The 57,671-nt window shown below is 72.5% G+C and carries 49 protein-coding genes (2 of these 49 only partly in view); 29 read left to right on the forward strand and 20 right to left on the reverse strand.

Features of this window, described 5'->3' with window-relative positions; translation table 11 throughout:
- Positions 1-560: the 3' portion of an FAD:protein FMN transferase gene (locus ACIPSE_RS20935; RefSeq protein ID WP_401664583.1), read on the forward strand. Its footprint begins 181 nt before the window's first position; only the last 560 of its 741 coding nucleotides appear in the window; its start codon lies off the left edge, out of view; it ends in the stop codon at positions 558-560.
- Positions 561-633: 73 nt separating this feature from the next.
- On the opposite strand, the gene ACIPSE_RS20940 is transcribed toward ACIPSE_RS20935, so the two are convergent.
- Complete coding sequence (locus tag ACIPSE_RS20940; RefSeq protein ID WP_401664584.1) at positions 634-2,730, reverse strand: glycosyltransferase family 39 protein; 2,097 nt, start codon at positions 2,728-2,730, stop codon at positions 634-636.
- Positions 2,731-2,975: 245 nt separating this feature from the next.
- Here ACIPSE_RS20940 and ACIPSE_RS20945 point away from each other — a divergent pair, with 245 nt between their 5' ends.
- Genes ACIPSE_RS20945 through ACIPSE_RS20955 form a run of 3 tightly spaced genes read left to right on the forward strand, consistent with a single transcriptional unit; the run spans position 2,976 to position 5,499 of the window.
- A complete protein-coding gene (locus ACIPSE_RS20945) occupies positions 2,976-4,136 on the forward strand; it encodes an ATP-binding cassette domain-containing protein (RefSeq protein ID WP_401664585.1) in 1,161 nt (386 codons plus the stop codon).
- Positions 4,133-4,834, forward strand: coding sequence for an ABC transporter permease (locus ACIPSE_RS20950; protein WP_401664586.1), 702 nt, complete (start codon positions 4,133-4,135; stop codon positions 4,832-4,834). The genes ACIPSE_RS20945 and ACIPSE_RS20950 overlap by 4 nt, the downstream gene beginning before the upstream one ends.
- Positions 4,831-5,499 carry an ABC transporter permease gene (locus tag ACIPSE_RS20955; RefSeq protein ID WP_401664587.1) on the forward strand — a complete coding sequence of 223 codons (669 nt, stop codon included), beginning with the start codon at positions 4,831-4,833 and terminating at the stop codon, positions 5,497-5,499. The genes ACIPSE_RS20950 and ACIPSE_RS20955 overlap by 4 nt, the downstream gene beginning before the upstream one ends.
- 52 nt (positions 5,500-5,551) lie before the next feature.
- On the opposite strand, the gene ACIPSE_RS20960 is transcribed toward ACIPSE_RS20955, so the two are convergent.
- The 4 genes from ACIPSE_RS20960 to ACIPSE_RS20975 are packed head-to-tail and all read right to left on the reverse strand — an operon-like array spanning position 5,552 to position 9,407.
- Positions 5,552-6,079: a GTP-binding protein gene (locus tag ACIPSE_RS20960; RefSeq protein ID WP_401665032.1), complete on the reverse strand. Its 528-nt coding sequence runs from the start codon at positions 6,077-6,079 to the stop codon at positions 5,552-5,554.
- Between the two features lie 53 nt (positions 6,080-6,132).
- Positions 6,133-6,549 carry a DUF742 domain-containing protein gene (locus ACIPSE_RS20965; RefSeq protein WP_401664588.1) on the reverse strand — a complete coding sequence of 139 codons (417 nt, stop codon included), beginning with the start codon at positions 6,547-6,549 and terminating at the stop codon, positions 6,133-6,135.
- 21 nt (positions 6,550-6,570) lie between these two features.
- Positions 6,571-7,023 (reverse strand): roadblock/LC7 domain-containing protein, encoded by a 453-nt coding sequence (locus ACIPSE_RS20970; protein ID WP_401664589.1) that lies wholly within the window; start codon positions 7,021-7,023, stop codon positions 6,571-6,573.
- Positions 7,020-9,407: an ATP-binding protein gene (locus ACIPSE_RS20975; protein WP_401664590.1), complete on the reverse strand. Its 2,388-nt coding sequence runs from the start codon at positions 9,405-9,407 to the stop codon at positions 7,020-7,022. The genes ACIPSE_RS20970 and ACIPSE_RS20975 overlap by 4 nt, the downstream gene beginning before the upstream one ends.
- A gap of 254 nt (positions 9,408-9,661) precedes the next feature.
- On the opposite strand from ACIPSE_RS20975, the gene ACIPSE_RS20980 reads away from it, so the two are divergent.
- Positions 9,662-10,627, forward strand: coding sequence for an ABC transporter substrate-binding protein (locus tag ACIPSE_RS20980; protein WP_401664591.1), 966 nt, complete (start codon positions 9,662-9,664; stop codon positions 10,625-10,627).
- 28 nt (positions 10,628-10,655) lie between these two features.
- On the opposite strand, the gene ACIPSE_RS20985 is transcribed toward ACIPSE_RS20980, so the two are convergent.
- Positions 10,656-12,056, reverse strand: a complete 1,401-nt coding sequence (locus tag ACIPSE_RS20985) for a glycoside hydrolase family 43 protein (protein WP_401664592.1) — start codon at positions 12,054-12,056, stop codon at positions 10,656-10,658.
- Between the two features lie 297 nt (positions 12,057-12,353).
- On the opposite strand from ACIPSE_RS20985, the gene ACIPSE_RS20990 reads away from it, so the two are divergent.
- The 7 genes from ACIPSE_RS20990 to ACIPSE_RS21020 all read left to right on the forward strand — a co-directional run bounded on the left by ACIPSE_RS20990 (position 12,354) and on the right by ACIPSE_RS21020 (position 22,169).
- Positions 12,354-14,060 carry a PucR family transcriptional regulator gene (locus ACIPSE_RS20990; RefSeq protein ID WP_401664593.1) on the forward strand — a complete coding sequence of 569 codons (1,707 nt, stop codon included), beginning with the start codon at positions 12,354-12,356 and terminating at the stop codon, positions 14,058-14,060.
- Between the two features lie 143 nt (positions 14,061-14,203).
- Positions 14,204-15,445 (forward strand): branched-chain amino acid ABC transporter substrate-binding protein, encoded by a 1,242-nt coding sequence (locus tag ACIPSE_RS20995; protein ID WP_401664594.1) that lies wholly within the window; start codon positions 14,204-14,206, stop codon positions 15,443-15,445.
- 35 nt (positions 15,446-15,480) lie between these two features.
- Positions 15,481-16,401, forward strand: coding sequence for a branched-chain amino acid ABC transporter permease (locus ACIPSE_RS21000; protein ID WP_401665033.1), 921 nt, complete (start codon positions 15,481-15,483; stop codon positions 16,399-16,401).
- 8 nt (positions 16,402-16,409) lie between these two features.
- Positions 16,410-18,053, forward strand: a complete 1,644-nt coding sequence (locus tag ACIPSE_RS21005; protein WP_401664595.1) for a branched-chain amino acid ABC transporter permease — start codon at positions 16,410-16,412, stop codon at positions 18,051-18,053.
- Complete coding sequence (locus ACIPSE_RS21010) at positions 18,050-18,823, forward strand: ABC transporter ATP-binding protein (RefSeq protein ID WP_401664596.1); 774 nt, start codon at positions 18,050-18,052, stop codon at positions 18,821-18,823. The genes ACIPSE_RS21005 and ACIPSE_RS21010 overlap by 4 nt, the downstream gene beginning before the upstream one ends.
- The gene (locus ACIPSE_RS21015) at positions 18,820-19,536 is read left to right on the forward strand and encodes an ABC transporter ATP-binding protein (protein WP_401664597.1); all 717 of its coding nucleotides are present in this window, start codon (positions 18,820-18,822) and stop codon (positions 19,534-19,536) included. Before ACIPSE_RS21010 ends, ACIPSE_RS21015 begins: the two co-directional genes overlap by 4 nt.
- 224 nt (positions 19,537-19,760) lie before the next feature.
- Positions 19,761-22,169 (forward strand): hypothetical protein, encoded by a 2,409-nt coding sequence (locus tag ACIPSE_RS21020; protein ID WP_401664598.1) that lies wholly within the window; start codon positions 19,761-19,763, stop codon positions 22,167-22,169.
- A gap of 24 nt (positions 22,170-22,193) precedes the next feature.
- Here ACIPSE_RS21020 and ACIPSE_RS21025 read toward each other — a convergent pair whose 3' ends face one another.
- The 9 genes from ACIPSE_RS21025 to ACIPSE_RS21065 form a co-directional block, all read right to left on the reverse strand.
- Positions 22,194-22,766, reverse strand: a complete 573-nt coding sequence (locus tag ACIPSE_RS21025; protein WP_401664599.1) for a GTP-binding protein — start codon at positions 22,764-22,766, stop codon at positions 22,194-22,196.
- Positions 22,753-23,112: a DUF742 domain-containing protein gene (locus ACIPSE_RS21030; RefSeq protein WP_401664600.1), complete on the reverse strand. Its 360-nt coding sequence runs from the start codon at positions 23,110-23,112 to the stop codon at positions 22,753-22,755. Before ACIPSE_RS21030 ends, ACIPSE_RS21025 begins: the two co-directional genes overlap by 14 nt.
- Before the next feature lies 1 nt (position 23,113).
- Positions 23,114-23,536 (reverse strand): roadblock/LC7 domain-containing protein, encoded by a 423-nt coding sequence (locus ACIPSE_RS21035; RefSeq protein WP_401664601.1) that lies wholly within the window; start codon positions 23,534-23,536, stop codon positions 23,114-23,116.
- Between the two features lie 11 nt (positions 23,537-23,547).
- A complete protein-coding gene (locus ACIPSE_RS21040) occupies positions 23,548-26,028 on the reverse strand; it encodes a nitrate- and nitrite sensing domain-containing protein (protein ID WP_401664602.1) in 2,481 nt (826 codons plus the stop codon).
- An 83-nt stretch (positions 26,029-26,111) separates the two neighbouring features.
- On the reverse strand, positions 26,112-27,113 hold the full coding sequence (locus ACIPSE_RS21045) for a substrate-binding domain-containing protein (protein WP_401664603.1): 1,002 nt from the start codon (positions 27,111-27,113) through the stop codon (positions 26,112-26,114).
- Between the two features lie 227 nt (positions 27,114-27,340).
- Positions 27,341-28,180, reverse strand: a complete 840-nt coding sequence (locus tag ACIPSE_RS21050; RefSeq protein ID WP_401664604.1) for an SAM-dependent methyltransferase — start codon at positions 28,178-28,180, stop codon at positions 27,341-27,343.
- Positions 28,170-28,322 carry a hypothetical protein gene (locus ACIPSE_RS21055; RefSeq protein ID WP_401664605.1) on the reverse strand — a complete coding sequence of 51 codons (153 nt, stop codon included), beginning with the start codon at positions 28,320-28,322 and terminating at the stop codon, positions 28,170-28,172. Before ACIPSE_RS21055 ends, ACIPSE_RS21050 begins: the two co-directional genes overlap by 11 nt.
- A gap of 405 nt (positions 28,323-28,727) precedes the next feature.
- Complete coding sequence (locus ACIPSE_RS21060; RefSeq protein WP_401665034.1) at positions 28,728-29,240, reverse strand: DUF6114 domain-containing protein; 513 nt, start codon at positions 29,238-29,240, stop codon at positions 28,728-28,730.
- 14 nt (positions 29,241-29,254) lie between these two features.
- Positions 29,255-29,908: a DUF6230 family protein gene (locus ACIPSE_RS21065; protein ID WP_401664606.1), complete on the reverse strand. Its 654-nt coding sequence runs from the start codon at positions 29,906-29,908 to the stop codon at positions 29,255-29,257.
- 734 nt (positions 29,909-30,642) lie between these two features.
- Here ACIPSE_RS21065 and ACIPSE_RS21070 point away from each other — a divergent pair.
- The gene (locus tag ACIPSE_RS21070) at positions 30,643-31,293 is read left to right on the forward strand and encodes a Tat pathway signal sequence domain protein (protein WP_401664607.1); all 651 of its coding nucleotides are present in this window, start codon (positions 30,643-30,645) and stop codon (positions 31,291-31,293) included.
- 161 nt (positions 31,294-31,454) lie between these two features.
- Here ACIPSE_RS21070 and ACIPSE_RS21075 read toward each other — a convergent pair whose 3' ends face one another.
- The gene (locus tag ACIPSE_RS21075) at positions 31,455-32,363 is read right to left on the reverse strand and encodes a lytic polysaccharide monooxygenase (RefSeq protein ID WP_401664608.1); all 909 of its coding nucleotides are present in this window, start codon (positions 32,361-32,363) and stop codon (positions 31,455-31,457) included.
- Between the two features lie 396 nt (positions 32,364-32,759).
- Here ACIPSE_RS21075 and ACIPSE_RS21080 point away from each other — a divergent pair, with 396 nt between their 5' ends.
- The 10 genes from ACIPSE_RS21080 to ACIPSE_RS21125 all read left to right on the forward strand — a co-directional run bounded on the left by ACIPSE_RS21080 (position 32,760) and on the right by ACIPSE_RS21125 (position 45,598).
- Positions 32,760-34,583, forward strand: coding sequence for a S8 family peptidase (locus tag ACIPSE_RS21080; RefSeq protein ID WP_401664609.1), 1,824 nt, complete (start codon positions 32,760-32,762; stop codon positions 34,581-34,583).
- Between the two features lie 315 nt (positions 34,584-34,898).
- Positions 34,899-35,546, forward strand: a complete 648-nt coding sequence (locus tag ACIPSE_RS21085) for a ScbR family autoregulator-binding transcription factor (RefSeq protein ID WP_401664610.1) — start codon at positions 34,899-34,901, stop codon at positions 35,544-35,546.
- Between the two features lie 76 nt (positions 35,547-35,622).
- Positions 35,623-36,816, forward strand: coding sequence for a damage-control phosphatase ARMT1 family protein (locus ACIPSE_RS21090; protein WP_401664611.1), 1,194 nt, complete (start codon positions 35,623-35,625; stop codon positions 36,814-36,816).
- 104 nt (positions 36,817-36,920) lie between these two features.
- Positions 36,921-37,901 (forward strand): ABC transporter substrate-binding protein, encoded by a 981-nt coding sequence (locus ACIPSE_RS21095; RefSeq protein WP_401664612.1) that lies wholly within the window; start codon positions 36,921-36,923, stop codon positions 37,899-37,901.
- A 47-nt stretch (positions 37,902-37,948) separates the two neighbouring features.
- Positions 37,949-38,737, forward strand: a complete 789-nt coding sequence (locus tag ACIPSE_RS21100) for an ABC transporter permease (RefSeq protein WP_401664613.1) — start codon at positions 37,949-37,951, stop codon at positions 38,735-38,737.
- A gap of 210 nt (positions 38,738-38,947) precedes the next feature.
- On the forward strand, positions 38,948-39,787 hold the full coding sequence (locus ACIPSE_RS21105) for an ABC transporter permease (RefSeq protein WP_401664614.1): 840 nt from the start codon (positions 38,948-38,950) through the stop codon (positions 39,785-39,787).
- A 47-nt stretch (positions 39,788-39,834) separates the two neighbouring features.
- On the forward strand, positions 39,835-40,608 hold the full coding sequence (locus tag ACIPSE_RS21110) for an ABC transporter ATP-binding protein (RefSeq protein WP_401664615.1): 774 nt from the start codon (positions 39,835-39,837) through the stop codon (positions 40,606-40,608).
- A 107-nt stretch (positions 40,609-40,715) separates the two neighbouring features.
- Complete coding sequence (gene cyc2 / locus ACIPSE_RS21115; RefSeq protein WP_401664616.1) at positions 40,716-42,914, forward strand: germacradienol/geosmin synthase Cyc2; 2,199 nt, start codon at positions 40,716-40,718, stop codon at positions 42,912-42,914.
- A gap of 112 nt (positions 42,915-43,026) precedes the next feature.
- Positions 43,027-44,904: an O-aminophenol oxidase PhsA gene (gene phsA, locus ACIPSE_RS21120; RefSeq protein ID WP_401664617.1), complete on the forward strand. Its 1,878-nt coding sequence runs from the start codon at positions 43,027-43,029 to the stop codon at positions 44,902-44,904.
- A gap of 64 nt (positions 44,905-44,968) precedes the next feature.
- Positions 44,969-45,598 (forward strand): PDZ domain-containing protein, encoded by a 630-nt coding sequence (locus ACIPSE_RS21125; RefSeq protein ID WP_401664618.1) that lies wholly within the window; start codon positions 44,969-44,971, stop codon positions 45,596-45,598.
- Here ACIPSE_RS21125 and ACIPSE_RS21130 read toward each other — a convergent pair.
- Positions 45,591-46,334, reverse strand: coding sequence for a metallophosphoesterase (locus ACIPSE_RS21130; protein ID WP_401664619.1), 744 nt, complete (start codon positions 46,332-46,334; stop codon positions 45,591-45,593). The two genes, ACIPSE_RS21125 and ACIPSE_RS21130, sit on opposite strands and share 8 nt — an antisense overlap.
- A gap of 147 nt (positions 46,335-46,481) precedes the next feature.
- Between ACIPSE_RS21130 and ACIPSE_RS21135 the strand changes: the two genes are divergently transcribed.
- From ACIPSE_RS21135 to ACIPSE_RS21145, 3 genes are all read left to right on the forward strand, one after another.
- Entirely contained in the window at positions 46,482-47,105 is a 624-nt protein-coding gene (locus ACIPSE_RS21135; RefSeq protein ID WP_401664620.1) for a LysE family translocator, read from the forward strand.
- A 73-nt stretch (positions 47,106-47,178) separates the two neighbouring features.
- Complete coding sequence (locus tag ACIPSE_RS21140) at positions 47,179-48,306, forward strand: aminopeptidase P family protein (RefSeq protein WP_401664621.1); 1,128 nt, start codon at positions 47,179-47,181, stop codon at positions 48,304-48,306.
- A 45-nt stretch (positions 48,307-48,351) separates the two neighbouring features.
- A complete protein-coding gene (locus ACIPSE_RS21145) occupies positions 48,352-49,308 on the forward strand; it encodes an aminoglycoside phosphotransferase family protein (protein WP_401664622.1) in 957 nt (318 codons plus the stop codon).
- 352 nt (positions 49,309-49,660) lie between these two features.
- Here ACIPSE_RS21145 and treZ read toward each other — a convergent pair whose 3' ends face one another.
- Positions 49,661-51,406 (reverse strand): malto-oligosyltrehalose trehalohydrolase, encoded by a 1,746-nt coding sequence (treZ, locus tag ACIPSE_RS21150; protein ID WP_401664623.1) that lies wholly within the window; start codon positions 51,404-51,406, stop codon positions 49,661-49,663.
- Between the two features lie 132 nt (positions 51,407-51,538).
- Here treZ and ACIPSE_RS21155 point away from each other — a divergent pair, with 132 nt between their 5' ends.
- From ACIPSE_RS21155 to ACIPSE_RS21165, 3 genes are all read left to right on the forward strand, one after another.
- Positions 51,539-52,090 (forward strand): FHA domain-containing protein, encoded by a 552-nt coding sequence (locus tag ACIPSE_RS21155; RefSeq protein ID WP_401664624.1) that lies wholly within the window; start codon positions 51,539-51,541, stop codon positions 52,088-52,090.
- A gap of 153 nt (positions 52,091-52,243) precedes the next feature.
- On the forward strand, positions 52,244-53,587 hold the full coding sequence (locus ACIPSE_RS21160; protein ID WP_401665035.1) for a M14 family zinc carboxypeptidase: 1,344 nt from the start codon (positions 52,244-52,246) through the stop codon (positions 53,585-53,587).
- Complete coding sequence (locus ACIPSE_RS21165) at positions 53,584-54,027, forward strand: SSI family serine proteinase inhibitor (protein WP_401664625.1); 444 nt, start codon at positions 53,584-53,586, stop codon at positions 54,025-54,027. The genes ACIPSE_RS21160 and ACIPSE_RS21165 overlap by 4 nt, the downstream gene beginning before the upstream one ends.
- A gap of 20 nt (positions 54,028-54,047) precedes the next feature.
- On the opposite strand, the gene ACIPSE_RS21170 is transcribed toward ACIPSE_RS21165, so the two are convergent.
- Together ACIPSE_RS21170 and treY are read right to left on the reverse strand one after the other, a co-directional pair.
- Entirely contained in the window at positions 54,048-55,298 is a 1,251-nt protein-coding gene (locus tag ACIPSE_RS21170) for a M14 family zinc carboxypeptidase (protein ID WP_401664626.1), read from the reverse strand.
- 589 nt (positions 55,299-55,887) lie between these two features.
- A protein-coding gene (gene treY, locus ACIPSE_RS21175; RefSeq protein ID WP_401664627.1) for a malto-oligosyltrehalose synthase crosses the window boundary here: on the reverse strand, positions 55,888-57,671 show its 3' portion. The gene runs 568 nt beyond the window's last position; only the last 1,784 of its 2,352 coding nucleotides appear in the window; its start codon lies off the right edge, out of view — the gene reads right to left on this strand; the stop codon is at positions 55,888-55,890.

Raw genomic sequence — 57,671 nt, forward strand, 5'->3', positions numbered from 1 at the left:
ACGTGAGCGCGGACCTGCGGCACGTGCTCGACCTGTGCGAGCACTACCGGGCCGCGACGGGCGGCGCCTTCGACGTCCGGCTGCCGGGCCGCGGGCTCGACCCCTGCGCGGTGGTCAAGGGCTGGTCGGTGCAGCGGGCCGCGGAACTCCTCACGCGGGCCGGGGCACGGCGGTTCTGCCTGAACGCCGGCGGTGACGTGGCCGCCGCCGGCGGGCCCTGGCGGGTCGGGGTGCGCCACCCCGAACACGCCGACAAGCTCTGCACGGTCCTCGACCTCACGGACGCCGCGGTCGCCACCTCCGCGCGCTACGAGCGGGGCGACCACATCGTCGACGGCCGTACGGGCCTGCCGGCGACGGGGCTGCTGAGCCTCACCGTCGTCGCCGGCTCCCTCACGGAGGCCGACTCGGTCGCCACGGCCGCCTTCGCGATGGGGGCGGACGGCGTGGACTGGGCGGCCTCGCTGCCGGGGGTGGAGGTGTTCGCGGTGGACGCGGAACGCAGGGTGCTGCGGTCGCCGGGGTTCCCGGTGGCTGCCGCGGGCGCGTCGGCGGCGTGAGCAGCGCCTGCCGCGTGACGGGGACGGGCCACCGACCGATGGTCGGTGGCCCGTCCTCCGTGCGGGGTGGGGGTCAGCCCACGTCCGAGGCGTCCAGGCGGTAGAGGCCGGAGTAGTCGGAGACCGCCGTGCCGTTCTTCTTCACCCAGGCGGAGATCTCGGAGCTGGTGGAGCCCTGGCCGCTGTCGCCGACCACGATGTAGTGGAGCTTGCCGGACTTCACCAGGCTCTTGAGCTTGGCGAGGGTCATGGCGTCGTCGCTGCCGGACCAGCCGCCCATCGAGATCACCGGTTCACCTGACTCCAGGATGATCGAGGATGCCGTCTGGTCGGTGGCGACCGCGACCAGCCAGGTGGCGCCGTCCTGGTTCTTCTCCAGATACGTGATCATCTCGGAGGAGACCTGGGTTCCGCCGCCTCCGCCTCCGCCGCCCGCGGTGCCGGAGGCGGCTTCGGAGCTGCCGCCGGGTGCCGTACCGGACGGGGCCTCGCCCGGCTGAGCGTCCCCCGTCTCGCCCTGTTCCGTCGCTCCTTGTTCCACCTGGCCCTGTTCCGCCTGGCCCTGTTCGGACGACGTGCCGCTCGGGCGCTGACCGCCGCCGCCCATGCCGCCACCGCCGCCCATGCCGCCGCCGGTATTCGGACCGGCCGTCGGGTTCGTGCCGTTGCTGCTCGCGGTCGTCGCCGCGGAGACGGAGTACGCGGCGGGACCGGCGAGCAGCGCCACGACCGCCGCGAGGCCCGCGAGCCAGGTCAGCCGGCGGCGCCGGGTGAAGCGGCCCAGCAGGAGGCCGATCACCGCCACCGCGCCCGCGACACCGGCCACGACCTCGGCGACCGTGTAGAGGGTGCCCGAGCCGGAGACCCGGTTCAGCAGGACCACCGCCCAGACCGTGCTCGCCGCGACCGCGGCCGGCAGGACCCAGGCCCACTTCACGGCGGAGCCCTCGGTGAAGGCCCGGTACAGCGTCACCGCGCCGATACCGGCGAGCGCCGCGATGCCCGGCGCCATGGCCGTGACGTAGTACGGGTGGAAGGCGCCCTCGGCGAGCGCGAAGGTCAGGTAGTGCAGGACGAACCAGCCGCCCCACAGGAGCAGCGCCGCCCGCTTGGCGTCGGTGCGCGGGGCCCGGCCGCGGAGCACCAGACCGGCGATCAGCGCGATCAGTGCGAAGGGGATGAGCCAGGAGATCTGGCCGCCCATGACGCTGTTGAACATCCGGTACAGGCCCGCCTCGCCGCCGAAGCTCGCGCCGTTGCCCGCGGAGCCGACCGACGAACTCGCCCCGAAGATACGGCCGAAGCCATTGTAGCCGATCACGAGGTCCCAGACCGTGTTGTCCGTCGAACCGCCGATGTAGGGCCGCGAGGACGCGGGGATCAGGTCGACCACCACCATCCACCAGGCGCTCGACACGACCAGCGCCACCGTGCCGACGGCCAGGTTGCGGACCCGGCGGCCCAGACTCGCGCGCGCCGCCCACAGGTAGACGAGGAAGAACGCGGGCAGGACGACGTACGCCTGCATCATCTTGGTGTTGAAGGCGAAGCCGATCGCCACGCCGGACCAGACCAGCGGCATCGCGCGGCCGGTGCGGACCGCCTTCATCAGGGCCGCCGCGCCGAGCAGCATCAGCAGGACGAGGACCGGGTCCGGGTTGGTGTCCCGGTTGATGGCCACGGTGATCGGGGTGAGGGTCAGCGCGAGCGCGGCGATCGTCGCCGCCGTCGCGCCGAAGTCCCGCTTGACCATGCGGTACAGCAGCGCGACCGAGCCGACGCCGACGGCGACCATCGGCAGCGCCAACTGCCATGTCCCGTACCCGAACACGCGGGCGGACAGGCCCATCACCCAGAGCGCGAAGGGGGGTTTGTCGACGGTGATGAAGCTGCCCGCGTCGAGCGCGCCGAAGAAGAAGGCCTTCCAGCTCCGCGTGCCGCTGTACACGGCCGCGTTGTAGAAGGTGTTGCCCGTGACGGACGACATGTTCCAGGCGTAGAGCGCGGTCGCCAGGACCAGGACCGCCCACAGGGCCGGGCGGGCCCAGCGGGGGTCCTCGGGGGCTCCGGTGAACAGCCTGCGGACACGTCCGCGCGCGGCGGGCGGCGCGGCCCGGTGCCGGGTGGCGCCCTCCCGGGTCGGGGCGGGCGGCGGGGCGAGGGTCGTCATGACACGTACTCCAGATTCACCGGGGCGGCCAGGGGGTCGTGTCAGTGACCATCGGCGCCGCTTCTGGGGGAACCCTGAGCCGGTGCTGAGCGAAGAGTGAGAATCAGCGGACTCACAGGCGGCTCATGGGAAGGCCGAGGTCGTCGCGGGCCCGTTCCCGCCCGAGGCATAGACTCGGCCGAACGGCCGTCCCTACCTGGCCGAAAAAGGGCAACTTCTGCCAAACCCGAAGGGTGTTCGGCGTTTTGATACGGATAGATTCAGTCACCAAGCGATACCCGGACGGCACGGTGGCGGTCGACCGGCTCTCGCTGGACATACCCGACCGCGCGATCACCGTCCTCGTCGGCCCGTCGGGCTGCGGCAAGACGACGACCCTGAGGATGATCAACCGGATGGTCGAGCCCAGCGAGGGCACCATCCTGATCGACGGCGAGGACATCCTGCGCCGGCCGGTCAACACCCTGCGCCGCTCCATGGGTTACGTCATCCAGAACGCCGGCCTCTTCCAGCACCGCACGATCGTCGACAACATCGCGACCGTGCCCCGGCTGCTGGGCTGGAGCAAGCCGAAGGCGCGGGAACGGGCCCGGGAGCTGATGGAGCGGGTGGGCCTCGACGGCTCCCTCGCCAGGCGCTACCCCTACCAGCTGTCCGGCGGCCAGCAGCAGCGCGTCGGCGTGGCCCGGGCGCTCGCCGCGGACCCGCCGGTCCTGCTGATGGACGAACCCTTCTCCGCCGTCGACCCGGTCGTGCGCAAGGGACTCCAGGACGAACTGCTCCGCATCCAGGACGAGTTGGGCAAGACCATCGTCTTCGTCACCCATGACATCGACGAGGCCGTCAAGCTCGGGACCATGGTCGCGGTCATGCGCACCGGCGGCAGGCTCGCCCAGTTCGCGCCGCCCGCCGAGCTGCTGACCCACCCGGCCGACGCGTTCGTGGAGGACTTCCTCGGCGCGGACCGGGGCGTGCGGCGCCTCTCCTTCTTCTCGTCCGCGGGACTGGAGCTGACGACGGCACCCGTCGTCACGGACGGCGCGGACGAACCCGAGGGGCTCGGCGCCGACGTCGAGTTCCTCCTGGTGACCGACGCCGACGGCAGGCCGCTCGGCTGGCGCGAGCGCGGCTCGTCCGCGCGACTGCTCTCCCACGGGCGGCCGTTCGTCGCCGGGACCGACTCGCTGCGGGCCGCTCTCGACTGCGCCGTCCTGTCGCCCACCGGATGGGCCGTCGCCGTGGACGCGGACGGCAGGGTGACCGGTGTGGTGTCCCAGCGGACCATCGCCGAGGCGATCCGCGGCGCCCACGCCGAGGGCGGTCACGACGACGGCGGTCACGAGGACGGCGGTCACGAGGACGGCGGTCACCACGAGGGCCGTACGGACAAGAAGGCCGTCGGATGAACTGGGACCGGATGTTCGACATCCCCAGCGACCTCCAGCACACCTGGCTCGGGCTCGTCGGGCTGCATCTGCGCGAGGCGCTGCTGCCGGTCCTGGCCGGGCTGCTGATCTCGCTGCCGCTGGCCCAACTCTGTGTGCGCTACCGCTGGCTGTACCCGCCGGTGCTGTGGGTGACGACCGTGCTGTACGCGATCCCCTCGCTCGCCTTCATCGTCCTGCTCATCGACTACACCGGGCAGACCGAGCTGACGGTGATGATCCCGCTGACCGTCTACAGCCTGGTCGTGCTCGTCCCCGCGATCGTCGACGGCGTCCGCTCCGTCCCGCAGGAGACCCTCGCCGCCGCGACCGCGATGGGCTTCGGACCGCTGCGCCGGTACGTCCAGGTCCAGTTGCCGATCGCGGTGCCCGCCATCATCGCCGGGCTGCGCGTGGCGACCGTGTCGAGCATCTCCCTGGTCAGCATCGGCGCCCTCATCGGCAACCAGGGCGCGCTCGGCAACCTCATCAACGACGCCAACATCTACAACCGCCCCGAACTCGCCCTGAACGCCGTGCTCAGCATGGCCCTGCTCGCGGTGCTCGTCGACGGCGCCCTGGTCGTCGTACGCCTGCTGCTGACGCCGTGGATGCCCGGGAGCCGGAAGGCGGCCAAGGCCGGCCGGCCGGTGGTTTCCGAGGAGGCTGCTGCCCGGTGAATCTCTTCCACTTCATCAACGCGTTCTTCGGCGACGGCGCCCACTGGTCCGGCTACGACGGCATCCCCACCCGGCTGGCCGAGCACCTCGGCTACACCCTGGAGGCGCTCGCCCTCGCCGCACTCATCGGACTGCCCGTCGGCCTGGTCACCGGGCACTACGGGCGCGGCGGCAACGCCCTGTCGCTCCTGGCCACCGCCGGACGGGCCCTGCCCACCTTCGGCCTGCTCGTCATGATGACCCTGCTGTACGGGTTCGGCCTGGTCAACGTCATGGTGCCGCTGGTCGTCCTCGCCGTCCCGCCGATCCTCGTCACCACCTACGAGGCGATGCGCTCCGTCGACCCCTCGCCGGTGGACGCGGCCCGCGGGATGGGCATGGGCGAGGCGCACGTCCTGTTCCAGGTGGAGCTTCCGGCCGCGCTGCCGCTCATCCTCAGCGGTCTGCGGTCCGGCGCCATCCAGGTCGTCTCCACGGCCACCATCGCCGCGTACGTCGGGCTCGGGGGCCTGGGCCGCTACATCATCGACGGGCTCTACCAGCGCGACTACGAGAAGGTCGTCGGCGGCGCCACCCTCGTCGCCGCGATGGCGCTGGCCACCCTCGCGGTGTTCTGGCTGGCGGCCCGGCTGACCGTCTCGGCGGGCGTCCGCCGCGGCGGCTGACCCCGGGAAACGCCTGAGGGGCGGACGGCACCGTCCGCCCCTCAGGCGTTCCCTACGCGTCGGAGCGCGCCAAGGCCTGTTCCAGGACGACGAGCAGCGCGTCGCGCACCGAGCCGCGCTCACGTGCGTCGAAGACGAGCACGGGGACGTGCTCGGCGACGTCGAGCGCCCAGCGGATCTCGTCCAGGCCGTGCTCCACCTTGCCGTCGAAGGCGTTGGCGGCGACCGCGAACGGGATGCGGCGGTGCTCGAAGTAGTCCACGGCGGCGTAGCAGTCGTCCAGGCGGCGGGTGTCGACGATCACCAGGCCGCCGATCGCGCCCTCGACGATGTCGTCCCACATGAACCCGAACCGGTCCTGGCCGGGCGTGCCGAACAGGTACAGCTTCAGGCTCGGGTCGATGGTGATGCAGCCGAAGTCCATCGCGACCGTGGTGGTGGTCTTGCGCGGGGTGTGCGTGAGGTCGTCCACGCCCGCCGCGACCTCGGTGATGGCCGCCTCGGTGGTCAGCGGCTCGATCTCGGAGATCGCGCCGACGGCCGTGGTCTTGCCCACGCCGAAGCCGCCCGCGATCACCATCTTGACCGGCAACGGCGGTCGCACGGAAGCCGGTTCGGACAGGGTCACGGAGGTCACGGATGTACCTTCCCTGAGTCGGGGATGGCCCGCAGGCCATCGATCACTCGGCGCAGGACGGAAGCGTCGTGCGTGGCGGCTGAGTCGGGCACATGCACCGTCAGCCGCCCCTCCTCGCGCAGGTCCTCGGCGAGGATCCGCACCACGTTGAGGTGCAGCCGCAGCCGGGCCGCGATCTCGGCGATCGACTGCGGCCGACGGCAGGCGGCGACGATGTCGTGCTGCTCGAAGGAGAGTTGGGCCAGCTCCGCGAGGCCGTCGGCGGTCGCCACCACCTGGGTCTCGACGGGCATCGCCGCGCCGCCCGGTCCCGGGGCACCGGGCGCCACACGGCCCGCGGTGACCAGGAACGGACGCACGGCGGAGGCGGGACCGACCGGGTTCTCGCCCGGGGGAGGGGTGCCGTCCGCCATGGCGTGTCGTGTCCGTCCGGGTCAGAGGGCCGTCGGCGAACCGACGCTGTTCTTCAGCGCGAGCACCAGCTGCGGGCTGAGCGCGGTGCCCGCGCGGTTGGCGAACACCGTCATCTCGTAGGCGATGTTGCCCAGCTTGGCCTCCTTGTCGGTGACCACGCCGAGCACGGCGCCGCTGCCGATCGCGGAGACCAGCACATGGCCGCCCTCAAGGTCGATGATGACCTTGTTCAGGCCGCCGAGACCGTAGTTGCCGGAGGCGCCGGCGGCCAGGCTCGTGATACCGGAGACGATCGCCGCGAGGCGCTCCGAATCCGCCTGTTCGCGCAGTTCGGACACCGCGATGAGCAGTCCGTCCGAGGAGACGGCGATGGCGTCCACGACGCCCGCGGTCTCGGTGGCGAATCGGTTCAACAGCCAGGTGAAGTCGGCTGCCGCCGCCTGCAGTTCGGCCGGGGTCGTCGGCTCAGTCACTGCTCGGCTCCTTCCGGGTGGTGGTTCTGGTCCTGCGGGTGGGGGTCTGTGTCCACGGCTGCGGGCGTGGAGGTGTCCGCGCCGCCGGCGGTGCCCGTGTCGCGGTGCGCCTGCTCGACGGCCGCCTCGAACTCCTCCAGGGCGGCGCGCACGGCGTCCGCGTCGGCGGGCCGGGGGGCCTCGCCGGTGCCGGCCGGGTGGGTGGCCGCGTCGGCGGTGCGCTGGAGCGTGGCTCCGCGGACCCGGCGGCGCAGCGGGCGCGAGCCGTTCGCCGCGGCGGGGGCCGGGGCGTCGCCTTTCCTGGCCTGCGGGATGAAGGGCGCCGGGGTCTCCGGGCCGGCCTCGGGTTCGTCCTCGCGGCGCGGGACCCGGCGCGGCAGCGGGCCGTCCGGCTCCGCGGCCGACGGGCGCGGACCGCTCTCCTCGGGTTCGGTCGCGGGCGGGGTCGGTACCGGCGTCCTGACGGTGGCCGTCGCCAGCAGCAGCGACTGCGGCAGGGTGACCTCGGCGGTCACACCGCCGCCCGCGGTACGGGTCAGGGTGACCCCGATGTCCCAGCGGCGGGCGAGGGAGCCGACGACGAACAGGCCGAGCACCTTGGTCGGTACGACGTCGAGGCGCTCACGGCGCACGATGCGCGCGTTCTCCTCGGCGAGCCGCTCGGGCGTCATCCCGATGCCGTGGTCGGCCACGACCACGACCGCGCCGTCCGGCGTGCCCTGCACGTACACCTCGACGGGGGAGTCCGCCGGGGAGAACGACACCGCGTTCTCGACGAGTTCGGCCACCATCAGGGTCAGGTCGCCGATGACGTCCGGCTCGACCAGCGTCTCGGTGCGGGCGCGCAGCTGGACCCGGCGGAAGCCCTCGATCTGGCCGAGCGCCGCGCGCACGACGTTGGTCAGCGCCGTCGGGCCCTGGCCGAGGCCGGTCTCGCGGATGCCGGCGAGCAGCATCAGGCTGTCGGCGTTGCGGCGCAGGCGGACCGCGATGTGGTCGATGCTGTAGAGGCGTTCGAGCAGCTCGGGGTCTGTCTCGCCGCGTTCGACGGCGTCGATCAGCGCGAGCTGCCGGGAGGTCAGGTTGCTCACCCGGCGGCCGACGTTGCCGAACATCTCGGCGACGTTGCGGCGGCTGAGCGCCTGGCGCTGGAGCAGGGCGGCGGCGGTCGAGCGCACATGGTCGAAGGCCTCGGCGAGGTCGCCGATCTCGTCGCGCGCCGTCACCGGCATCGCGCCGAGGCGGGGCGGGGTGTCGTCCTCGGCGTCGTCGTCGGCCACGCGGGCCAGTTCCCGGTCGGCTGCCTGGGCGACCTGCTGGGCGGCGCCGGTCAGCGCCTGCACCGGGCGGACCACGGAGCGCCGTACCGTCACCGAGAACGCGAACCAGGCGAGGAAGCCGAACAGGGCGAGGGCCAGCAGCAGGAGCGCGGTGCGCAGCGACTCGTGGGAGGCGGTGTCCGCGCGGTCGGCGATCTCGTCGATGAGCGTGGTGGTGGTGCCCAGCCGGATGCTCGCCTGCTTGCGGTAGGAGGGGTACGACTCGATGGCCCGGCTCAGCGACTTGCGGATCTGGGCGGGCGAATCGGCCTGCACGGCGCCGGGGTCGATCTGGAGCTCGGCGTACTGCCGGTTGATGACGCCCTGCGAGCTGTTGTGCTCGATCTTCGCGAGCCGGGAGACCTGCTCCTCGGTGGCGAACCGGGCGAAGCGGTCGGCCTGGTGGGTGTACTCGTCGTAGGAGCCGATCGCGCCGATGAACTCCATGAGGGCGTTGGAGTCGCCGGTCGTCGCGGAGAACACGCCGGTCTCGTAGGAGCTGTGGGCGGCGTCGGCGCGCAGCAGCGAGTCCAGGAGGTTGCCGGTGAAGGTCGCCGACAGGTTGGAGTCGTGGTCGAGGCCGAGACCGTCGATGAGGCCCTTGGCGGCGGTGCTGTACGCCGGGTCGACGTTGGTCGCGGGGACGTAGGCCTGCTGGACGCTGTCGCGCAGGCTCTCCAGCGCCTCGACCTCCTTGAGGGCCCTCGCCTCCTCCGCCGGCAGCTGGTCGCCGAAGCGTTCGCGGACGCGTCCGACCTGGTTGTCCACCTCGATCTGGGCCGCGCGGTAGGCGCTGGTCGAGGGGGTGCCCCCGTCGAAGGTCGCCTCGTGCCGCACCGAGAGCAGGATGGCCTGCTGGTGCTCGGCCGCCAGGCGGTCCACCAGTGTGGCCACCTCGGTGCTGCTGCGGACCAGCCGCGCGGCGTCGCTCGCGTTCTGGGACTGCCGGCCCTGATCGGAGATCAGATAGGCGAGCAGTGCGGCGACCACCGCGAGCGGCACACCGACGAGCAGGTTCAGCTTGCGCCGGAACGGCCAGCGGTCGGCGAAGCCCCGTGCGGACACCAGGCCTCCTTCGAAGGGGGTTCAGGCGCGCGGGGACTTACGTGACCGAAATTGATCGACTGGCGCCAATGGCCAGGACATTACCTTCTCTACCGGAGTCGGATCATGTCACCCCGAGTCAAGAATCCATTACGAGATGAAGGCGGGGAACCGCGACCGGCTTCGCCCACCCTTCACAATCAGCGCAGTTTTGACGCCAATTGGTGACCGGGCTGCTCTTGACTGGCGGAGAACCGGCTGGATTGGATCAGTAGGTGACTTCCAACACCCCGTACATCAGCAGGTCCCTTCGGAAGCATCCCGGCGCGGCCGCGGTCGCGCTCGCGGCCGCGACGGCCCTGCTGGCGGGATGTTCCTCCTCGGACGACGGTTCCGACCCGCTGGCCGAGGACTCCAAGGCGGCGAGCGGCGACACGGTCGTCGTCGGCTCCAACAACTTCGCCGAGAGCATCCTGCTCGCCGACATCTACGGCGAAGCCCTGAAGGCCAAGGGCGTCAAGGTCAGCTACAAGCCCAACATCGGCAGCCGTGAGGTCACTTACGGCCTGCTGAAGAACGGCTCCATCACCGTTCTGCCCGAGTACAACGGCTCGCTCCTCGCCTACCTCGACCCGGAGGCGGAGCAGAAGACGGCGGCCGAGGTCAACGCCGCGGCGGCGGCCAAGCTCGACAGCAAGCTGTCGCTGCTGGAGTCCTCGCCCGCCGAGGACAAGGACTCCGTCAGCGTCAACGCCGAGACGGCCAAGAAGTACGGCCTCACGGCCGAGTCCACGCTCGCCGACCTCAAGGACGCCGCCCCCGACCTGGTCATCGGCGGCTCGCCCGAGTTCCAGACCCGGCAGCAGGGGCTCAAGGGCCTGGAGTCCGTCTACGGCCTGAAGTTCAAGTCCTTCAAGGCGCTCGACGCGGGCGGCCCGCTCACCCAGGCGGCGCTCACGAAGAACACCGTCCAGGCGGCGGACATCTTCACCACGGACCCGACGATCACCAAGGAGAAGTTCGTGGTCCTCGGGGACCCCGAGAACCTCTTCGGCTTCGCCAACGTGACCCCGCTCGTATACAAGTCCGGGCTCTCGCAGGAGGGGATCGACGCGCTCAACGCGGTCTCCGCCAAGCTCGACACCAAGACGCTGCTGGACCTGGACTCCCAGGTCCAGCTCGACAACAAGGACCCGCTGGACGTGGCCAAGGAGTGGCTCGAGTCCGCCGGTCTGTCCTGACCGGGGCGCTGATCGCCGTTCCGGCGGGTCAGTACCCCACGGAGAACGTCGCGTCCTGCTGGTCGGTCGTGGTCGAGATCGGATCGATCCGCAGGACGTAGTTCGAGTGCCGCAGGTACCGCGTCGCGTTGTTGTACGAACGGAACGACGACCAGGACGAGTTGGCGAGTCCCGCGGTGCGGTAGAACGTCGCGTCGGCCGCGAAGGCCGACGTGCCGTCGTTCTCGTCCAGTTGGATCGCGTAGTTGTAGTGCCGCAGATAGCGGGTCGGGTAGTTGACCGACTGGAACGAGACCCCGGACGAGTCCGCGAGCCCCGCCACCAGCTTCCACTGGGAGTCCGGGTACGGGTCGAAGGCATAGGCGTCGATCCGGCCGGTGTAGTTGCTGTGCCGGACGTAACGGTCCGGGTAGTTGTAGGACTTGAGCCGGTTCCAGGTGGGGGTGCCCCACTTGGTGACCAGGTTGGAGTACTGCGCCGAGGTGATCGGGTGGATCGTGCAGTGCTTGGAGTTGAGCGGCTGCGTGTAGGTCTTCTGGTCCAGGGCCGTCCAGGTGCCGGCCGCGAGACTGCTGGACTGCCAGGCGTAGAAGACGCCGTTCGGCGACCAGGTGTCGCCCCAGAGGTACCAGGTGGAGCTCGACGTCAGGGACTTGACGAGCGTCGGGGCCTCCGTGCCGCCGTGCGAGACGGCCGTGCTGAACTCGGTGAAGCTGCCCGGGTCCAGTGAGGTGGAGCGGGCGCCCACCAGCGTCGAGTTCTTCTTGAAGTAGAGGTAGTTGTAGCCGCTCACCCCGAGGGCCATGTCGCCGTCGATGACGTCGTAGCCGGGGTCGAAGAACACCTGCGGGCTGCCGGCCGTCGTGAAGTCGCTCGTGTAGTTGACCATGATGACGTTGTGGCCGCTGGAGTTGACCGCCGAGTAGATCACGGCGTACTGGCCGCGTCCCGCGTCCCAGAACGCCTCCGGCGCCCAGCTGTGGGTGTCCATGTCGTGCAGTTTCAGGCGCCGGTAGCCGGTGAACGTGCGCAGGTCGGCGGAGTCCCAGACGTGGATGTACTGGCTGACGTACGTCCAGTCCGTGCCGTACAGGTCGGTGGCGAGGACGACGAACGTGCCGTCCTGCTTGCGCAGGATGAACGGGTCGCGCAGACCGCCGGAGCCCGCGGTGGGGGTGGCGACGGGCGCGTTCTGGTTGAGCGGGGTCCACTGGAGGCCGTCGGTGCTGACGGCGAGGTGGAGCCCGTAGTTGGCGGCCAGCATGTCCGGTGACTCGGTGAAGTAGCCCATGACGTAGGCGGAGTCGGCGGCGTGCGCGGTCCCGGCGCCGAGGGTCAGCGCGCCGGTGGCGGCGAGCGGCACGGTCGCGGCCATGCCGAGGAGACGGCGGCGGGAGAGAGGGGGAGCGGCGGGCGGCTCTGCGGGCATGAGCTCTCCAGGTGATCGGCGGAGGGGTGCGGCGAGCGGGTCACCGGGCCAGGCTGGTCGAGATGCTGGCCGATATGTCGAACAAGGTTCGGTGAGGCGAATGGAAAGTAGAGGGGTGCCGGTGACGCGTCAATCGCCCGCACACGCTTGGCCGGAAAAGGCTCCTCACCCGGGAAGGGGCCTTGTACCGGCGGACTGCCCGGCCCCGCCGTCTCTTGTCCGGGCGGACAAGCACCACGGTCCCGCCCCGCCGATACCGTGCCGCCACCGCACCTGCTGCTCGGAGAGGCATAGCCCGTGGCATCGCGTTCCCCGGTCACCGTCCCCGCAAGTCTGCTGCGCCATCTGGTGACCGCACTGACCGGACCCCTCGTCGACCTGCTGGTCGCGCCCCGGGGTGTCGAACTCCCCCTGGACACCGTCGTCATCGTCGAACCCGACGACCTCGTCCCACCGCCGCCCGGGGCGCTCGCCCTGGTCATCGGCGTCCGCGGACGGGCCGCGCTGCGCGCCCTGCTGACCGCCGGACGGGCCGGTGCCGTGGCCGTCGCCGTCAAGACGGGCACCGACCCCGGCGACACGGACGCGCTGCGCGAAGCGGCCACCGAGTGCGGGACCGCACTGCTCGCGGTGCGCGACGACGCCCGCTGGGAACAGGTCGCCGCGGTGGCCCGCACCCTGGTCGACGTCGTCCACCCCGCGGCCGGCTTCACCGACCAGCAGACCCACGGCGACCTGCCCTCCCTCGCCCAGACCCTCGCCACCCTCACCGGCGGCATCGTCAGCATCGAGGACAGCGCCAACCGGGTGCTCGCCTACTCGCGCTCCGACGACCACGTCGACGCCGTGCGCCGGCTCAGCATCCTCGGCCAGTCCTGCCCGGAGCCGTATCTGGCGTTCCTGCGCGAGACGGGCGTCTCGGCGCGGCTGCGGGCGGGCGAGGAGGTCGTGGAGGTCACCGAACGCGCCGACCTGGGCGCCCGGCGCCGGCTCGCCGCGGGCATCCTCGTCGGCGGCCGGCCCCTCGGCACCATCTGGGTCCAGGAAGGCGCCGGGCCCCTGGCCGAGCGGGCCCCCGAGGTGCTGCGCGGCGCCGCCCGGCTGGCCGCCGTCCAACTCGTACGGCGGCCCCGGGACGCCGCCCGCGACACCGCGCTGCGCGAGGAGTTCGCCGCCGGGCTCCTCGCCGGACAGGTGCCGCCCGGCTCCCTCGCCGCCTCCCTCGGCCTGGACCCGGAACGCGGGGCGACGGTCGTCGCCGTGGACCTGCGCGACCCGGCCGGGGAGACGGTCACGGCGACCCTGCGGCGCTCCCGCACCGCCGAGATCGCCTCCGTCCACGCCGCCGCGTTCCGGCGCACCGCCGTCGCGACCCAGCTCGACGGGCGGATCTACGTCCTGCTGCCCGAGAGCGAACCCGAGGCGGCCGGACCCGACGAGAACCGACCCGGGCGCACCGCCCGCGGGGGAGCCGCCAGACCCGCCGGCCGCACCGGCGCCGACGCCGCGCTGCGCACCTGGACCACCGAGCTGGTCACCACCCTGCGCACCCACCTCGGCACCCCCGTCCAGGCCGCCGTCACCGCCCCCTTCCCCCGGCTCGCCCAGGCCCCCCTCGCCCGCCGCACCGTCGACCGGATGCTCACCGTCCTGGCCCGCACCCCCGAACTGCCCGCCGCCGCCTACCCCGACGTCCGGGCGGCCGTCGTCCTCGACGAGATCCTCGACCTGCTCACCGAACACGGCCACCCCGGCACCCACGACCCCGCGCTCGACGTCCTCACCGCCTACGACCGGCGCCACGGCACCGACCTCGCCCCCTCCCTCCTCCTCTACCTCGACGCCTTCGGCGACGTCGCCAAGGTCGCCGAACGCCTCCACATCCACCCCAACACCCTCCGCCACCGCGTCCGCCGAGCCGCCGAACTCACCGGCATCGACCTGGACGACCCGGAGCAACGGCTCGTCGCACTGCTGCAGTTGAGACGCCCCGGGGGTCCGTGACGGGACGCGTGACGGCCCGGTTGCCTGGCAATGTCCGGGCGGACAACGTCAGGCGATGCACGTCTGCCGTCGCGACAGGATGCCGGAGCCTCCCCGACGCCTAGTTTTCAGCCACCGCTGATCGGTTCAGGAGAGGAACTCCCATGCGTCACACCCGTCTTCACCGTCTCCGGCTCGGCGTGCCACTCGTCGCCGGGGCCATGGTCCTGTCCGCCTGCGGCAGCAGGGACGAAGGGGACGCCGCCGGCGAGAGCGCCGGCACCACCACCGTCACCATCGGGTTCGACGCCCCGCTGTCGAAGGACCTCGCCGCCGTCGGCCTCGGCATGAAGAACGCCGCCGAACTGGCCGTGAAGCAGGCCAACAAGAACAAGACCGTCCCCGGGGTCACCTTCAAGCTCGTCGCCAAGGACGACCAGGCCACTCCGACCATCGGCCAGCAGAACGCCGCCGCGTTCGCCGCCGACGACAGCGTGATCGGGGTCGTCGGCGCCTACAACTCCTCGGTGTCCGCCGCGATGCAGTCCACCCTGCACGACGCCGGCCTGGTGCAGATCTCCGGCGCCAACACCAACCCGACCCTCACCCGGGGTGCCGACTACAAGGCCTCCCCGAAGCGGCAGTTCGACAACTACTTCCGCACCATCACCACCGACGACGTCCAGGCCCCCGTCGCCGCCGAGTACTTCTACGAGGACCTCGGCATCAAGAAGCTCGCCACCGTCGACGACAAGAAGGTCTACGGCGCCGGCCTCGTCGACAACTTCACCGAGGCGTACACCGAACTCGGCGGCGAGGTCGTCACCCACCAGTCGATCAATCCCGACGAGAGCGACTACGCCTCCGTCGTCAGCACCGTCAAGTCCTCCGGCGCGCAGGGCGTCTACTACGGCGGCGAGTACCCGCAGGCCGGCGCCCTGAAGAAGCAGCTCGTGGCGGCCGGCTTCGACGGCCCCCTCGGCGGCGGCGACGCCGTCAAGGACGACGCGATCATCCCCCTCGCCGGCGAGAAGGCCGCCGACGGCATCTACACCACCTCCGACGGCCAGCCCATCGACACCCTCGACTCGGCCAAGAGCTTCATCAGCGCCTACGAGGCCGCCGGTTACAGCGAGCCCTACGGCGTCTTCGGCGGCTACGTCTACGACGCCACCACCGCCCTCATCCAGGCGGTCAAGGCCGCCGTCTCGGCGAACGGCGGCAAGGCCGGCACCGTCAAGGACCTGCGCCCCAAGGCCGTGGCGGCCATGCCCGAGGTCACCTTCGAGGGCGTCACCGGCACCGTCGGCTTCAACGAGTACGGCGACAGCGTCAACAAGGTGATCAGCATCAACACCGTCAAGGACGGCGCGTGGCAGGACGGGATCAAGGTCTTCAAGAAGTGACTGGCACCGAACTCACGCAACTCCTCGCCGACGGAATGATCCTCGGCTCCATGTACGGCCTGATAGCCGTCGGCTACACGATGGTCTACGGCATCCTGCAGATCATCAACTTCGCCCACGGCGAGATCTACATGCTCGGCGGCTTCGGCGCCCTGTTCGTCTACGCCTGGGTGCCGGGGCTGCGGTCCGTCCCGCTGTGGGCCGCGCTGCCCGTCCTGCTGGTGGTCGCGGTGCTCGTCTCGGTCACCGCGGCCGTCACCGCCGAACGGTTCGCCTACCGGCCGCTGCGGCACGCGCCCCGGCTCGCGCCGCTGATCAGCGCGATCGGCCTCTCGCTCTTCCTCCAGCAGGTCGTCTTCAACTTCTTCACCCTGCCCGGGGGTTCGGTCGGCGTCACCGCACCGGTGCCGTTCCCCCAGTTCGACGGCGGGCCGCTGGACCTCGGCGGGGTGCAGATCTCCGTCGCCGGTCTGCTCACCGTCGTGCTGGCCGCCGTCGCCATGGTGGTGCTCACCTGGTTCGTGCGGCGCACCCGTACCGGGCGCGCCATGCAGGCCACCGCCCAGGACCCGGCCACCGCCCGGCTGATGGGCATCGACACCGACCGCATCATCGTGATCGCGTTCGCCGTCGGCGCCGCGCTCGCCGCGCTCGCCTGTGTCACCCAGGGCCTCCGGCTCGGCACCATCTCGTACAACATGGGCTTCATCACCGGCCTGAAGGGCTTCACCGCGGCCGTCCTCGGCGGCATCGGCAACATCCAGGGCGCCATGGCGGGCGGCGTGGTCCTCGGCCTCGCCGAGTCCCTGGCCTCCGGGGCGCTGCCCCACATCGACGCCCTGGCGATGTTCAGCGGCTCGGTCTGGAAGGACGTGTGGGCCTTCGTGATCCTCATCGTGGTGCTGCTGATCCGGCCCCAGGGCCTGTTCGGCGAGCGCGTCGCGGACAGGGCGTGAGACGGGACATGAACAGAATCCTCGCCCTCACCGGCGCCGTCCTCACCCTCGTCTCGCCGTTCCTGGCGTGGACCTGGACGGCCGCCTACCCCGGCAACCTCACCGTCTACGGCTACCCCGGCGGCAGCCAGCTCGTCACCCTGGTGTGCGCGATCGCCGCCCTCGCCCTGCTCGCCGTACCCCGCCGCGCACCGGTGAAGGCGCTGCGGGCGGTGTCGCTGGCCGCGCTGACCTCGACCTGGGTCACGGTCGTCGCGATCACCGTCGACCTCGGCGGGGTCGTCAACCTGGAGCCGGGCGGCTGGCTCGCCGCCGCGGCGACCGTCCTGCTCGCCGCGGGCGCGCACCGGATGCCCGACACCCACCCGGAGGCGGAGAAAGAGGCGGAAACGGAGGCGGAGGCGGAGGCGGAACCGGAGCCCGCGCCGACGGCGCGCAAGCTGCCCCGCTGGGCCGAAGTCGCCGTCATCACCGTCGTGTTCGTTCTCGGCATGTTCGTCGTCACCTACGGCATCACGACCGGCTCGCCCGAGGAGTTCCTCGCGTTCCTGCCGGCCGCGCTGTTCGGCGGACGCGCCCTGGTGGTCTCCGGACTCGGCGCCCGGCTCGGCGAGCTGACCGCCCGCAACCGCACCGCGACCGGCGTCGCCACACTCGCCGCGGCCCTGGTCTTCCCGTTCACCCAGGACAACGAGCAGTACACCGCGATCGCCGACAACATCCTCGTGTTCGCCGCCGTCGCCCTCGGCCTGAACATCGTCGTCGGCATGGTCGGCCTGCTCGATCTCGGCTACGTCGCCTTCCTCGGCACCGGCGCCTACACGGCCGCCCTGGTCTCCGGATCGACCTTCTCCACCCTCGACATCGGCCCGCTGCCGTTCTGGGCGACCGCCCTGCTCGGCATGGCGGTGTCCCTGGTCGCGGGCATCGTGATCGGGGCACCGACGCTGCGGCTGCACGGCGACTACCTCGCCATCGTCACTCTCGGCTTCGGCGAGATCTTCCGGATCACCGTCAACAACCTCGACGGCACCTCCGGACCGTCCCTGACCAACGGGCCCAACGGCATCAACTCGGTGCCGAACCTCACGATCCTCGGGTTCGACTTCGGTGAGCAGCACACCATCCTGGGCGTGCAGTTCGGCCGCTTCGCCAACTACTACCTCCTGCTCCTCGCCGTGATGGCGGTCGTCGTCGTCCTGTACGCGCGCGTCGGCGACTCCCGGATCGGCCGGGCCTGGATCGCGCTGCGCGAGGACGAGAAGGCCGCCACCGCGATGGGCATCGAGGGCTTCCGCTTCAAGCTGCTCGCCTTCGGCATGGGCGCCTCGCTCGCGGGACTCGCGGGCACGGTCATGGCGCACCTGCAGACCAACGCGGTACCGGACAACTACAAGTTCGCCGACACCGCCCCGCCCAACTCGGCGTTCCTGCTCGCCGCCGTCGTCCTCGGCGGCATGGGCACCATCTCGGGACCGCTCCTCGGCGCGGCGCTGCTCTACCTGATCCCCGCGAAGTTCGAGTTCTTCAGCCAGTACCAGATGATGCTCTTCGGCCTCGCGCTCGTCGTCATGATGATCTACCGCCCCGAAGGGCTGATCCCCGACCGCAAACGGCAGTTGGAGTTCCACGAGGAGGCGGTCGCGGCATGAGCGCGATCCTTGAGGCCCGGGGCGTCACCATGCGCTTCGGCGGACTGACCGCCGTCGACACCGTCGACCTGACGGTCTCCACCGGCGAGATCGTCGGGCTCATCGGCCCCAACGGCGCCGGGAAGACGACCTTCTTCAACTGCCTGACCGGCATGTACGTCCCCACCGAGGGCGAAGTCCGGTTCCGCGGCGAGGTGTTGCCGCCCCGGCCCGCGAAGGTGACCCGGGCCGGCGTCGCCCGCACCTTCCAGAACATCCGGCTCTTCGGCGGCATGACCGTCCTGGAGAACGTCATGGTGGGCCGCCACACCCGCACCAAGGAGGGCCTGTTCTCCGCCATCGGACGCGGCCCCCGCTACCACCGCACCGAACGTGAGTCACGGGCGGTCGGACGGGAGCTGCTCGACTTCGTCGGCCTCGGCAGGTACGGCAACACGACGGCCAGGAACCTGTCGTACGGCGGTCAGCGGCGGCTGGAGATCGCCCGCGCGCTGGCCTCCGAACCGGGGCTGCTCCTGCTGGACGAGCCGACGGCCGGGATGAACCCGCAGGAGACCCGGGAGACCGAGGAACTGGTGTTCGCGATCCGGGACCGGGGGATCTCGGTGCTGGTCATCGAGCACGACATGCGCTTCATCATGAACCTCTGCGACCGGGTCGCCGTCCTGGTGCAGGGTGCGAAGCTCGTCGAGGGCGCCCCCGCGGAGGTACAGGCCGACCCGAGAGTCGTCGAGGCGTACCTCGGCGCACCGCAGGAGGAGACCGCGTGAGCGCGCTGCTGGAAGTCGAGGACCTGCGCGTGGCGTACGGCAAGGTGGAGGCGGTCAAGGGCGTGACCTTCTCGGTCGCCGAGGGCGAGGTCGTCACCCTGATCGGCACCAACGGCGCCGGGAAGACCACGACCCTGCACACCCTGAGCGGTCTGCTGAAGCCGGCGGCGGGGCGGGTGCGGTTCCGGGGCGAGGACCTCGCCGGCCTCCCCGCCCACCGGGTGGTGGCCCTCGGGCTCGCCCACTCCCCGGAGGGGCGGCACATCTTCCCCCGGCTGACCGTCGAGGAGAACCTCCTCCTCGGCGCCTACCTCCGCAAGGACGCCCCGGGGATCGCCGAGGACGTGGAACGGGCCTACGAGCTCTTCCCCCGGCTGCGGGAACGCCGTACCCAGGCGGCCGGCACCCTCTCCGGCGGGGAGCAGCAGATGCTCGCCATGGGCCGGGCCCTGATGTGCCGTCCCACCCTCCTCATGCTCGACGAGCCCTCCATGGGGCTGTCCCCGATCATGATGCGGAAGATCATGGACACCGTCGCCGAGCTGAAGCGCACCGGCACCACCGTCCTCCTCGTCGAGCAGAACGCCCGCGCCGCCCTGGCGCTGGCCGACCGCGCCTATGTGATGGAGACGGGACGGATCGTGCTGGAGGGCACGGGCGCGGAGCTGATGGACGACGAGAGCGTGCGGAAGGCGTATCTGGGCGAGGACTGAGACGCGGACGGATGCGCTCGCGGACGGACCCGCGCATGCACTCGCGGACGGACCCGCGCATGCACCCGCGGACGGACCCGTGGACGGCCCACGGACGGAAGGACACGCGCCGCTTTCGTCCATTTAGTGATCATTTGTGATGATCGGTCGGTAGGTTGCCCGGAGTCGACTATTCCGGGAGGTCGCCGATGCGGCGTCATCACCGTTCACTGCCGGGAGCGGCGGTGGCCGCCCAGACCGGGGCCGCCGCCCTTCTGCTGCTGGCCGCCGCGTCCCCCGCCGCCCGCGCGGACGTCCCCGAACCCGCCGCCGGCACCTCCGTGGTGACGGTCCGGACCGGTGGCGACCGCACCGGCGGCCTCGGCGTCGTCCCGCTCGCCGGTGTCCGCCTCGCCCTCTACGCCGACGAGAGCGACACCACCCCGCTCACCGACGACTGGGCCGAGTGCGTCTCCGACGGCGACGGCGACTGCTCCTTCGTCGTCCCCGCCACCGCGACCGGCGGCGCCAACGCGGGCGCGCGCTTCTGGGTGCGGCAGGCCGAGGTCGGGGCGCCGTCCGGGTGGTACACCAACCCCGTGCTGCGCACCGGCAACGGCAGCGGATCGGTGTCGTACCCCTCGACGTACCAGTTCCGCACCCCGGCCCTGGCCGACGGGCGGACGTACTCCTCCACCAGCGACTTCATGTACAGCACCGCCTACGGCACGGACCCCTTCCTCGCCTCCGCCGGTGTCTGGCAGAACTCCCGCGTCAACCCCGAACTCCCCGAGAACTGCGGGCTCGACGTCGCCCTGGTACTGGACCTGTCCGCCTCCGTGGGCAGCGCCCTGCCCAACCTCAAGGCGGCGGCCGACAAGTTCACCGACGCCCTCACCGGCACCCCCTCGCGGCTCGCGCTCTTCTCCTTCGACCGCGACTCGCCCAGCACCGGCACCACCAACCACCCCGACCTGACGTCGGTCTCCACCACGGCCGGCGGCACGGCGTTCAAGGACCGGTACGCCGACTGGACGCTGGGCTCCGGAACCAACTGGGACCAGGGACTCAACGCCGTCGCCGAGGCCGCCCCGGTCTACGACCTGGTCGTCGTCCTCACCGACGGCAACCCCACCCGCTGGGGCAAGCCCTACACGGGCAACGGCAGCAAGACCAACTTCGCCGACACCGAGGGCGGCATCTTCTCCGCCAACGCCGTCAAGAAGCAGGGCTCACGGGTCGTCGCGGTCGGCGTCGGCAGCGGCGTCGAGGGCGACTCCGTGCTCAACCTGCGGGCCGTCTCCGGCACCGAGGCCTTCACCGGCACCAACCCGGTGACCGCCGACTACTACCAGACCGACGACTTCGCCGCGGCCGGCACCGCCCTGCACGACATCGCCCTGACCCACTGCGACGGCACCCTCTCGGTCGTCAAGCAGATCGTGCCCGCCACCACCACCGGCGAGGACGTCACCGGCGCCGAGAACGCGGGCGCGGGCTGGCAGTTCGACGCCTCCACCACCACCTCCGGCATCGGCGGACTGCCGGACACGGAGACCACCACCGACGACGGCACCGGCGCGGTCGCCTTCGAACCGACCTACCCGGCCGACACCACCACCGCCGACGTCACCGTCCAGGAGACCCAGCACACCGACCACGTCCTGGTCACCCAGGACGGGAAGAACGCGGTGTGCACCGATCTCGACGACGGCACCGCGGTGGACGTCACCAACTCCGGTGCCGCCGGCTTCACCGTGGACGTGCCGCGCAGCTCGGCGGTCTCCTGCGTCGTCTACAACCGGCCCACCGGGACCGCCGACGTCGAGGTCGACAAGACCTGGCTCGTCGACGGGGAGGAGTACGCGCACGAGGACCGTCCCGAGGGCCTGGAGGCATCCCTCACCCTGACCGGCCCGACCGGCTCGACACCCCGGGCCCAGGACTGGGGCGCCGCCCGCGAGGGCTACACCGTCGGCGACTCCACGACCATCGCCGAGACCGTCGGCGTCCCCGCGCACTGCGTCCTCGCCGGCAGCCGGCTGGTCGCCGCGGGCGGTGCGGCCGTCGACCACGCCCTGCCCCACACGGCCGAACTCACCGCCGAGCACACCACGTTCACGGTCCGCAACACCGTCACCTGCAAGGCTCGGCTCACCCTGGTCAAGGATGTCGTCAACGCGCACGGCGGTGACGCCGGACCGGCCGACTGGACCCTCACCGCGGACGGTCCGACCGCTCTGTCCGGCACGTCCGGCTCCCACGAGGTCACCGACGCCGTCGTGACGGCCGGCACCTACGCGCTGGCCGAGTCCGACGGCCCCAGCGGCTACGACGCCTCCGACTGGGCCTGCCGGAACGCCGAGGGGGACGCCGTCGAAGTGACCGAGGGCGCGGTGGACGTCGCCGCGGGCACCGCCGTCACCTGCACGGTCACCAACACCGAACGGGCGCCCGCGACGGAGGAACCCACCCCGACGCCCACCGACCCTCCGGCCACCGAGCACCCCGGAGGCGGAGGACATGGAGGAGGGCACGGCGGCGGGGGCGAGCTGGCCGACTCCGGCGGCCCGGTCCTGGCGTACGCCCTCGGGGCGTTGTGCGTCCTGGCCGCCGGAGTGCTGCTGACGGTGCGCCGGACGTGCAGGCGCTGAGCCGTCCCGCGGAAGGCGGCGGGGCTACCGCTTCGTCGCCGACGCGATCAGCAGGTCCAGCAGGGAGATGAGCACGGCCTTCGACGACTCGCGGCGGCGCGCGTCGCACAGCACCACCGGGACGCCCTCCGGCAGGGCCAGGGCGTCCCGGACGGCCTCCGCCGAGTAAGGGTGCGCCCCGTCGAACCCGTTGACGCCGATCACGAACGGGATGCCGCGCCGCTCGAAGAAGTCGATGGCCGCGAAGCTCGACTCGGGGCGCCGCACGTCGATCAGGACGACCGCGCCCAGCGCGCCGACCGACAGGTCGTTCCACATGAACCAGAAGCGCTGCTGACCCGGCGTACCGAACAGGTACAGCACCAGCCGCTCGCTGATGGTGATCCGGCCGAAGTCCAGCGCCACCGTGGTGGCACGTTTCTGCTCGATCCCCACCAGGTCGTCGACGCCCAGCCCCGCGACCGTCAGGGGCTCCTCGGTGCGCAGCGGGGCGATCTCGCTGACCGAACCGACCATCGTGGTCTTGCCGACCCCGAAACCCCCGGCGATCAGGATCTTCACGGTGTCCGGCGCGGTGGGCGCCTCAGAGCCGGTCAAGGCCCTCCCTCACTTTCGTCAGCAGGTCCAGGTCGGCGGTGCCGGGCGTGACGGCGCGCGGTGCGTGCACGCTGATCAGGCCCGCCTCCAGCAGGTCGGAGAGCATGATGACGATCACGCTCACCGGCAGGTCCAGCAGCGCGGCCAGCTCCGCCACCGCGACCGGCCGTGCGCACCGGCGCAGGATGCGCGACTGCTCGGCCTGCGGCCGGGGCGCTCTGGCCGGGGGCGGATCCACCGCGGTCACGGTGGTGATGAGGGTGAAGCCGGTCCGGCTGGGCCGGGTCCGTCCGCCGGTCAGGGCGAACGGCCGCACCAGCCGGCCGGCGGTGTCGCTCTCGCTCACCTCATCCGCCGGTGGGCCCGATGCCGGCCCGCGGGGCGGCGCTGAGATGCTCGCCGATCTTCTTCACCAGCATGTTCATCTGGTACGCCACCACACCGACGTCCGCGTTCGGCCCGGTGAGGACCACGAGATGCGCGCCGGGGCCGGCGGCGGTGAGTATCAGGAAGCTGTTGGCCATCTCGATGAGCGCCTGCCGCACCGGGCCGCCGCGGAAGTCCATGCTCACACCCCGGCTGAGGCTCATCAGCCCGGACGCGGTCGCCGCCAGCCGCTCGGCGTCGTCCCGCGGGAACCCGGTCGACTTGCTGACGACCAGCCCGTCCTCGGAGAGCACGACGGCCTGTGTCACATCGGCGACCCGGTCCACGAGCCCGGTGAGCAGCTGGTCCAGGGCGGTGTTCGTGGCGGGGGCGGGGTGGGTCATGGCGGTGTCCTTCATGAGCGGTCGGTGTGGGGAGTGGGGTGCTCGGCCGGGGCGGGGTCGGCCGGCGGGCCGGGCGGGGCGGGAGCCTCCAGGGGGCCGTCCTCGTGGGTGGCGTCCGGATCGTCCGTGGTGTCGGAGTCGGAGTCGGTGTCGTCCGTGTCGGGTTTGTGGTCCGTGCCGTCCGCGTCCCGGGCCTGGAGCGTGCCGCGCTGGAAACCGGCCAGGGAGGAGGCGGCGTGTTCCGCGGTGAAGTCGTCGGGGTCCTGCTCGGTAGCACGGGGCGCGTCGTCCCGGAGTTCAACGGCGAGGCTGGTCTGCGGGACGCGGCGGGGGAGCGGCGTGAGGCCGTCGGTGGGCGGGGCGTCGGGGGAGGCGCCGGTGGAGGCGCTGCCGGAGGACGCGGCGGGCGCGGGGCGGGCGTCGGGCACGGGCAGGGACAGTGCGCGGCCGACGGCGGCGAGGATGTCGTCGTCGGGCCCCTCCCGCGGTTCCTCGGACGCGCCCTCGGACCCGTCGGACGCGCCCCGCGGCTTCTCGGACGCCCTCTGGGGCTCCTTGGCCCGGGGCGCCTCGCGTACGACGATGTCGTCCGGGATCAGCACGATCGCCGTGGTGCCCCCGTATGGCGAGGAGCGCAGCGTCACCGTGATGCCGTGCCGCCGGGCCAGCCGGGCGATCACGAACATCCCGAGCCGCAGGTCGTCGGCGAGCGCCACCACGTCGAACTTGGGCAGCTCGGCCAACTGGGCGTTGAAGGAGGCGTACTCCTCCTCCGACATGCCGAGGCCCCGGTCCTCGATCTCGACCGCGAGCCCCTTGGCCACCAGCGCGGCACGCACCCCGACGGGGCTCGGCGCGGGGGAGTACAGGGTGGCGTTCTCGATGAGTTCGGCCAGCAGATGGATGACGTCGGAGACGGCGGGCGGCGCGATGTACAGGTCCTCGTCGGTGTGCACCTCGACCCGCTGGTACTCGGCGACCTCGCCGACGGACCCGCGCAGGATGTCGACGAGCGCGACCGGCTCGGTCCAGCTGCGCCGGGTCTGCCCGCCGCTGATGATGACGAGGTTCTCCTCGTAACGGCGCAACTGGCTGGCCGTGGAGTCGAGTTCGTACAGGCCGGCCAGGACGTCCGGGTCCTGGTGCTTGCGCTCCAGGGTGTCCAGGCGGCTGAGCTGGAGGTTGACCAGGTTCTGGCTCTGCCGGGCGATGCCGAGGATCACCTTCTGGAAGCCGCGCCGGGTGTCGGCGAGTTCGACGGCGGTCGCCACCGCCGTACGCTGCGCGGTGTTGAACGCCCTGGCCACGGCGCCGAGTTCGTCGTGGCCGTAGTCCAGCTCGGGGGCGGCCAGGTCCATGTCGACCTTCTCACCGCGGTCCAGCCGGGAGACGACGTCGGGCAGCCGCACGTGGGCGAGGTCCAGGGTGGCCTGCCGCAGGCCGCCCAGACGGCGGGACAGGGACCGGGTGATGCGCCAGGAGATGGTGATGCAGATCAGCAGGGCGATCAGACCGCCCGCGCTGAGCACGCCGGCCTTCAGCAGCAGCGCGTCGGCTTCCTCGGCGCTGCGGCTGAGCAGCCCGTTGGTCTGCTGCTGGATGAGGACGGAGTACTGCGCGGCGACCTTGTCCATCGCGGCCGTCCACTGCTTCTGCGAGTCCGGCAGCTTCGCCTGTCCGTCGGCGGCCGGCCGCGCGGCCAGCACCAGGTTCTCGACGGAGGTCAGGATCTGCCACTCCTCGCTGGCGAGGATCCGCTCGGTCTCCGCCTTGGCCCGGCCGGTCAGCGCGGGGACGATCTGGTCCTCCACCAGCCAGCGGCGGGTGTCGACGAGCTGCACGAACCCGATCCAGGTCTGCTCGTCGAACTCCCCGGTGGGCCAGGCCAGGATGAGCTGCGCGTCCTCCTGGGAGGTCAGCTCCGCCGCGTGCTCCAGGGCGACCAGCGGACCCGCCTGGGAGGTGAGGTCACCGTCGTCGACCTGGGAGAGCTCCTGGAAGGCGTGGATCTGGCCGTCGATGATCGACGTGTACTGGCCGAGGATCTGCTCGGCGGGGATCTGGCCCGGGTCGTCCACCTGGTCGCGGTAGAACTCCAGGCTGCCCAGCGAGCCGACGACGGAGTACAGCCGGTCCGCGACGCGCGTCGGCGCCTGCTGGATCTCCTCGGACTGGTCGACGAGCTTGGCGACCGCCTTGTCCGTCACCGCGCGCTGCGCGTCCAGGGCCTTGCGGGCGCCGGGCACGCCCGCCAGCACGGCGGCGGACGCGGCGCGTTCGGCCTGGAGGGCGAGCGTGGCCTCGGTGCCCATGGCGCCGGTCGAGCGGCTCAGCTCGGTCTGCGAGCGCAGCCGCAGGCCCTCCGAGATGATCTGAGTGGTCGTCAGGCCCCAGACGGCGGCCAGGGTGACGCTGGGCACCAGGGCCAGCAGGATGAGGGAGAGACGTATGGAGCCGAGGTGGCGGCGCCGGGTACCTGTCCGTGCAGACATGGTCGTCCTTGGGGCGATCGTGGTGAGTCGGGAGCGGGCGGCGGATGCGGGTCGGGGCGTCCGTCCCTGCGGGGCGGGGGCGGTCAGCGGGTGCCGGCGTCGGCGAACTCGGCCACGGAGGAGACGTTCTCGCGCGTCACGAACGCCGGGCCGGTAAGCACGGGGGCGATGCCGCCGCCGCTGATGTTGCCGTTGGTGCGGTACAACCACAGCGCGTCCACCGCGAGATAGCCCTGAAGATAGGGCTGTTGGTCGACGGCGAACTGAACGGACCCGTCACGCACGGCGGCCACGAGATCCTTGTTGAGGTCGAAGGTGGCCACCTTCGCCTTGGACCCGGCAGCCTTGACCGTTTCCACCGCGTCGAGCGCGAACTGCGCGCCCAGGGTGATGACTTCGTCGATGGTGGGGTCCTGCCGCAGCCGTGCGGAGATGACGGCGTCCACGGCCGCGGAGTCGGTTCCCTCCACGTACAGGTTCTCGGTCTCGCCGCCGAACGTCTTCTTCACGCCGGCGCAGCGGGCCTCCAGGGCGACGTTGCCCCGCTCGTGCACCACGCACAGCGCGTGCTTGGCCTTCAGCCCGTCGAGCCGGTCACCGACGGCCTCTCCGGCGAGGCTCTCGTCCTGGCCGAAGAACTCCATCACGCCCTGCGACTTCCAGGCGTCGATACCGGAGTTGAGGGCCACGACGGGTATCCCCGCCGCGCGCGCCTGCGCGACCGGCGCGCGCATCGCCGTGGGTTTCGCGAGGGTCACCGCGATGCCGTCCACCTTGTCGGCGATCGCGTCCCGCACGAGCCGCGCCTGTCCGGCGGTGTCGGAGTCGCTCACGTACGTCAGCGCGACGCCGTCCTTGGCGGCGGCGGCCTCGGCGCCCGCCTTCACCAACTCCCAGAAGGCGTCGCCCTCCCCGCCGTGCGTCACCAGGGCGACACTCATCGCCCCCTTCGCAGCGCCCGCGTCGTCGTCGCTCCGCGCGTCGTCGGAGCCGGAGCAGCCCGCCAGCAGAAGCAGCGCGGCCGCCGTCAGCACGACGACGCGCGGGGGTCTGGAGGAGAACTGAGGTGTGGGTGTGGTGGCCATGGGGGTACGGCACCTCGCTGTGCGGCCGAGCAGGTGGAACGCGAAAGCGAGGCCGGAACACGGGCGTGCGTCAGCCTGTTGAACTCTCACTGCCCGGGAGCCAATCGTGTGTGACCGCCGGTAGTCAAGTGACCAGCCGCTGGTAGTGGGCTGTCGGTGCCGCATCGTGATGAGCGGGCGGAGGGCTCGGGGAACCGGTCAGGGCTGGTGGGGTGCCACGGGCGGCGCTACGGCTTGCGGGCGATCAGGCCGTACATCGCGATGTCCTCGTCCCGGAGGACCTCCGTGCCGGTTCCGTCCGGGTGCCAGTGGTGGACCTGGGTGATGCCGGGGGAGACGAGGGTGAGGCCGGCGGCGAACTCGGCGGCCTCCGCGCGGGTGCGCAGGCGCATCGGCATGCCGCGCGCGGCGTACTCGCGGGCGACGCGGCCCACTTCGGCCGGGGCGAAGTCGGCGGTGCCGACGGACATGGCGAGGTGGCTCCCGGAGGGGAGGGGGTCCAGGAGGCGGCGCACGACGGAGACGGCGTCGTCCTCGTCCAGCATGAAGTGGACGATCGCGATGACCAGCAGGGCCACGGGGCGGTCGAGGTCGAGAGTCGCCCGGAAGGCCGGCGCCTCCAGGATGCTCTCCGGGTCCCGCATGTCCGCCTCGACGTACGCGGTGCGGCCCTGGGGCGTGCCGTCGAGGAGATGCCGGGACAGGCGCAGGACTAGGGGGTCGTTGTCCACGTACACGACACGGGCGTCGGGCGCGGCGCGCTGGGCCACCTCGTGGACGCCGGGGGACGTGGGGATGCCGGTGCCGACGTCCAGGAACTGACGTGTCCCCGCCTCCTCGGCGAGGTACCGCACCGCCCGGATCGCGAAGTCCCGGTTGGCCTTCATGTGGACGGGCAGCGCGGGCCACTCGCGGCACATGGCGTCCCCCGCCTCGCGGTCCGCCGGGTAGTGGTCCCTGCCGCCGATGATGTAGTCGTAGATCCGGGCGGAGTGGGCGCTGCCGGTGTCGATGTCCCGGCCCGTGTCGCCGCTCGGGTCCGGTTGCGTGTGGTTCTCAGTGGTCATGCCTCATCCGTTCCTCGTCTCCCGGCCGCACCGGCAGGGTCGTGTACCCGTCGGAGACGAACGAGTCCACCGGCTCCGGCCGGCCCGGCGCCACCGCGAGGGCGAGGCCGGGGAAGCGGCCGAACGGGGCGGGCAGCGCCACACGGGACTCCCGGCGGGCCGGCGGGGTGCCCGGGCAGGAGCGGGCGCCGTGTCCGAAGGCCGGACGGTCCTTGTCGGCGCGGGTGACGCCGAACGCGTCGGCGGTCTCGCCGTGCTGCCCACGTCCTCCCAGGAGACGTGCCCGGCGCGGACCGGACCGAGTTGGCCGGGGTGGGTGAGCGCGGGGCCGCTGACGGCCCGCGCGGGTACCCGGCCCGGGAGTTCGACCGTGCCGTACGACGTCGTCACGCCCGGCGCGCCGCACACACCGGCGCGAGGGGGTGGAGGAGTCGGAGGAGTCATGGGCCGGATGGGGGCGCCGCGCCCGCCTCCGGGCGTGAGCCGTACCCGTCGGCGGGCGACCCGGTGTGACCTCCGGTCGCCCGCCGACACTCTGGGACGCGACTCAGGCCGTTCCGCCCGCCTCCTGCTGGAAGGCGCCGGAATCCGGCCCGGCCTCGTGGGGCCCGGCGGTCTTCGCGGCCTTGGCCGCCCGACGCCGCCGACGACGGCTCACGCGCGGCTCCTGGTCCGGCAGCCAGCCGAAGGTCAGACAGCTGCCCACGACACCGAGCAGCAGGCCGATGAAGAAGCCGCCCAGGTTCGAGGTGGGCCAGGTGCCCAGGGAGCACAGCACTCCGATGATCGAGTAGAACAGCCTCTGGGCCGGGTTGAAGAGGATCAGCAGGCCCAGCACGATCATCAGGGTCGGCAGGAGGTAGCCCGCGAGGCCCTGCATCCCGATGTGCAGCACGACCTTCAGCGAGGCTTTCATGGTGAGCAGGATCCAGGCCCCGCCCAGGGTGAGCAGCAGCCCGCCCGGGAAGGGCCGTGCGCCCCGCCACTGGCGGAAGGCGGCCCGCGCGCCCGGCCGCGCCGTCCCGGAGGACGGCGACGGCGAGGGCGACGGCAGCGGCATCGTCGCGTCCGACATCAGCAACCCGAGCTGCTGAAGCGGAGCTTGAGGCCCGGGAGGCGGAACACGGCGGCGGTGGTCGCGTAGTTGGTCTGGCGCAGGTTCGCGATGTGCACGGTGTCGGCCTGCTGGCTGAAGACGCCGATCGGGCCCTTGACGCCGGCCTTGGTCAGCGTGCTGGCGTCGTTGCCGATCTCGATGTTGTTGAAGGACGCGTCACCCGACAGCTCGGTGGAGTCGGTGGTGAGGTCGGTCGCGGACACCTTCGTCGAACCGCTGCCCGCCGTGATCAGCAGGTTGGTGCCGCCGAGGTCGACGCTCTGGCACAGGCTGTCCAGCGTCGCGTTCTTGATCGCGGAGGTGACGACCAGCACCTGGCCGCCGGTGTCACCCGCGTTGGGGCTGTTCTCCGCCATGTTGTCGAGGCCGCCGAACTGCTCGAAGCCGGTGCCGTTGAGCTCCTTGGCGGTGACCGTGAACGGCATACCGGAGATCGCGAACTGCACCCCCAGCGCGCCTTCCGCGGTGAGCACCGCGAGGGTCGCGGCGACCAGCGTGGCAGGAACGGCCATCACGGCGGCCCGGCGTGCGCGGACCCGGCCGCGTCTGACGGGCTCGGCCGTGGAACCGCTTTCGGGGTTCACGGGGGTGTTGTCGGCGGACAAGGACATGTCGGCTCCCAGGGCATAGAAGTGCGGTCTGGCTTCAGTGACACGTTGTCCTGGCGCGGACAGCGCAGGTGGCGCGGCTGCGGAGCGCTGCTCCTCGTACCTCCCGGCGGGCGCAAGGGCTTTCACGTACTCCGCAGTAGCCGACGAGGAAGTTACCGGTGGTTACTTTTAGGGGTCAAGGGAGTTGTGGAAAAAGGGTGCCTGTTGTGCCCCACCTGTGCACCAAGGCGACAACCCTGTCCCGCAAAGTTATTGACTATCCGTCAACTGCCTTGTGCCGCCTTGACGTTGAATGGTCATCAGGTCTACAACTCTGCCTGGTTCACGAGGATCCGTGGCGCCGGATCCCGCACGCGGCACCACATCCGCGTCTCCCGGACGTCCTGTCCGCCGAGGCCGCCGGTGTTCTCACCGCCGGTCTCCCGCTGGTCCCACTGCCACGTCCATGGCGTACCCGCACGGTCGCTTCCCCCTTCGGTCCGTGCCGGGGCGCCGCCACCGCCCGGCCCGGCCTGGGGCCACCCCACGGTTCCCGGCCGGTGTCCGGACGGTTGTCGTCGTCGGACCGTGACGTACGGAGAAGGCGTCACGGCCCGGCGTCGGCGGGACGCCGCGGCGCACCGCACGGCAGCACACCGCGTCCCATCGCGTCGCGTTCACGTCGCGTCCCTCATCCCTTTCACCCCCACGCAGGAATGTCCTGCACCCCCACCTCGGAAATGAGGCAACCCCGCATGCGTACGCGTTCTCTGCTCACTCTCACCGCCGCCGTCTCCGCCTTCGCCCTGGCCGCGGTGAGTCCCGCGTCGGCAGCCGACAACGTTCTCACCACCGGCTCGGCCGGCGGGGACGCCGTCGTCGACGGCGCCACCCTGACCGCCTCCCTGGCCAGCGGCACCACCGCGACGCTGTACTCCAGCGCGACCGGCACCAGCGGCATCACCTGCTCGGAGTCGACGTTCACCGCCACCGTCGAGGACGGCGGCAACCCGGCCGCCCCGGGCACCGCCAGCGAGTCGCTCGACGCGCACACCTTCAGCAGCTGCACCTCGAACGTCGTCGGTGTCCTCGGCGTCACCAGCATCACGGTCAACAACCTGCCGTACACGACCAGCGTGAACTCCGACGGCACCGTCACCGTGACCCCGGCGAGCGGTTCCACGATCCAGACCACGCTCGTGCTGCGCACCCTGCTCGGCAGCATCAGCTGTGTCTACCAGGCGGCCAGCCTGACCGGCACGGCCTCCAACACCGACAACAGCATCACCTTCACCAACCAGCAGTTCACCCGCTCGTCGGGTTCGTCGCTCTGCTTCAGCAGCGGCTACTGGACCGCCAAGTACGCCCCGGTCACCACCGGCGGCGCGGCGGTCTTCGTCAACTGAGCCGACCGGCTCCGGTGAACACCAGGACCGGGCCGCCGAACCCGGTCGGCACCTGAACCGACCCACCGGCCCCGGTCGCACGACGGCCCGCGCTCCCCGATCCGATCGGGGAACGCGGGCCCATGTGCCGTCAGCGGGTCAGCGGCCCCCGGCCGCCCGGGTCACCCCCGGCGCCGGTGCAGTACCAGCGCCGTCCCGCCGGTCAGCGCCAGCACCGCCGCCGCGCCGCCCGCGAGCAGAGGCGCCGACGGCCCCGAACCGGCGCTGTCCGTGGCCGCCACGGGCGTCGTGTCCGGGGCGGGGGCCGAGCTGCTCGGGGCGCTCGTACGGGGCTCGGCGCTCGGCGTCGGGCTCTTGCTCGTACGCGCCTGAGCGGTGCGCGTCGGCGTGGGACTGGGCGTGGGCGTGGGGGTCTTCGGCGTGCTCTCCTTCTTCGCCGCCGGGAACACGACGTCCGCGCACGAGTAGTACGTGTCCGGGGTGCTGCTGTTCTGCCAGATCACATAGAGGACCTGCCGCCCCGTCCGGTCGGCGGGCAGCGTCGCGCGGATGCGGTACGCCCCGTCGGTCAGCGCCGGGTCCGTCACCTGGGCGAACGGCTTCTCGGGGAGGTCGGACCAGGTCAGCGGCTGCGTCGGGTCGTAGCCGGGCTTGGTGAGGAACAGCTTGAACGTGCCGGTGTGCGGGATCGTCGACACGTACGTCATCGTCAGCGCTGCGCCGGGCCGAAGGGCCGTCGAGGGCCAGTCGGCGCGGGCCAGGTCGAGGCCCTTGTAGGCCGGCAGGCCGCCGCTGCACAGCTCCCCGTCGGGGATCGTCCGACGGTCGCGGCCGTTCACGTTCGCGACGCGCAGGTTGTCCCAGGCGGCGAAGGACGTGCCGTTCGCGGCGATGGCCGCCGCGCAGGCGGCGGTGCCGGCCCGCCCCCCGTCGGGGGAGCAGGCGTAGACGCGACTGACGGGATTCGTCGGCGCCCCGTGCGCCTGCGCCGGAGCCGACGCCCAGAGCAGCAGCGGGGCGACGGCGGTGGCCGCCAGGGCGGCGGTGCGGTATGCGGTCATCCGGGACATCCGGAACGTCTCCTCGGCCGGAGCGGGAACGGTGTGCTCCCGTGCAGTACGGGAGACGGGCCCGGCGCGTTCACGGCTCGTTCATGGCGGGACATCGGATGCGAAAGGGCGCAATCCCTGCCAACTGTCCTGCGCGCAGGGTGGGTTTCCGGCCCGATCGAGGGTTTCCCCCGTATTCACATGACCTTCCCTTTGCCTAGGGTTCCGCATAGCTGACCCACAGGTAACCCCTTCGCCGGTCAGCCGATGCCGGGCCGGCCCCTCGCTCTTCGCCTGTCGCTTTTCGCCTGTCGCTTTTCGCCTGTCGCTTTTCGACATTCCCCCCCGCCGCTTCGCCGACGAAGCGAACCGACCGCCGCTTCGCCCTGCCCGGAAGCGGCTACGAAAGGCAAGCCCTTGCGCACCTCCCCCTCCACACGACGGAAGCTGATCTCCGTCGCCGCGGTCTCGGCCGCGCTCCTCACGGCGGCCACGGTCTCCGCCTCCGCCTCCGATTCCCCCTCTGCCGGGGTCGCTCAGAAGGCCGCCTCCGCCGCCTCCGCAGCGGCCACCGAGGTCACCGAGGCCGCCCCCGGCGTCACCGCCGAGCGCCTCATCGTCGGCTACAAGTCCGGTGCCGGTGAGGCCGGTTCGGACCGGGCCGCGGCGGCCGACGCCGTCGCCAAGGGCAAGAGGACCGGCGAGGAGCTGGACTTCCGGCGCCGCCTCGGCACCGGTGCCGCCCTCGTCGGCCTCGGCTCGGACCTGACCCGCGCCGAGGTCGCCGACGTCGTCGCCGAGTACCGGGCCGATCCGCAGGTCGCCTACGTCGTACCGGACCGGCTGAACCGGGCGCAGGCCGACCCGAACGACACCGAGTACGCCAAGCAGTGGGACCTGTTCGAGTCGACGGCCGGTATGAACGTGCCCGGCGCCTGGACGACCGCGACCGGCGCCGGGGTGACCGTCGCCGTCATCGACACCGGCTACGTCGCCCACACCGACCTCGCCGCGAACATCGTCGGCGGCTACGACTTCATCTCCGACACCGCCGTCTCGGTGGACGGCGACGGGCGGGACGGCAACCCGGCCGACCCCGGCGACTGGTACGCGGCGGGCGAGTGCGGCACCGGCGTCCCGGCGTCCAACTCCTCCTGGCACGGCACCCATGTGGCCGGCACCATCGCCGCGGTCACGCACAACGGCAAGGGCATCGCCGGTATCGCGTACGGCGCGAAGATCTCCCCGGTCCGCGTCCTCGGCAAGTGCGGCGGCTACGACTCCGACATCATCGACGCCATCACCTGGGCGTCCGGCGGCACCGTCTCCGGCGTGCCCGCCAACGCCGACGTCGCCAAGGTCATCAACATGAGCCTGGGCGGCGACGGCGCCTGCACCACCGCGACCCAGAGCGCCATCAACGCCGCCGTGAACCGGGGCACCGTCATCGCCGTCGCCGCGGGCAACGACAACGACAACGTCGCGAACCACTCGCCGGGCAACTGCAACAACGTCATATCCGTCGCCGCGACCAGCCGCACCGGCGCGAAGGCTTCCTACTCCAACTACGGCTCCCTGGTGGACATCTCGGCACCCGGAGGCCAGACCGGCACCGGCGCCGCCAACGGCATCCTGTCGACGCTGAACTCCGGCACGAAGACGCCGTCGAGCGAGAACTACGCCTACTACCAGGGCACCAGCATGGCCACCCCGCACATCGCGGGTCTCGCCGCGCTGCTGAAGTCGGCGAACCCGGCGCTGACCCCGGCCCAGATCGAGTCGGCCGTCAAGACCAACGCCCGCGCCCTGCCCGGGGCCTGCTCGGGCGGCTGCGGCGCCGGTCTCGCGGACGCCGCCAGGACGGTCGCGGCCGTGAGCGGCGGGACGGGTACGGGGACGACGTTCTCCAGCACCGGCTCCCTCGCCGTCCCGGACAACGGCTCGGCCGTCGAGTCGTCCATCACCGTCAGCGGCCGTACCGGCAACGCCCCTTCGGCCCTCAAGGTCGCCGTGGACATCACCCACACCTACCGCGGTGACCTCGTCATCGACCTGGTGGCGCCCGACGGTTCGGCGTACCGGCTGAAGGCCGCGAGCTCCTCGGACTCCGCGGACAATGTCAACACCACCTACACCGTGGACGCTTCGAGCGAGAGCGCCAACGGCACCTGGAAACTGCGGATTCAGGACACCGCCGCACAGGACACCGGCACCCTCAATTCCTGGAAGCTGACCTTCTGACGGACTCCCGGACCCCCAACAGGCGGGTCGGCCGGTGCCGATGGGCACAGGCCGACCCGCTTTTCCGGCGTCGAGATTTGATGCCGTGAGGTTTCTGTACGGAATTTTTCTGTACTGAGCGCCCGGTTTCTCCGACAGTCCATTGCGGTCTGCACACAAGTGATCTATTAGTTGCGGGAGGTCTGAAGAGTGGAAGGAGTTCGGGGGGGCTGCATATGCCGTCGTACAGTGAGATATCGTGTACGGGGAGTAAGAAACATACGGCATGGCCTGTTCTTTTCGGGCCCTGTTCCCGCCCCCAGGAGACTCCCACCGATGGCTAGGCAGTTACGGGCCGAACAGACGCGAGCGGCGATCATCGCAGCCGCCGCCGATCTGTTCGACCGGCATGGCTACGAATCGACCAGCCTCAGTGACATCGTCGAGCACGCCCAAGTCACGAAGGGCGCCCTCTACTTCCACTTCGCGGCGAAGCAGGATCTCGCCCACGCCATCATGGAGCTCCAGTCCAGAACCCTGCGCCGGATGGTGTCGGATCTGGACAACCGGGGGTTCTCGCACCTGGAATCGCTGATCCGCACCACCTTCGGCGTCGCGCGGCTGTCCGTCGACGACCCGGTGCCAAGGGCCGGCCTGAGGCTCGCCACCGGCGGAGTCCTGGTGCCGGCCCAACTGGCGCACCCCTTCACGGAATGGCTTGAGATCACCTCCCGCAAGCTGCTCGGGGCGCTCAAGGAGTCGGACATCCACCCGGACATCGATCTCGATGCCGCCGCCCACTCCCTCGTCTGCTCCCTCGTCGGCACCCGGGTCGTCGGCCGCTCCCTGGAGCCCGTCACCCGGCAGCCGCGCCGGCTCGCGGAGATGTGGCACATCCAGGTCCGCGGCATGGTCCCGGTGCCGCGCCGCGCCCGCTACCTCAGCCTGGCCACACAGCTGGAGCGGGACATGCGGCAGCCCTGACGGCCACGGCCGGCGCCGGGGCGGTGGCGGGCGAGGTGACACGTGGAACCCGTACGCCCGACGGTACCGTGACGCCATGCCCGACACCCCGCCCGTCCCCTCGGCGCCCGTTCCCGCCCCGCCCGTGCTGCTCGCCGACGAACCCGGCACGTTCCCCCACGGCGTGCTCGCCGAACGGCATCCCGCGATCGTGCGCCAGGTGCGGGAGGCGTTCCCCTACGGGCCCGCCCAGCACCGCGCGCTGGACGCGCTCGTGGAGAACTGCACCGAGGGCGTGATCGAACCGCTGCCCGCCGACGCGCCGGACCGGGACCGCTGGGCGGCCTGGGGTGCCGACACGTACACCGGCCGCTCCTGGTTCGACGTCCCCTGGCTGTGGTCCGAGAGCTGGTTCTACCGCCGACTCCTCGGCGCCGTCGGCTACTTCGAGCCCGGACCGTGGCAGGGCATCGACCCCTTCCGCCCGTTCAAGCTCGCCGAACTCCATGCCCCGGAGACCGACGAGGAGTTGGCCGCGCTCGACGCCCTCGACGCCCGGCCCGCCGAGGACCGCACGGCCGCCCTGCTCCACGGCTCCCTCTGGGGCAACCGCGCCGACCTCGGCTTCCGTCTCTCCGCCGACGCCGGAACCCCGGTCGCCGCGCTCGTCGCCGACGACAGCGCAGAACTCGAAGCCCTCCTGGACCCGCCCGGCACGCTGTTCCTCGTCGCGGACAACGCGGGCCGCGAACTCATCCCCGATCTCCTCCTGATCGCCCATCTCCTCACCCTGGGCCGGGTCGACCGGGCCGTCCTGCACGTCAAGCCGTACCCGTACTACGTCTCGGACGCCACGACCGCCGACGTCGTCGACGCCGTACGGCGGCTGACGCGGGCGCCGGGCGCGGCGGCCGGGTACGGCCGGACGCTCTGGTCCGCGATGGCCGACGGCACCCTCACCGTCCGCGCCCACCCCTTCTCCTGCGCTCCGCTGCCCTACGCGTCGATGCCCGGCGACCTGCGCGCCGAACTCGCCGAAGCCTCCCTGACCGTAGTCAAGGGAGACCTCAACTACCGCCGCCTGGTGGGCGATCGCCGCTGGCCCGCCACCACCCCCTTCGCCGACGTGACCGCCGGCTTCCCCAGCCCGGTCGCCGCCCTGCGCACCCTCAAGTCGGATGTGATCGTCGGCCTCGCCCCCGCCACCGAGGCCGCGCTCGTCGAGGCGGAGGGGCAGCGCTGGCGCACCGGCGGCACCCACGCCCTGATCCAGGTGCGCGGCCCGAAGTAGCGCCCCCGGCCGCGCGGCGACCCGCGCCGCGTGAATCCCCGAAGAAGCCGATTCGGCTTGCATGCATGTAGTGATCATGCCAACCGGGGCGTCATCATGCGCCCATGGCGTTACGGCGATCGTGTTCGGGAAGAGCGGAAAGCGCCCTGGCGGCGAGCGTGGCCGTCGCCCTCGCGCTGACCCTGACGGCCTGCGGGGGCGGTGACGACTCCGGATCCGCGGAGAGCGGAAAGGAGACGGTCACCGTCGCCGCGCTGCCGCTGGTCGACGCCGCGATGCTCTATGTCGCCCAGGACCGCGGTCTGTTCGAGAAGGAGGGCGTGTCCGTCCGGATCCAGCAGATCCAGCAGAGCCTCCAGGCGCTCCCGGCCCTGGCCAAGGGACAGATCGACATGGTCGCGAGCGCGAACTACGTCACCTACTTCCAGGCCCAGGAGAAGGGCACCCTCTCCATCCGGATCGTCGCCGAGTCCATCAGGGCCGCGCCGCACATCATGGACGTCCTGGTGCCCGAGGACTCCGACATCAAGACCGTCGCCGACCTCGCGGGCAGGAAGCTCGCCGTGAACGTCCTCAACAACGTCCAGTCCCTCACCTTCGACGAGATCCTCGCGCAACAGGGCGTCGGCGCACCCGTCTACCGCCAGATCCCCTTCCCGCAGATGGGCGCCGCCCTCGACAAGGGACAGGTCGACGCCGTGCACGCGGTCGAACCCTTCGACAGCGCCATCCAGGACGAGTCGGGCGCCAGGGTCCTCGTCGACGGCGCCTCCGCACCCGTCGAGGCCATCCCGCTCAGCGGATACATCACCACCCAGGGCTACGCCTCCGGGCACACCGAGGAACTGGCCGCCTTCCAACGGGCCCTGAAGGCCGCCGTGGAGATCGCCGAGAAGGACCCCCAGGTCGTCCGGGACATCCTGCCGACCTACACGAAGGTGACCAAGGCGCAGGCGGCGAAGATCGACCTGCCGGTCTTCCCGGCGACGGCGGACGGCACCCAGATCGCCCGCATCACCGCGCTCATGAAGAAACAGGGGATGCTGGAACAGCCGATCGACCCGTCCACGCTGCTGGTGAAGTGAACCGAGGACGACGTGGAGCCGGGTGACGCGAGGCGACGGTGGCCCGAGTGACGGAACGTCAGGAAAGGCTGCTGCTGGGCGGCCTGGGCGTGGTGCTCGCCTTCGGCGGGTGCGAGGCGGTGAGCCGTGCCGGGATCGTCAGCCGCACCTACCTGCCGCCCGCTTCCGACGTCCTCGGCCGGGCCGTCGAACTGGCCGGTGACGGCGTCTTCCTGGACGGCGTCGGCGCCACCCTGCGCGCCTGGGGCCTCGGACTCGCGCTCGCCACAGCCGTCGCCGTACCGCTCGGCCTGCTCCTCGGGAGCGTGCCCGTCGTCGACGCCGCCGTCCGCGCGATCGTCGAGTTCCTGCGGCCCCTGCCGTCCGTGGCGCTGATCCCGCTCGTCTCCCTGCTGCTCGGCTCCGGCACCGGGACCGAGGTCGCGCTGATCACGTACGCCTGCGTCTGGCCGATCCTCTTCAACACCGTCCACGGACTCGGCGAGACCGACCCGCTCGCCAAGGACACCCTGCGCGCCTTCGGCTTCGGACGGCTCTCCGTCCTGCTGCGCGTCGAACTCCCGGGCACCGCCCCCTTCATCGCGGCGGGCATCCGCATCTCCGCCGCCGTCGCGCTCATCCTCGCCGTCGCCACCGAACTCCTCGCCGGCTTCGGGGAGGGCCTCGGCATCTTCATCGCCCAGGCGGGCCTCGCGACCGACGGCACCCGCGACGTGCTCGCGGGCGTGGTGTGGGCGGGCGCCCTCGGACTCGTCATCAACGGGGCGCTGGTGTGGGGCGAGCGGAGGCTGTTCCCGTGGACCCCCGGACACCGGACCGCCGGAGGAGCCGCGTGACAGCCGCCACGGGAAGCCGTGTGGCGGCCGTGGCGGGAAGCAGTGCCACGACCGCTGGGGGAAGCCGTGCGGCGACGGCCGGGGGAGGTCGTGTGGCGTCGGTGGGAGTGGGGCGCGTGATGGCCGCCGGAGGAAGTGGCGTGACGGCCGCCGGAGCAAGCCGTGTGACGGCCGCCGGAGGGCGCACGTGACGAGCGCTGGAGGGGGCGCGTGACGGCCGCCGCCAAGCCGGCCCGGTCGGCCGGGACGGTCATCGCCCGTACCACCGCGGGCGTCCGGCACGCCCTGCTGCGCTGGACCGTCCTGGCCGTCGCCGTGGCCGGGTGGGAGCTCGCCGCCCGCGCGCACGGCAGCGTCTACTTCCCGCCGCCCGGGCGCATCGCCGAGCACATGTACCGGCTGTGGTTCTCCGGCCCGGTCCGGCACGCGTTCCTCACCGGGGCCGCCGTCGACGACATCCTGCCCAGCCTCGCCAGGATGGCCACCGGGTTCGCCCTCGCCGCCGTCGCCGGGATCGCCCTCGGCCTCGCCATCGGCCGCTCCCGGCGCGCCCACGCCCTGTGCGATCCCGTCCTCCAGTTCGCCCGCGCCGTGCCCCCGCCCGCCCTCGTCCCCGTCTTCGTCGTCCTCTTCGACTTCGGTACGCCCATGCAGATCGCGTCGATCGCGTTCAGCGCGGTCTGGCCGGTGCTGATCAACACCGCTGAGGGCGCCCGCGCCACCGACCCGCTGCGCCTCGACGTCGCCGCCGTGCTCCGGCTCAACCCCCTCGAACGGCTCGGCCTCCTCGTCCTGCCCTCCGCGCTGCCCCGGATCTTCGCCGGACTGCGCCTGAGCCTCTCCCTCTCCCTCGTCCTCATGGTCTTCTCGGAACTGCTGCCGGGCACCGCCGACGGCATCGGCTTCACCCTCACCGACGCCCAGTCCCGCTCCGACCTGCTCACCGTCTGGGCCGCCCTGGTCCTGCTCGGCGCCCTCGGCCATCTCCTCAACACCGGTCTGCTCGCCGTCGAGAAGCGGCTCGTGGGCCGGGGGAGGAGCACCGCATGACCCCACCGACCACCCGCCACGACCCCCGGGCCAGGTGACCCCCGCACATGCTCCGCCTCGACGCAGTCGGCCAGTACTACGGCGACCACCCGGTCCTCGACGGCCTCACCCTCACCGTGCCCGACGGCCAGCTCCTGTGCGTCGTCGGCCCGTCCGGATGCGGCAAGTCCACCCTGCTGCGCACCGTCGCCGGACTGCTGCCCGCCCGCGAGGGCACGGTCACCGTCGACGGCACGCCCGTCACCGGGGTCCCCGACCGGCTCGCCGTCGTCTTCCAGGACTACGGCCGGTCCCTCTACCCCTGGCTCACGGTCCGCGACAACGTCGCCCTGCCCCTGCGCCGCCAGGGCCTCGGCCGCACCGAAAGGAGGGCCGAGGCCGAGCGCATCCTGGACCGCGTCGGCCTCGACGGCACCGCCCGCCGCCACCCCTGGCAGCTCTCCGGCGGCATGCAGCAGCGCGTCGCCATCGCCCGCGCCCTCGTCTGCCGGCCCTCCCTCCTCCTCATGGACGAACCCTTCGGCTCCCTCGACGCCCAGACCCGCGAGGACCTGGAGGACCTCCTCCTGGAGGTGCACCGCACCGACGGCACCACCATCGTCTTCGTCACCCACGACATCGACGAGAGCGTCTACCTCGGCGACCGCGTCGTCGTCCTCTCCGCGGGCCCCGGCTCCCACGTCCTGCTCGACCTGCCGGTCGGGCTCCCCGGCAAGCGCGAGCAGATCGCCACCCGCGGCCTGCCCGAGTTCGTCGCCCTGCGCGCCGAGGTGGGACGCGCGGTCCGCGGCACCCGGCCCGACGGACCCGCCACCGCGTGAACGCCCGAACGTTCCGGAGAACTCCGTGTTCGGCTCCGATTCACGCGATGGTGTGATCATGTGCCGCCCCGCGGATGCCCCGAAAAGGGCCTGGGTAGGGCCCGGCCATGACGCAGCAGCCCTTCGAACTCCCGCGCTTCTACATGCCGTACCCCGCGCGGCTGAACCCGCACGTCGACCAGGCGCGCGCCCACTCGACGGCGTGGGCCCGGCAGATGGGCATGCTGGAGGGGTCAGGCGTCTGGGAGCAGTCCGACCTCGACGCGCACGACTACGGACTGCTCTGCGCCTACACCCACCCCGACTGCGACGGCCCCGAACTGAGCCTCGTCACCGACTGGTACGTGTGGGTCTTCTTCTTCGACGACCACTTCCTGGAGACCTTCAAACGCACCCAGGACCGCGCGGGCGGCAAGGCATACCTGGACCGCCTGCCCCTGTTCATGCCGATGGACCCGGCGACCCCGACACCCGAACCGCACAACCCCGTCGAGGCCGGACTCGCCGACCTGTGGGCCAGGACCGTGCCCGCGATGTCCGCCGACTGGCGCCGCCGCTTCGCCCTCGCGACCGAGCATCTGCTCAACGAGTCGCTGTGGGAACTGTCCAACATCAACGAGGGGCGGATCGCCAACCCCGTCGAGTACATCGAGATGCGCCGCAAGGTCGGCGGCGCCCCCTGGTCGGCCGGGCTCGTGGAGTACGTGGCCGGCGAAGTGCCCGCGTCCGTCGCCGGATCGAGGCCGCTGAGGGTCCTCATGGAGACCTTCTCCGACGCCGTCCACCTCCGCAACGACCTGTTCTCCTACCAGCGCGAGGTGGAGGACGAGGGCGAGAACAGCAACGGCGTCCTCGTCCTGGAGACCTTCTTCGGCTGCACCACCCAGCAGGCCGCCGACACCGTCAACGACATCCTCACCTCCCGACTGCACCAGTTCGAGCACACCGCCCTCACCGAAGTGCCCGCGCTCGCCCTGGAACACGCCCTCGCACCGCACGAGGTCGCCGCGATCGCCGCCTACACCAAGGGACTTCAGGACTGGCAGTCCGGCGGTCACGAATGGCATCTGCGCTCCAGCCGCTACATGAACGAGGGCGCCCGCTCCACCACGCCCTGGCACCTCCCCGGCGGCCCCGGCACCTCCGCCGCCGACATCGGCGCCCTGCTCGCCACGGCGGCCTCGGAACGCACGCGCGCGTACGGGCACGTGCCGTTCCAGAAGGTCGGCCCGTCCCTGCTGCCCGACTTCCACATGCCCTTCGAGGCCGTGCACAGCCCGCATCTGGCCGCGGCCCGCCCGCGCCTCACCGCCTGGATGCACCGCACGGGCATGCTCAGCGAGGGCGTGTGGGACGAGGACAGGCTGGCCGCCGCCGACCTCGCCCTGTGCTCGGCGGGCATCGACCCCGACGCCACCGCCGAGGCCCTCGACCTCAGCGCCCAGTGGCTCGCCTGGGGCACCTACGCCGACGACTACTACCCGCTCGTCTTCGGCCGCCGCCGCGACCTGCCCGGCGCCCGGGAGGCCAACCGGCGGCTGTCCGCGTGCATGCCGCTCGACGGCGAGGCGGCCCTCGTCCCCGCCAACGGCATGGAACGCGGACTGACCGACCTGTGGGCCCGCACCACGGCCGGCCTGGGACCCGAGGCACGGCTCTCCTTCAAGGAGGCCGTGGACCGGATGCTGGAGAGCTGGCTCTGGGAGCTTGCCAACCAGCTCCAGCACCGCGTCCCCGACCCGGTCGACTACCTGGAGATGCGCCGCGCCACCTTCGGCGCCGACCTCACCATGTCCCTGTGCGGGCTCGGCTCCCGCTCCGTCGTACCGCCCGAGGTCTACCGCAGCGGTCCCGTCCGCTCACTGACGAACGCGGCGGCCGACTACGCGGCCCTGGTCAACGACGTCTTCTCGTACCAGAAGGAGATCGAGTACGAGGGCGAGATCCACAACGCGATCCTCGTCGTGCAGAACTTCTTCGGCGTCGACTACCCGTCCGCCCTGGCCGTCGTCCACGACCTGATGACCCAGCGCATGCGGCAGTTCCAGCATGTCGCCGCCCAGGAACTCCCGGTCGTGTGCGAGGACTTCGCCCTCACCCGGGAGGCCCGCGAGGAACTCGACGCGTATGTGCGCGACCTGCGGAACTGGATGGCGGGCATCCTCCACTGGCACCGCGAGGCCGACCGCTACAAAGCCGCCCATCTGGCCCGCCGCACCCACGGCTTCCTCCCGGGCCGGCCGCCCTCCCTCATGTCACCGAACGTGACGGCAGGCGCGGTCGGTGGGCGGTCGGGACGTCACTGACAGTTTTCCGAACTTTTCCCAAGGAACAGGATATTCAGGGAACTTCGCCGATGCGGCGGGAGTCCTCTGAGGTGAGGGGAACAGACGACAGAACACACGGGGGTGTTCGACCTTGACCGACATCATCGAGAGGATCACCGAGAGCGACGCCGAGGAGCGGTTCGCGGCGCCGGGCGAACTGGCGCCGTACGTGGCGCCGTTGCCCGTCCCGCCGACCCTGCGGCCCGACCCGGGCGACACGCTGCGCGAGACGGAGATCGCCCTGCACCCGACCTGGGTGCGGATGCACCCGCAGCTCCCGCCGACCCTGATGTGGGGGTACGAGGGCCTGGTGCCCGGCCCCACCATCGAGGTGCGGCGCGGACAGCGCGTCCGCATCGCCTGGACCAACCGCATACCCGAGGGCAGCGAGTACCCGGTCACCGCCGTCGAGGTGCCGCTCCGCCCGCCGGGCACCGCGCCCGCCACCACCGAACCGGGCCGCGACGGCGTCGAACCCGACGAGAACGTCGCCGCCCTGCCCGCCTGGTCCGTCACCCATCTGCACGGCGCGCAGACCGGCGGCGGCAACGACGGCTGGGCGGACAACGCCGTGGGTTCCGGCGACGCCCAGCTCTCCGAGTACCCGAACGACCACCAGGCGGTCCAGTGGTGGTACCACGACCACGCCATGAACATCACCCGGTGGAACGTGTACGCGGGCCTGTACGGCACCTATCTCGTCCGGGACGAGGAGGAGGACGCCCTCCATCTCCCCGACGGGGACCGGGAGATCCCGCTGCTGCTCGCCGACCGCAACCTCGACACCGACGAGGACGGCAAGCTCAACGGCCGCCTCCTGCACAAGACGGTCGTGGTGAACCCGTCCCACCCGGAGACCGGCAAACCGGTCACGACACCGTTCGCCGGCCCGTACACCACGGTCAACGGCCGGATCTGGCCGTACGCCGACGTCGAGGCCGCCTGGTACCGGTTCCGCCTGGTCAACGCGTCGAACGCGCGCATCTACGACCTGGTCCTGCTCGACGAGGACGACCGTCCGGTGCCGGGGATCGTCCACCAGATCGGCAGCGACGGCGGACTGCTGCCCCGGCCCGTGCCGATCGACTTCGACGGCGCGCTGCCCACCCTGACCGCCGCCCCCGCCGAGCGCTTCGACCTCCTGGTCGACTTCCGGGGCCTCGCGGGGCGCAGGCTGCGCCTGGTGAACAAGGGCCCCGGCCGGCCTGCCGGGGTGCCCGATCCGGTGGGCGGGGTGCGCTATCCCGCCGTCATGGAGTTCAGGGTCGGGGAGGGCTGCGAGGCCGACCCCTTCCAGTTGCCCGAGGTGCTCTCCGGCTCCTTCCGCCGGCTCACCCATGACGTGGAGCACGGCCACCGGCTGATCGTGCTCACCCCGCCCGGCACCAAGGGCGGCGGGGGACACCCCGAGATCTGGGAGACGGCCGAGGTCGAGGACGCGAGCGGGATCACCTTCCCCACCGACGGGATCATCCAGATCACCGGACCCGACGGCACCACCAGGACCTACCGGCGCACCGCCCGCACCTTCAACGACGGTCTCGGCTTCACCATCGCCGAGGGCAGCCACGAACAGTGGAGCTTCCTCAACCTCGCGCCGATCCCGCACCCGATGCACATCCACCTGGCCGACTTCCAGGCCCTCGGCCGCGACCCGTACCTCGTCACCGGCTTCGACCCGGCCGTGGGCGGCACCCGCACCCCGATCGCCCACGATCCGTCCGTCACCGTCCCGCTCGCCCCCAACGAGCTGGGCCACAAGGACGTCTACCGGGTCCCGGGCGGTCAGATGCTGCGCATCCTGGGCCGCTTCGACGGCGCGTACGGCCGGTTCATGTACCACTGCCACTTCCTGGAGCACGAGGACATGGGCATGATGCGGCCCTTCGTCGTCCTGCCGCCCGAGGCGCTGAAGTTCGACCACGGCGCCGGTCACCACGGCGGCCACGAGAGGAGCCGCACCGGCTGACCGGGGGTCAGTCTCACTCGTTCGTGGCTCGTCGGGCACCGGTGCGCCGGGTAGAGCAACAGCCATGGAACAGACCGCGTTGCGTCCCAAGCCGATGCCCGGCCAGGAGCCCGGCGGTACGCCCGCGTCCCGCCCCGCGCGGCGTCCGCACGCCGCGCGGCGGCGGGGCCGGCGGCTGCGCACCCTGCTGTTCGCGCTGTCCGTCGGAACGGTTCTGGTGCTGTCGGGGGTGGGGCTCGGCACCCTCGGCGCCACGGTCATCGGCATGAGCAGGCTCGCCGAGATGCGCGAGGAACTGGCGGCTGCCGCCCCGGACACCGCGCCGCGCACCACGACGGACACCGCGTCCGGCACCGGCACGGCCGCCGCGCCGCTCGGCCCGTTCCGTCCGCCGGCCGCCGCGCCCTCCACGGCCTCGCCCGCGCCCCCGGCCGCGACGCTCGGCATCGAGGTCGTGGACGCGAAGAAGGCCGGCGCCCTGGTCGTCGGCGTCCATGTGCCGGGCCCCGGCTACACGGCGGGCCTGGAGCGGGGCGACGTCCTGCTGGTGGTCGGCACGACGCGCGTCGACTCCGCGTCCGACCTCGCCCGCGCCGTCGCGGACACCCGCCCCGGCAAGGAGGTCACCCTGACGATCCTGCACGAGAGCGGCGGCTACCAGCAGCTGACGGCGGTCCCCGGCATCGTCACCTGACGACCCGGAAGTGGCTGGTCAGCCGCCCGGCGTCGTCGAGGACATGGAAGGCGAGACCGACCGGCGCGTCCCGGTCGGCGACCTCCGCGCCCTCCCACGGCAGCCGCAGCGTCCAGGTCACCCCGGGCCCGACCACCAGCGGACGCCCCGCGAACACGGTGGCCGCCGGCGTGTGGGCGTGGCCGGTGATCAGCCCGGCGATCTCCGGGCGCCGCTCCAGCAGACCGGCCAGCCGGTCCGGGTCCCGCAGCCGGTAGGCGTCCGGCAGCGGATGGTGCAGCGCCACCGGCGGATGGTGGAAGGCCAGCAGTGCGCGCCGGCCCTCCCCGAGTCCGTCGAGCGTCGCCTCGATCCAGGCGTACGTCTCCTCGTCGAGAGCGCCCTCGTCCCGGCCCGGGACGCTGGAGTCGCACATCAGCACAGCCGTGCCGTCGACCACCCGCACGCTGTTGACCGGCCCGTCGGCCGCGGGCCGCCCCAGCAGGGCCTTGCGGTACGGGGCGCGGCGGTCGTGGTTGCCCGGGCAGGTCAGCACCGGGAACGGGGCGCCGGCCAGCAGAGCGGCGGCCTCCTCGTACTCGGCCTCCGCGCCGTGGTCCGCGATGTCACCCGTCACCAGGAGCGCGTCGACCGGCCCCGGCAGCGCCCACAGGTGCTCGCGCACTCGCCGCGCGCGCTCGGTGGCCCGTTCGGTCCCGTCCAGATGCAGATCGCTGAGGTGCGCGAGCACGAGCACGTCGAATGCCTCCCCTGAAACCAGCCGGACACTAATGCCGTACTGAGATACAAGCATTAGTACTAACGCTCCAGCAACCCCAAACCATTAACAAGGGGAGGGGAAAAGGGGTGGTCCGCGGCTTCCGCGCGGGCCACGATGAGCACCATGCCGAGCACCCTCCTCGCCTTCCTCGGGGCCTGCACCCTCATCGCGGCCTCGCCCGGACCGAGCACCGTCCTGATCATCAGGCAGTCCCTGCACAGCAGGCGCTCCGGCTTCCTGACCGTCCTCGGCAACGAGACCGGCGTCTTCGTCTGGGGCCTGGTCGCCGCGTTCGGCCTGAGCGCGCTGCTCACGGCCTCCGAGCCGGCCTACGACGTGATGCGCCTCGTCGGCGCGGCCGTCCTCGTCGTGTTCGGCGTCCAGGCACTGCGCCAGGCCCGCCGGGCCGAGGCGGCGCCGGACGACACCGGCCCGCCCGACGGCGCGCGCGGCGGCTGGGCCGCCTACCGGGGCGGACTCCTGCTCAACCTCGCCAACCCCAAGGCCGGCGTCTTCGCCCTGTCGTTCCTGCCGCAGTTCGTGCCCCAGGGAGCCCCGCACCTGCCCGCGATGACCGGCCTCGCCGCCCTCTGGGCCGTCTACGAGATCGGCTACTACGGCCTGTATGTGTGGTTCGTCGGCCGGCTGCGGACCCTGCTGTCCCGGGCCGGGGTGCGCCGCCGCCTGGAGCAGGTCTCCGGGGGCGTGCTGGTGCTGCTCGGCGTCCGGCTGGCACTGGAGGGCTGAACCGGCTCGCGCCGCCCCCGCTGTCCGGGCAGGATGCTGCCCGTAGTCCCTTCGTCCGCCCTGGGAGGCCCGGATGTCCGGTACAGCGCTCGCGCCCTTCACCGCCGACGAGTACCGGGCCCGGATGGAGCGCGCCGCCCGGGCCGCGGCCGACGCCGGACTCGCCGGGCTGCTCGTGGCCCCCGGCCCCGACCTGGTCTGGCTCACCGGCTACACGCCCACCGCGATCACCGAACGGCTCACCCTGCTGGTCCTCGCCCCCGGACAGGACCCCGTCCTCGTCGTCCCCGCCCTGGAGGCACCGGACGCCGGGCACGCCGTCGGAGCGCCCGCGCTGACCCTGCGCGACTGGACCGACGGCAAGGACCCCTACGCCGCGACCGCCGCGCTGCTCGACCCGGCCGGCCGGTTCGGGATCAGCGACAACGCCTGGGCGATGCACCTCCTGGGCCTCCAGCGGACCCTGCCCGGCACCTCGTACGCCTCCCTCACCGACGCCCTGCCGATGCTGCGGGCCGTCAAGGACGCGGCGGAGGTGGAGCTGCTGGCCGCCGCCGGAGCCGCCGCAGACGCGGCGTTCGAGGAGATCCGCCAGGTCCCCTTCGGCGGGCGGCGCGAGTCCGAGATCGGCGCCGAACTCGCCCATCTGCTGCGCCGGTTCGGCCACTCCCAGGTCGACTTCACGATCGTCGCCTCGGGCCCCAACGGCGCCAACCCGCACCACGAGGTGGGCGACCGGGTCATCGAGCGCGGCGACATGGTCGTCCTGGACTTCGGCGGCCTCAAGGACGGCTACGGCTCCGACACCTCCCGCACCGTCCACGTCGGCGAACCCACCGACGAGGAGCGCCGGGTCCACGACCTCGTGCGCGAGGCCCAGGAGGCCGGATTCCGGGCCGTGCGCCCCGGCGCCGCCTGCCAGGACGTCGACCGGGCCGCCCGCGCGGTCATCGCGGACGCCGGGTACGGCGAGTACTTCATCCACCGCACCGGGCACGGCATCGGCGTCACCACGCACGAGCCGCCCTACATGATCGAGGGCGAGGAACAGCCCCTCGTCCCCGGCATGTGCTTCTCCGTGGAACCCGGCGTCTACCTGCCGGGCCGGTTCGGCGTACGGATCGAGGACATCGTGACCGTCACCGAGGACGGCGGCCGGCGGCTGAACGGCACCAGCCGCGAGATGGTCATAGTCGACTGAGCAGCCCGCAGCCCCCGTACACCCCCGAGTGACAACGGCGCGACCATGACCCAGGCACCGACACCCACCGCGGACACCGTCCGGCGGCTGGTCCGTTCCCTTCTCAAGGACGCCTCCGGCACGCCCGGACCGGACGTCAGACCGGTCCCCGGGAGCGCCGGGTCCGCCACCTGGTGGGTCGGCGCCCGCCATGTGCTGCGTCTGGCCCCCGACCGGGAGGCCGCCGTCCGCCAGCGCCGCGAGCTCAGGCTGCGCGACCTGGTCCGCCCGCACGTCCCGGTCGCCGTCCCGACGGGCGTGGCCCACGGCGAGTGGGCGCCCGGCCTGACGTACACCCTCGACGGTCTGCTGCCCGGCGGGTCCGCGCGCGAGCACGACGTGTCCGCCGTGGGGGAGGCCGACCTGGCCGCGCTGCTCACCGGGCTGCGCGAGGTCCCGGCCCGGCAGGCCGAGATGCTCGGCGTCCCCCGTGTCGCCCCCCGCTCCCTGGAGGGGCTGCGCCGCGCCGCCGAACGCGCGGCCGAACTCCTCGGCAAGGCGGACGAGTTCGACCCCGCGCGGATGCACCAGCTGGGCCAGGCCGCCGCCGTCCAGCTCGCCGCGCAGCCCGGCACCGCCGTCCTCGTCCACCACGGCCTCACCGGGGACCATCTCGTCGTCGGCGCGGACGGCAGGGTGCGCGGCGTGCTCGGCTGGGCCGACGCCGTCCTCGGCGACCCGGCCGAGGACATCGCGGGGCTCGCCCTCGCCGTGGGCGCGCCCGCCGCCGTCCGCGCCGCCACACTCGCCGGGTACGGGGCCCGCCCCTGCCTGCGCGGCCTGTGGCTGGCCCGCTGCGACGCCCTGCTGCGCCTCGCCGCCCGGGGCGAGGCCCGCGACGGCACCCCGCTCACCGAACTACGGGTCCGGCTGCGACACGCCTGGGAGGCGATCCTCCTGGAACGCGTGACGGAACTCCGCGAGCACGACACCCGGCCCCCGGAGAACGAGGACGACTACTGACGCCGGCCCGCGCCCCGGGGGACCTGCCCGGAGCCCGTGGGGGTTCTGCCCGGAGCCCGAGCGATATGCCCGGACCCTTCCGAGGACCTACCGAGCCCCTCCCGGGCCTGTCCGGTGTCCCCGGCGACGTGCTCGGCCCCCGGGCCCCCGAGGCCCCACGGGCCCGTCTCGGCGTCTGCGGGCGATCCGCCCAGCCCTTCTCGCGGACCTGTCCCGCGCCTCCCGGGACCTGCCCAGCCCCTCCCGGAGGCTCATCCGGCCTCTTCCGGAGGATCTGCCCGCACCCACAGGAAGCCTGCCCGGCGCCCCGGAGCCCAGCGCCCGCCCGGCGTCCCCCGGGCCTCGCCCCGTGTCACTCCTGGAGCAGCACCACGCACGACCCGCCCGGCAGGTGCAGCACCCCGTCCGTCCCGGGGGCCAGGACCGGTTCCCATGCGGCCAGTACGCGGGCCCGGCGGGGGCCCAGGGGGATCGCGGCGGGCTCCTTGGCCAGGTTCACCGCCACGCGGACGTCGCCGCGTCTGAACGCCAGCCAGCGTCGCTCCTCGTCGAAGGCGACCTTCGTGTCGGCGAGGTCCGGGTCGGTCAGGTCGGGGTGTTCGTGGCGCAGTGCGAGGAGCTGCCGGTACCAGGCCAGCACGCGTGCGTGAGGCTCCAGTTCCGGCTCCGACCAGTCCAGGCACGAGCGGTCCCGGGTCGCCGGGTCCTGCGGGTCGGGCACGTCCTCCTCGGCCCAGCCGTGCGCAGCGAACTCCCGCCGCCTGCCCCGGCGTACGGCGTCCGCCAGCTCGGGATCGGTGTGGTCGGTGAAGAACTGCCACGGCGTGCCCGCCGCCCACTCCTCGCCCATGAACAGCATCGGCGTGAACGGAGCGGTCAGGGCGAGCGCCGCCGCGCAGGCCAGCAGGCCGGGGGAGAGGGACGCGGAGAGCCGGTCGCCCTGGGCGCGGTTGCCGATCTGGTCGTGGGTCTGGGTGTAGCCGACCAGCCGGTGCGCGGCCACCCGGGAGCGGTCCAGCGGGCGGCCGTGCCCCCGGCCGCGGAAGCTGGAGTGGGTGCCGTCGTGGAAGAAGCCGCCGGTGAGGGTCTTGGCGAGGGCCGCGAAGGGCGCCTCGGCGAAGTCGGCGTAGTAGCCCTGCGCCTCACCGGTCAGCGCGGTGTGCAGACTGTGGTGGAAGTCGTCGTTCCACTGCGCGTGCAGCCCGTACCCGCCCTCCGCGCGCGAGGTGACGAGCCGCGGGTCGTTCAGATCGGACTCGGCGATCAGGAACAGCGGCCGGCCCACCTCGGCGGCCAGGGCGTCCACCGCCGTGGACAGCTCCTCCAGGAAGTGACACGCGCGCGTGTCCGCCAGCGCGTGCACCGCGTCCAGCCGCAGCCCGTCGAGCCGGTAGTCCCGCAGCCACGCCAGCGCGCTCCCCAGCAGATACGCGCGCACCTCGTCCGAGCCGGGCGCGTCCAGGTTGACCGCCGAACCCCAGGGCGTGTGGTGCGTGTCCGTGAAGTACGGGCCGAACGCGGGGAGATGGTTCCCGGACGGGCCCAGGTGGTTGTGCACCACGTCCAGGACCACGCCCATGCCCAGTTCGTGCGCCCGGTCCACGAACCGCTTCAGCGCCGCGGGCCCGCCGTAGGGCTCGTGCACCGCCCACAGCGACACCCCCTCGTACCCCCAGCCGTGCCGCCCGGGGAACGGGCACAGCGGCATCAACTCGACGTGCGTGACGCCCAGTTCCGCGAGATGCCCGAGCCGGTCCGCCGCCGCGTCCAGCGTCCCCTCGGGCGTGTACGTGCCCACGTGCAGCTCGTACAGCACCGCGCCCGGCAGCGGCCGGCCCGCCCACCGCGCGCGCCACACGTGGCGGCCCTGGTCGACGACCGCGCTCAGTCCGTCCGGGCCGTCCGGCTGGCGGCGCGAGCGCGGGTCCGGCAGGAAGGGGCCGTCGTCCAGGGCGAAGCCGTACCGGCTGCCGTCCGCGGCCTGCGCCTCGCCCCGCCACCAGCCGGGACGTTCAGGGTCGCGCTCCAGCGCGCGCGTGTCGTCGTCGCACCGGAGCCGCACACGGCCTGCCTGCGGTGCCCACACCTCGAACTGCACGGACGGTTCCCCTTCGTCTGCTGACCGTGATGTAGCCCGTCCATGGTGCGTCAAACGCGACCGCTCCGCGCGCGTACCGGCCGTTCCCGCGTTTTCTGGACACCCGGCGTCCACTGACCGACAATCACGAACGTGACGTCGTCCTTCGAGTTCAACACGTACCCCGCGCGGCTGTCCGACGTGGAGCGCGACAAGGCGCTGAAGGTGCTCCGCGACGGCGTCGCCATGGGCCGGCTCTCCCACGACACGTTCATCCGCCGCATGGAGCTGGCCCTCGCCGCCCGCCGCTCGGACGAACTGGCCGTGCTCACCGCCGATCTGCCCTCCGAGAGCCGGCTGTCCAGGGTGGTCTTCGGGTCGGTCGAGGCGGTCTCCGGGTTCACCCAACGCCTGCGGCGCGCCTGGCAGGCGGAGCGGCTGCCCAAACTGCTGCTGCCCCACCCCGGCAGCCTCCATCCGCTGCGCATCGGACGCGACCCCGCCAACGGACTGAGGCTCAGCCACGAGACGGTCTCCCGGGTGCACGCCGAACTCAGCCGCCAGGGCGGCATGTGGGTGCTGCGCGACCTCGGCTCGACCAACGGCACCACGGTCAACGGACGCCGGGTCATCGGCGCCGCCGTGGTCCGCGAGGGCGACCAGATCGGCTTCGGGCGCATGTGGTTCCGGCTCGCCGTCGACTGAGCCGAACCTTAGCTCTGGCCTGGGATTTGCTCCCCGTGAGGCCGGTTCCGCCTTTGCGTTCCAGGGTGTTGACGTACCCCGCCGACCGTGACTGACTGTACGTCCGCCGTGCACAACAGGTGAACCGTCGGCACCACATCGTGGAGGTGTGCCCTGTCGCCCCTCCTGCGCTACCCGACCGTCGACGAACTGGCCACCCGCGCCGCGGCCCTGGTGACCCGACGCCCCCGCGACGCCCGCCTGGAACGCGTCGGCACCTCCCGCGCCGGCAACCCCCTGCTGCTGCTCTCCGTCGGCCACGGCAGCCGCCACGCCCTCGTCGTGGCCGGCCCGCACGCCAACGAACCCGTCGGCGGCGGCACCGTCCTGCGACTCGCCGAACGCGCCCTCGCCGACCCCGCGCTCACCGAGAACGCCGACGCCACCCTGAACCTGCTGCTCTGCCTCGACCCCGACGGCCTGCGCCGCAACGAGGGCTGGCTGCACGGCCCGTACACCCTCGGCCGCCACTTCCGGCACTTCTTCCGGCCCGGCTTCCTCGAACAGCCCGAGTGGCTGCCCGACGGCGCGGACGCCGTCACCCTGCCCGAGACCCGCGCGCTGCTCGACCTCCAGGACGAACTGCGGCCCCTGCTCCAGTGCTCCCTGCACGGCGTCGACGTCGGCGGCGGCTTCGTGGAGCTGACCCACGACCTGCCCGGCCTCCCGCAGCGCGTCGCGCACACCGCGAGACGCCTCGGCGTCCCCCTCGAACTCGGCCCCTACGACACCCTGTACTGGCCGAGCCTGGGCCCCGCCGTGTACCGCATCCCGCCCCCGCGCCGCGGCGACCTGGCCGCCGCCATCACCGAGGCCGCCGTCGAGTCCACCTGGTTCCACCCCTACCGGCACGGCACCGTGACCGCCGTCGTCGAGGCCCCCATGTGGGGAGTGCGCGCCGTCCAGGACGGCTCCCCGTGCGCCGACCCGACCGCCGTCCTGCGCACCGTCAGCGGCACCCTCCGCCGCGACACCCAGCTCCTGGAGCGGATCTCCGCCCGGATCCGCCCCCATGTCGCCGCCGCCCCGGACGCGGAGCGGCTGCTCGCCCCGGTCGACGACTATTTACTCGTCTGCCCCGGCCTCGCCGACACCTGGGACCCCGACACCGACGACGGCCCGCACCCCCTGCCCCCGCTCGGCTCCGCCCACCTGGCCGCCCTGCGGATCTCCGGGCGCCGCCTCGCGCTGCGCACCGCGGGCCTGCTGCACCAGCTCGTGACGGCCGCCGGGAGCGACCCCGCCGACGCGCTGCCCGAACTGGACCGGCTCCTGGACGCCTGGTGCGCCGACTACCTCGACGGCTGCGGGGCCCGCTGGATCCCCGTCGCCCGTCAGGTGGAGTACCAGTCACGGGTCGTCCTGGACGCGCTCGCGCTCACCGCGCGGCGCGCCGACTCCCTTTCGGGTGAGCCGGACTGGGGTTCCCAGGCCGCGGTGCCGATGCACCGGGAATGAACCCTCGCATCCTCACCGGGGCCCGGCGCGCCGTCCTGGGCGCCGCCGCCCTCCTCCTGGCCGCCCCCGCGTCCGCCTCGGCGTACGACGCCCGCACCGACAACTGGCTCCATCTGAGCGTCACCCGGGGCGACGCCCGCACCGGCGGGGCCGTCCCGGGCGGGGCCCGGTCCAGCGACACCCGCGGCACCCTCCTGGTGTGCGACCCGCCCCAGGGACACGGCCGGGCCGCCCTCGCCTGCGCCGAACTGGACGCCGTGGGCGGCGACATCGGCGCCCTCCCGCCCGGCGACGGCTACTGCACGATGATCTACGCCCCGGCCACCGCCCGCGCCCACGGACGGTGGGACGGGCGGCCGGTGACCTACGAGGAGACCTTCCCCAACGCCTGCGTGCTGGCCCAGCGCACCGGGTCCGTGTTCGCGCTCGACGCGGGCTAGGACCTGTCCACCGGCGGCGCTCACCCGGCCCTGTCGCGCGCGTGCAGCGCCGCCGCCACCACCGTCCGCGACTGATGCCGGATCTGGTGCTCCAGCGGTACCCAGCGGGCCCGGAACCGTTCCGCGAACGCGTCGCTCCAGGTCGCCATCAGCCGCTCCAGCCGGGGCGCCGCCGGGTCCCCGTGCTCCGCCAGCACCCGCCGCAGCATCGCCGCCGCCCTCAGCGGCAGCCGCCGCCCGAACGCCTCCACGCTGCCGACGTACGCGCGCGTGTCGTCCGCGGGCGCCGTGTGCATCCAGTCCGCCGCCAGCCCCGGCACCAGGTCGAGGCCCCACTCGGCGGCCCGCAGCAGCGGCCCGTCGACGCCCACCAGACGGGGCCGTGCCTCGTCCAGCACCCGCCGCACCTGCCCCGCGTCCCGCAGCAGCCGCCCCGCCAGGTGCCGCAGCGCCACCGCGGGCGCCGGATGCGGCGTCGGGTCGTCGACCAGGTCGCTCGCCCACATCGGCACCTCGACGATCGCCGTCAGCCCGCCGTGGCGGTGCGCGTGGTACCAGGTGCTGTTGCGCGCGTCGTCCGGCATGCTCGGATACGCCGCCCCCGCGCCCGGCGCCGGCATCACATGCACCCCGGGCCCGGAGGCCGGCCAGCCAGCGGCGTCCGAGGCGCCCGTCTCCACCGGGATGTTCAGCTCCGCCGCCGACTTGGCGAACGGCTCCGCGAGCCCCGGGATGTCCTTCGTCAACTGCACCCAGCTGCCGCCCAGATCGGTCCCGTGCAGCGTCACCTGGAGGTAGGGGCGCAGTTCGTCGATGACGCCCGTCAGGGCGCGCGTCTCGGGCGGCAGCCGGTCCGGCGGCAGCACCGACGGCGACCACTCCGGCTGCTCGTGCCCCGCCGGACGGAAGAACCCGAGGTGGTAGTCGAACAGACTGCGCGGCGCCGGCGTCACATGCAGGCTCGCCCCGTCGGGATCCGCGCACAGCAGGAAGTGCCATGCCGTGTCCGCCCGGAGCGTCCGGTCGCGGACGACGCGTCCGGCGACGTCGAGCAGCGTGCCGAGACCCGTCGGCTCGTTGGAGTGGGCGCCCGCCACGACGAGCACGGCGCGTCGGGCGTGGCCCACGGACAACAGGTGCAAAGGCCTGCCCGCCCGTGATCGGCCGACCTGGCGCAGCGTGCACAGGGCGGGCCGATACGCCGCCAACGCCTGGGCCGAGGCGACGACTTCGGTCACTGTGGGGTAGCGCAGCTCCGGCAGAGGACTCACCCCCGAAACGTCCGACCGGCTTCGCAATTCGCAGTACCCCACGGCCCGCGAGCCGTGTCAAGGACACAACGGGGGAGGCTCCAGGGGGCGCCCAGAGGCATTTACCGCCAGCAGGAAGGCCCGTGGGTGCCAGCCGGAGTGCCGGGTCCCGGACGGCGCTCCGCGCGGTCGCGCGCGCCCGTCAGCCGACCCGCTCCAGCAGCCCCACGGGCAGCGCCTCGAAGAGTTCCGCCACGCGCGCGTGCCCGGTGAACTCCCGCCCCGGGGTGAGCGCGTCGGCCGGGCGGCGGTACGAGGACCGTGTCGCCCCGGTCGTCCGTCAGCCGCCGCGCAGGCAGCGCCTTGAAGGGTTTCGCCACGCGCGTGTGCCCCGTGAACTCCCTTCCTGGGGTGACTAGACCGGCCCAGCGCCCCGGCGGTGGACCGAGTGCCGTGTCGCCCCGGTCGCCTGTCAGTCGACCCGTTCCAGCAGCCCCACGGGCAGTGTCTGGAAGAGTTCCGCCACGTGCGCGTGCCCCGTGAATTCCCGTCTTGGGGTGAGCGCGTCGGCCGGGCGGCGGCACGAGCACGGTGTCGCCCCGGTCGCCCGTCAGCCGATCCGCTCCAGCAGCCCCACGGGCAGCGCCTCGAAGAGTTCCGCCACGCGCGTGTGCCCCGTGAACTCCCGCCCCGGGGTGAGCACATCGGCCCAGCGCCCCGGCGGCAGCACGAGCACCGTCTCGTCCCAGCCGCCCGCCTCCGCCAGCCGCAGCGACAGCCGGGTGACCGCCGTGACGGTCTCCCCGGAGCGCGCGAACGCCAGACAGTGCGCCGCCGCCGGGCCCTCCGCGGCCAGCGGCTCGTACGTCGCCGCGTCGCCGAACACCTGAGGGCGCCGCGCGCGCAGCCGCAGCGCCGCCCCGGTCAGCGCGCCCTTCTCACCGGGCCGCGCCGGGGGGAAGGCGGCGGGCCGCCGGTTGTCCGGGTCCACCAGCGCCCGGTACTCGGCCTCCGTGCCCTGGTACACGTCCGGCACGCCCGGCATCGTGAGCTGCACCAGAGCGATGCCCAGCAGATTCGCCCGGACGGCGGGCTCCAGCGCCGCCCGGAAGGCGGCCACCCGCTCGCCCGGCACCCCGCACGGCCCCGCCGCGACGAACGCGGCCACTGCTTCCTCGTACGGCGGCTCCTGCTCCGTCCAGCTCGTGTACAGACCTGCCTCGCGCACATGCTTCAGCAGCGCCTCGCGCACCCGCGCCGGGTCCGCGGGGCCGAGCCCGAACACCGTCTGCCAGGCCGCCCATGCCAGTTGGGCGTCCGGCACCCCGTCGTCGCCCGCGCGGGTCACCTCCGCCAGCACCTGAGCCCACCGCTGCGGGCACTCGGTGAGGACGGCCAGAGCGGCCCGTACGTCCGCGCTGCGCTTGGTGTCGTGCGTCGAGACGACGGTGCCGGTCGCCGGCCAGTCGCGCTGCACGCGCGCGCAGTACGCGTGGAAGTCCTCCACCGACACCGCCGGAGCCCCCGGGTCCCCGCCCACCTCGGTCGCCGACAGCAGCGGCACGTACCGGTAGAACGCCGTGTCCTCCACGGACTTCGCGCGCAGCGCCGACGACAGCTGCGCGAACCGCGCCCGGAACTCCTCCCCGGCGGCCCCCTCACCCGCCCGCCCCAGCACCAGATCCCGTACGACGTCGACCGCGCCGGCCTCCTCGGGCACCGTGAACGCCTGCCGGGCCTCGGCGGCGGCCTCCTCGGTGACGACCGACGCGGCGTCCGTGGAGGTGTAGGGCCGGTAGACCTCCACGCGCACCAGCAGCTCGGTCAGCGCGGTGCGCAGCGCCCAGGGCGCGCGGTCGCGCAGGGCGGGCTCCGGGGACGCGGCGCAGATCCGGGCCGTGAGCCGGGTCAGCCGCTCGGTCTCGGCGGCCAGCTCGTGCGTCAGCACCTTGTATGCCGCCCGCCGCACCGTCGCCTCCCACTGCCCGCCCCGGTCGGTCTGCGGGGCCGCGAACCGCCGGTACTGGCCGAGCAGTTCCCCGGACCCGGCGGGGTCGGTGAACACCCCGTCGACGTGCCGCAGGGCGTCGTACCCGGTGGTCCCGGCGACCGGCCAGGACGCGGGCAGGTGCTCGCCGTCGGCGAGGATCTTCTCCACGACCGTCCAGCGCCCGCCGGTCGCCTCGTGCAGCCGCAGCAGATACGCGTCCGGGTCGGCGAGTCCGTCGGGATGGTCGATCCGCAGTCCGTCGACGACGCCCTCGCGGACCAGCTGGAGGATCTTGGCGTGCGTCGCCTCGAACACCTCGGGGTCCTCGACCCGTACCGCGATCAGCTCCGAGATGCTGAAGAACCGCCGGTAGTTCAGCTCGGTGCGGGCCAGCCGCCACCAGG

Origin of the sequence: Streptomyces sp. NPDC090106 (assembly GCF_044747265.1) — a bacterium.
In the GTDB taxonomy this organism is placed as follows: Bacteria; Actinomycetota; Actinomycetes; order Streptomycetales; family Streptomycetaceae; genus Streptomyces.

Excerpts from the sequence above, each read along its gene's own strand:
- ACIPSE_RS21165 (WP_401664625.1), top strand. The coding sequence starts at position 53,584 with ATGAACCCTCGCATCCTCACCGGGGCCCGGCGCGCCGTCCTGGGCGCC.
- ACIPSE_RS21045 (WP_401664603.1), bottom strand. The coding sequence starts at position 27,113 with ATGGCCACCACACCCACACCTCAGTTCTCCTCCAGACCCCCGCGCGTC.
- ACIPSE_RS21135 (WP_401664620.1), top strand. The coding sequence starts at position 46,482 with ATGCCGAGCACCCTCCTCGCCTTCCTCGGGGCCTGCACCCTCATCGCG.
- ACIPSE_RS21095 (WP_401664612.1), top strand. The coding sequence starts at position 36,921 with ATGGCGTTACGGCGATCGTGTTCGGGAAGAGCGGAAAGCGCCCTGGCG.
- ACIPSE_RS21085 (WP_401664610.1), top strand. The coding sequence starts at position 34,899 with ATGGCTAGGCAGTTACGGGCCGAACAGACGCGAGCGGCGATCATCGCA.
- cyc2 (WP_401664616.1), top strand. The coding sequence starts at position 40,716 with ATGACGCAGCAGCCCTTCGAACTCCCGCGCTTCTACATGCCGTACCCC.
- ACIPSE_RS21090 (WP_401664611.1), top strand. The coding sequence starts at position 35,623 with ATGCCCGACACCCCGCCCGTCCCCTCGGCGCCCGTTCCCGCCCCGCCC.
- ACIPSE_RS21035 (WP_401664601.1), bottom strand. The coding sequence starts at position 23,536 with ATGACCCACCCCGCCCCCGCCACGAACACCGCCCTGGACCAGCTGCTC.
- ACIPSE_RS20965 (WP_401664588.1), bottom strand. The coding sequence starts at position 6,549 with ATGGCGGACGGCACCCCTCCCCCGGGCGAGAACCCGGTCGGTCCCGCC.
- ACIPSE_RS21000 (WP_401665033.1), top strand. The coding sequence starts at position 15,481 with ATGATCCTCGGCTCCATGTACGGCCTGATAGCCGTCGGCTACACGATG.
- ACIPSE_RS21070 (WP_401664607.1), top strand. The coding sequence starts at position 30,643 with ATGCGTACGCGTTCTCTGCTCACTCTCACCGCCGCCGTCTCCGCCTTC.
- ACIPSE_RS21075 (WP_401664608.1), bottom strand. The coding sequence starts at position 32,363 with ATGTCCCGGATGACCGCATACCGCACCGCCGCCCTGGCGGCCACCGCC.
- ACIPSE_RS21050 (WP_401664604.1), bottom strand. The coding sequence starts at position 28,180 with ATGACCACTGAGAACCACACGCAACCGGACCCGAGCGGCGACACGGGC.
- ACIPSE_RS21110 (WP_401664615.1), top strand. The coding sequence starts at position 39,835 with ATGCTCCGCCTCGACGCAGTCGGCCAGTACTACGGCGACCACCCGGTC.
- ACIPSE_RS20995 (WP_401664594.1), top strand. The coding sequence starts at position 14,204 with ATGCGTCACACCCGTCTTCACCGTCTCCGGCTCGGCGTGCCACTCGTC.
- ACIPSE_RS20960 (WP_401665032.1), bottom strand. The coding sequence starts at position 6,079 with ATGGTGATCGCGGGCGGCTTCGGCGTGGGCAAGACCACGGCCGTCGGC.
- ACIPSE_RS20940 (WP_401664584.1), bottom strand. The coding sequence starts at position 2,730 with ATGACGACCCTCGCCCCGCCGCCCGCCCCGACCCGGGAGGGCGCCACC.
- ACIPSE_RS20985 (WP_401664592.1), bottom strand. The coding sequence starts at position 12,056 with ATGCCCGCAGAGCCGCCCGCCGCTCCCCCTCTCTCCCGCCGCCGTCTC.
- ACIPSE_RS21145 (WP_401664622.1), top strand. The coding sequence starts at position 48,352 with ATGACCCAGGCACCGACACCCACCGCGGACACCGTCCGGCGGCTGGTC.
- ACIPSE_RS21040 (WP_401664602.1), bottom strand. The coding sequence starts at position 26,028 with ATGTCTGCACGGACAGGTACCCGGCGCCGCCACCTCGGCTCCATACGT.
- ACIPSE_RS21010 (WP_401664596.1), top strand. The coding sequence starts at position 18,050 with ATGAGCGCGATCCTTGAGGCCCGGGGCGTCACCATGCGCTTCGGCGGA.
- ACIPSE_RS21005 (WP_401664595.1), top strand. The coding sequence starts at position 16,410 with ATGAACAGAATCCTCGCCCTCACCGGCGCCGTCCTCACCCTCGTCTCG.
- ACIPSE_RS21125 (WP_401664618.1), top strand. The coding sequence starts at position 44,969 with ATGGAACAGACCGCGTTGCGTCCCAAGCCGATGCCCGGCCAGGAGCCC.
- ACIPSE_RS21060 (WP_401665034.1), bottom strand. The coding sequence starts at position 29,240 with ATGCCGCTGCCGTCGCCCTCGCCGTCGCCGTCCTCCGGGACGGCGCGG.
- ACIPSE_RS20950 (WP_401664586.1), top strand. The coding sequence starts at position 4,133 with ATGAACTGGGACCGGATGTTCGACATCCCCAGCGACCTCCAGCACACC.
- ACIPSE_RS21065 (WP_401664606.1), bottom strand. The coding sequence starts at position 29,908 with ATGTCCTTGTCCGCCGACAACACCCCCGTGAACCCCGAAAGCGGTTCC.
- ACIPSE_RS21140 (WP_401664621.1), top strand. The coding sequence starts at position 47,179 with ATGTCCGGTACAGCGCTCGCGCCCTTCACCGCCGACGAGTACCGGGCC.